The 57671-nt window shown below is 36.6% G+C and carries 50 protein-coding genes, 1 other RNA gene and 1 other annotated feature; of the genes, 8 read left to right on the top strand and 43 right to left on the bottom strand.

Translation table 11 applies throughout. The features are described from left to right. Positions 1 to 115: 115 nt before the first annotated feature. The 3 genes from aroE to J2Z23_RS08760 all read right to left on the bottom strand — a co-directional run bounded on the left by aroE (position 116) and on the right by J2Z23_RS08760 (position 2808). The gene (gene aroE / locus J2Z23_RS08750; protein ID WP_338018418.1) at positions 116 to 952 is read right to left on the bottom strand and encodes a shikimate dehydrogenase; all 837 of its coding nucleotides are present in this window, start codon (positions 950 to 952) and stop codon (positions 116 to 118) included. A gap of 228 nt (positions 953 to 1180) precedes the next feature. Beyond that, entirely contained in the window at positions 1181 to 2290 is a 1110-nt protein-coding gene (gene yqeH, locus J2Z23_RS08755; protein ID WP_057982990.1) for a ribosome biogenesis GTPase YqeH, read from the bottom strand. After that, positions 2287 to 2808, bottom strand: coding sequence for a YqeG family HAD IIIA-type phosphatase (locus J2Z23_RS08760; RefSeq protein ID WP_057982987.1), 522 nt, complete (start codon positions 2806 to 2808; stop codon positions 2287 to 2289). Before J2Z23_RS08760 ends, yqeH begins: the two co-directional genes overlap by 4 nt. Before the next feature lie 322 nt (positions 2809 to 3130). Between J2Z23_RS08760 and sda the strand changes: the two genes are divergently transcribed. Continuing rightward, entirely contained in the window at positions 3131 to 3277 is a 147-nt protein-coding gene (sda, locus tag J2Z23_RS08765) for a sporulation histidine kinase inhibitor Sda (protein WP_057982985.1), read from the top strand. 37 nt (positions 3278 to 3314) lie between these two features. On the opposite strand, the gene J2Z23_RS08770 is transcribed toward sda, so the two are convergent. Beyond that, positions 3315 to 4103 carry a phosphatidylserine decarboxylase gene (locus tag J2Z23_RS08770; RefSeq protein WP_209973694.1) on the bottom strand — a complete coding sequence of 263 codons (789 nt, stop codon included), beginning with the start codon at positions 4101 to 4103 and terminating at the stop codon, positions 3315 to 3317. Positions 4104 to 4194: 91 nt separating this feature from the next. On the opposite strand from J2Z23_RS08770, the gene pssA reads away from it, so the two are divergent. Continuing rightward, positions 4195 to 4731 (top strand): CDP-diacylglycerol--serine O-phosphatidyltransferase, encoded by a 537-nt coding sequence (gene pssA, locus J2Z23_RS08775; RefSeq protein ID WP_057982982.1) that lies wholly within the window; start codon positions 4195 to 4197, stop codon positions 4729 to 4731. Positions 4732 to 5251: 520 nt separating this feature from the next. Here pssA and J2Z23_RS08780 read toward each other — a convergent pair. Continuing rightward, complete coding sequence (locus tag J2Z23_RS08780; protein WP_209973695.1) at positions 5252 to 7045, bottom strand: M3 family oligoendopeptidase; 1794 nt, start codon at positions 7043 to 7045, stop codon at positions 5252 to 5254. A 321-nt stretch (positions 7046 to 7366) separates the two neighbouring features. Between J2Z23_RS08780 and sigK the strand changes: the two genes are divergently transcribed. After that, positions 7367 to 8110 (top strand): RNA polymerase sporulation sigma factor SigK, encoded by a 744-nt coding sequence (gene sigK / locus J2Z23_RS08785; protein ID WP_174517067.1) that lies wholly within the window; start codon positions 7367 to 7369, stop codon positions 8108 to 8110. A gap of 73 nt (positions 8111 to 8183) precedes the next feature. On the opposite strand, the gene mtnN is transcribed toward sigK, so the two are convergent. The 19 genes from mtnN to J2Z23_RS08880 form a co-directional block, all read right to left on the bottom strand. Continuing rightward, positions 8184 to 8879 carry a 5'-methylthioadenosine/S-adenosylhomocysteine nucleosidase gene (gene mtnN / locus J2Z23_RS08790; protein ID WP_057982975.1) on the bottom strand — a complete coding sequence of 232 codons (696 nt, stop codon included), beginning with the start codon at positions 8877 to 8879 and terminating at the stop codon, positions 8184 to 8186. Between the two features lie 29 nt (positions 8880 to 8908). Then, positions 8909 to 9532 carry a YrrS family protein gene (locus J2Z23_RS08795; RefSeq protein WP_057982973.1) on the bottom strand — a complete coding sequence of 208 codons (624 nt, stop codon included), beginning with the start codon at positions 9530 to 9532 and terminating at the stop codon, positions 8909 to 8911. An 81-nt stretch (positions 9533 to 9613) separates the two neighbouring features. Continuing rightward, a complete protein-coding gene (locus tag J2Z23_RS08800; RefSeq protein ID WP_064467724.1) occupies positions 9614 to 11341 on the bottom strand; it encodes a peptidoglycan D,D-transpeptidase FtsI family protein in 1728 nt (575 codons plus the stop codon). Positions 11342 to 11756: 415 nt separating this feature from the next. Next, on the bottom strand, positions 11757 to 12233 hold the full coding sequence (greA, locus tag J2Z23_RS08805; protein ID WP_057982968.1) for a transcription elongation factor GreA: 477 nt from the start codon (positions 12231 to 12233) through the stop codon (positions 11757 to 11759). A 189-nt stretch (positions 12234 to 12422) separates the two neighbouring features. Further along, on the bottom strand, positions 12423 to 13064 hold the full coding sequence (locus J2Z23_RS08810) for an O-methyltransferase (protein ID WP_064467725.1): 642 nt from the start codon (positions 13062 to 13064) through the stop codon (positions 12423 to 12425). Then, positions 13061 to 14230 (bottom strand): endolytic transglycosylase MltG, encoded by a 1170-nt coding sequence (mltG, locus tag J2Z23_RS08815; protein ID WP_318249318.1) that lies wholly within the window; start codon positions 14228 to 14230, stop codon positions 13061 to 13063. The genes J2Z23_RS08810 and mltG overlap by 4 nt, the downstream gene beginning before the upstream one ends. A gap of 318 nt (positions 14231 to 14548) precedes the next feature. Next, on the bottom strand, positions 14549 to 14830 hold the full coding sequence (locus tag J2Z23_RS08820; protein ID WP_057989136.1) for a DUF1292 domain-containing protein: 282 nt from the start codon (positions 14828 to 14830) through the stop codon (positions 14549 to 14551). Between the two features lie 9 nt (positions 14831 to 14839). Beyond that, entirely contained in the window at positions 14840 to 15259 is a 420-nt protein-coding gene (gene ruvX, locus J2Z23_RS08825) for a Holliday junction resolvase RuvX (protein WP_057989138.1), read from the bottom strand. Between the two features lie 3 nt (positions 15260 to 15262). Continuing rightward, complete coding sequence (locus J2Z23_RS08830) at positions 15263 to 15529, bottom strand: IreB family regulatory phosphoprotein (protein WP_057989141.1); 267 nt, start codon at positions 15527 to 15529, stop codon at positions 15263 to 15265. 211 nt (positions 15530 to 15740) lie between these two features. Continuing rightward, positions 15741 to 18365: an alanine--tRNA ligase gene (gene alaS, locus J2Z23_RS08835; RefSeq protein ID WP_064467726.1), complete on the bottom strand. Its 2625-nt coding sequence runs from the start codon at positions 18363 to 18365 to the stop codon at positions 15741 to 15743. Between the two features lie 558 nt (positions 18366 to 18923). Beyond that, on the bottom strand, positions 18924 to 19994 hold the full coding sequence (locus J2Z23_RS08840) for an AI-2E family transporter (protein WP_057989147.1): 1071 nt from the start codon (positions 19992 to 19994) through the stop codon (positions 18924 to 18926). A gap of 240 nt (positions 19995 to 20234) precedes the next feature. Beyond that, positions 20235 to 20423, bottom strand: coding sequence for a hypothetical protein (locus J2Z23_RS08845; protein WP_057989149.1), 189 nt, complete (start codon positions 20421 to 20423; stop codon positions 20235 to 20237). Then, entirely contained in the window at positions 20395 to 20910 is a 516-nt protein-coding gene (locus tag J2Z23_RS08850) for a PRC-barrel domain-containing protein (protein WP_057989151.1), read from the bottom strand. The genes J2Z23_RS08845 and J2Z23_RS08850 overlap by 29 nt, the downstream gene beginning before the upstream one ends. Positions 20911 to 20935: 25 nt before the next feature. Continuing rightward, positions 20936 to 23341, bottom strand: coding sequence for an SF1B family DNA helicase RecD2 (recD2, locus tag J2Z23_RS08855; protein ID WP_057989153.1), 2406 nt, complete (start codon positions 23339 to 23341; stop codon positions 20936 to 20938). Positions 23342 to 23360: 19 nt separating this feature from the next. After that, positions 23361 to 24029, bottom strand: a complete 669-nt coding sequence (locus tag J2Z23_RS08860) for a tetratricopeptide repeat protein (protein WP_057989155.1) — start codon at positions 24027 to 24029, stop codon at positions 23361 to 23363. Positions 24030 to 24180: 151 nt separating this feature from the next. Continuing rightward, positions 24181 to 25296 (bottom strand): tRNA 2-thiouridine(34) synthase MnmA, encoded by a 1116-nt coding sequence (gene mnmA, locus J2Z23_RS08865; protein WP_057989157.1) that lies wholly within the window; start codon positions 25294 to 25296, stop codon positions 24181 to 24183. Positions 25297 to 25310: 14 nt separating this feature from the next. Further along, positions 25311 to 26450 carry a cysteine desulfurase family protein gene (locus J2Z23_RS08870; protein WP_064467727.1) on the bottom strand — a complete coding sequence of 380 codons (1140 nt, stop codon included), beginning with the start codon at positions 26448 to 26450 and terminating at the stop codon, positions 25311 to 25313. Positions 26451 to 26565: 115 nt separating this feature from the next. Beyond that, a complete protein-coding gene (gene cymR, locus J2Z23_RS08875) occupies positions 26566 to 26985 on the bottom strand; it encodes a cysteine metabolism transcriptional regulator CymR (RefSeq protein WP_057989161.1) in 420 nt (139 codons plus the stop codon). After that, positions 26982 to 27641, bottom strand: coding sequence for a YczE/YyaS/YitT family protein (locus J2Z23_RS08880; protein WP_057989163.1), 660 nt, complete (start codon positions 27639 to 27641; stop codon positions 26982 to 26984). The genes cymR and J2Z23_RS08880 overlap by 4 nt, the downstream gene beginning before the upstream one ends. Positions 27642 to 28127: 486 nt before the next feature. On the opposite strand from J2Z23_RS08880, the gene J2Z23_RS08885 reads away from it, so the two are divergent. Beyond that, the gene (locus J2Z23_RS08885; RefSeq protein ID WP_209973697.1) at positions 28128 to 29396 is read left to right on the top strand and encodes a replication-associated recombination protein A; all 1269 of its coding nucleotides are present in this window, start codon (positions 28128 to 28130) and stop codon (positions 29394 to 29396) included. A 60-nt stretch (positions 29397 to 29456) separates the two neighbouring features. On the opposite strand, the gene J2Z23_RS08890 is transcribed toward J2Z23_RS08885, so the two are convergent. The 4 genes from J2Z23_RS08890 to J2Z23_RS08905 form a co-directional block, all read right to left on the bottom strand. Further along, positions 29457 to 31652, bottom strand: a complete 2196-nt coding sequence (locus J2Z23_RS08890; RefSeq protein ID WP_209973698.1) for an AraC family transcriptional regulator — start codon at positions 31650 to 31652, stop codon at positions 29457 to 29459. A 182-nt stretch (positions 31653 to 31834) separates the two neighbouring features. Continuing rightward, a complete protein-coding gene (locus J2Z23_RS08895) occupies positions 31835 to 33334 on the bottom strand; it encodes an extracellular solute-binding protein (protein ID WP_064467729.1) in 1500 nt (499 codons plus the stop codon). Between the two features lie 50 nt (positions 33335 to 33384). Next, the gene (locus J2Z23_RS08900; RefSeq protein ID WP_057986808.1) at positions 33385 to 34242 is read right to left on the bottom strand and encodes a carbohydrate ABC transporter permease; all 858 of its coding nucleotides are present in this window, start codon (positions 34240 to 34242) and stop codon (positions 33385 to 33387) included. A gap of 25 nt (positions 34243 to 34267) precedes the next feature. Continuing rightward, on the bottom strand, positions 34268 to 35233 hold the full coding sequence (locus tag J2Z23_RS08905; RefSeq protein WP_057986810.1) for an ABC transporter permease: 966 nt from the start codon (positions 35231 to 35233) through the stop codon (positions 34268 to 34270). 529 nt (positions 35234 to 35762) lie between these two features. Between J2Z23_RS08905 and J2Z23_RS08910 the strand changes: the two genes are divergently transcribed. Then, entirely contained in the window at positions 35763 to 36044 is a 282-nt protein-coding gene (locus J2Z23_RS08910; RefSeq protein WP_082881221.1) for a transposase, read from the top strand. Positions 36045 to 36464: 420 nt separating this feature from the next. On the opposite strand, the gene J2Z23_RS08915 is transcribed toward J2Z23_RS08910, so the two are convergent. The 5 genes from J2Z23_RS08915 to J2Z23_RS08935 form a co-directional block, all read right to left on the bottom strand. Next, complete coding sequence (locus tag J2Z23_RS08915) at positions 36465 to 37232, bottom strand: tRNA threonylcarbamoyladenosine dehydratase (protein WP_057986812.1); 768 nt, start codon at positions 37230 to 37232, stop codon at positions 36465 to 36467. Positions 37233 to 37411: 179 nt separating this feature from the next. Next, a non-coding RNA gene (ssrS, locus tag J2Z23_RS08920) (6S RNA) lies at positions 37412 to 37601 on the bottom strand. A 72-nt stretch (positions 37602 to 37673) separates the two neighbouring features. Next, positions 37674 to 39446 (bottom strand): aspartate--tRNA ligase, encoded by a 1773-nt coding sequence (gene aspS, locus J2Z23_RS08925; RefSeq protein ID WP_209973700.1) that lies wholly within the window; start codon positions 39444 to 39446, stop codon positions 37674 to 37676. Positions 39447 to 39465: 19 nt separating this feature from the next. Then, positions 39466 to 40728 carry a histidine--tRNA ligase gene (hisS, locus tag J2Z23_RS08930; RefSeq protein ID WP_057986815.1) on the bottom strand — a complete coding sequence of 421 codons (1263 nt, stop codon included), beginning with the start codon at positions 40726 to 40728 and terminating at the stop codon, positions 39466 to 39468. A gap of 275 nt (positions 40729 to 41003) precedes the next feature. Next, positions 41004 to 41235, bottom strand: a binding site (T-box leader). A gap of 63 nt (positions 41236 to 41298) precedes the next feature. After that, on the bottom strand, positions 41299 to 41475 hold the full coding sequence (locus J2Z23_RS08935) for a hypothetical protein (protein WP_165589633.1): 177 nt from the start codon (positions 41473 to 41475) through the stop codon (positions 41299 to 41301). A 169-nt stretch (positions 41476 to 41644) separates the two neighbouring features. On the opposite strand from J2Z23_RS08935, the gene J2Z23_RS08940 reads away from it, so the two are divergent. Then, positions 41645 to 42901, top strand: a complete 1257-nt coding sequence (locus tag J2Z23_RS08940) for an N-acetylmuramoyl-L-alanine amidase family protein (RefSeq protein ID WP_057986817.1) — start codon at positions 41645 to 41647, stop codon at positions 42899 to 42901. 129 nt (positions 42902 to 43030) lie between these two features. Here J2Z23_RS08940 and dtd read toward each other — a convergent pair whose 3' ends face one another. The 7 genes from dtd to J2Z23_RS08975 form a co-directional block, all read right to left on the bottom strand. Next, on the bottom strand, positions 43031 to 43468 hold the full coding sequence (gene dtd, locus J2Z23_RS08945) for a D-aminoacyl-tRNA deacylase (RefSeq protein WP_057986819.1): 438 nt from the start codon (positions 43466 to 43468) through the stop codon (positions 43031 to 43033). A 262-nt stretch (positions 43469 to 43730) separates the two neighbouring features. After that, on the bottom strand, positions 43731 to 45920 hold the full coding sequence (locus J2Z23_RS08950; RefSeq protein ID WP_057986820.1) for a RelA/SpoT family protein: 2190 nt from the start codon (positions 45918 to 45920) through the stop codon (positions 43731 to 43733). 331 nt (positions 45921 to 46251) lie between these two features. Then, positions 46252 to 46764 carry an adenine phosphoribosyltransferase gene (locus J2Z23_RS08955; RefSeq protein ID WP_057986822.1) on the bottom strand — a complete coding sequence of 171 codons (513 nt, stop codon included), beginning with the start codon at positions 46762 to 46764 and terminating at the stop codon, positions 46252 to 46254. Next, positions 46755 to 49115, bottom strand: coding sequence for a single-stranded-DNA-specific exonuclease RecJ (gene recJ / locus J2Z23_RS08960; protein ID WP_057986825.1), 2361 nt, complete (start codon positions 49113 to 49115; stop codon positions 46755 to 46757). Before recJ ends, J2Z23_RS08955 begins: the two co-directional genes overlap by 10 nt. A gap of 5 nt (positions 49116 to 49120) precedes the next feature. Continuing rightward, entirely contained in the window at positions 49121 to 50044 is a 924-nt protein-coding gene (locus J2Z23_RS08965; protein WP_057986827.1) for a cation diffusion facilitator family transporter, read from the bottom strand. A gap of 215 nt (positions 50045 to 50259) precedes the next feature. Continuing rightward, positions 50260 to 52524 carry a protein translocase subunit SecDF gene (gene secDF, locus J2Z23_RS08970; RefSeq protein WP_057986829.1) on the bottom strand — a complete coding sequence of 755 codons (2265 nt, stop codon included), beginning with the start codon at positions 52522 to 52524 and terminating at the stop codon, positions 50260 to 50262. Positions 52525 to 52656: 132 nt separating this feature from the next. Continuing rightward, positions 52657 to 53022 (bottom strand): post-transcriptional regulator, encoded by a 366-nt coding sequence (locus tag J2Z23_RS08975; protein ID WP_238456079.1) that lies wholly within the window; start codon positions 53020 to 53022, stop codon positions 52657 to 52659. 70 nt (positions 53023 to 53092) lie between these two features. On the opposite strand from J2Z23_RS08975, the gene spoVB reads away from it, so the two are divergent. Next, positions 53093 to 54640 carry a stage V sporulation protein B gene (gene spoVB / locus J2Z23_RS08980; RefSeq protein WP_209973702.1) on the top strand — a complete coding sequence of 516 codons (1548 nt, stop codon included), beginning with the start codon at positions 53093 to 53095 and terminating at the stop codon, positions 54638 to 54640. Between the two features lie 108 nt (positions 54641 to 54748). On the opposite strand, the gene J2Z23_RS08985 is transcribed toward spoVB, so the two are convergent. After that, positions 54749 to 55402 (bottom strand): DUF421 domain-containing protein, encoded by a 654-nt coding sequence (locus J2Z23_RS08985; protein WP_064467732.1) that lies wholly within the window; start codon positions 55400 to 55402, stop codon positions 54749 to 54751. Between the two features lie 217 nt (positions 55403 to 55619). On the opposite strand from J2Z23_RS08985, the gene J2Z23_RS08990 reads away from it, so the two are divergent. Further along, positions 55620 to 56012: a TIGR04086 family membrane protein gene (locus J2Z23_RS08990; protein WP_064467733.1), complete on the top strand. Its 393-nt coding sequence runs from the start codon at positions 55620 to 55622 to the stop codon at positions 56010 to 56012. A gap of 44 nt (positions 56013 to 56056) precedes the next feature. On the opposite strand, the gene yajC is transcribed toward J2Z23_RS08990, so the two are convergent. Continuing rightward, positions 56057 to 56335: a preprotein translocase subunit YajC gene (gene yajC / locus J2Z23_RS08995; RefSeq protein WP_057986835.1), complete on the bottom strand. Its 279-nt coding sequence runs from the start codon at positions 56333 to 56335 to the stop codon at positions 56057 to 56059. Between the two features lie 33 nt (positions 56336 to 56368). Beyond that, positions 56369 to 57508 carry a tRNA guanosine(34) transglycosylase Tgt gene (tgt, locus tag J2Z23_RS09000; protein WP_057986837.1) on the bottom strand — a complete coding sequence of 380 codons (1140 nt, stop codon included), beginning with the start codon at positions 57506 to 57508 and terminating at the stop codon, positions 56369 to 56371. Positions 57509 to 57671 lie beyond the last annotated feature (163 nt).

Below are 57671 nucleotides of genomic sequence, written 5' to 3' on the forward strand. Positions count from 1 at the left end.
ATTCATTTTGAGTCCTCCTTGGGTATCAATTAAGGGTCCTTTTTGCTGATCAGCTTTGGACACCTCGTATCATACCAAGGGGGCTCTTTTTTGTTCAACCCTCAAATTTCTTTAATTACAGGAATGCTCCTAATTGTTTCATTACGATTTCGGTCATTCTTTTTGTATTTGGCATTTCCCCTGTCCATTTCTCAAAGGCTAAGGCACCTTGATAGACGAACATCCCTAATCCATTTTGTATTTGGGCTCCTTGTTCTTTTGCTTGCTTTAAAAAAGCAGTTTGAAATGGATTGTATATTATATCAGATACAAAAGCTTGTTGGTTTAATCGGCTCAATGATAAAGGAGATTGATCGACATTTGGATACATTCCTATAGAAGTAGTTTGAATCACTAGAGTATACCCATTTAATTTATCTTCGGCTGCTGCAAAAGATAAGGCGGAAGAGTAGCCTTTATATGGACAACTTTCGATAAGGTTCAGCGCTCGTTCAACTGTACGATTACAAATATCGATATGCTTAATCCCTTTCGATAATAACGTATAAAAAATCGCCTTTGCCGCTCCTCCTGCTCCTATAATTAATACTCGTTCATCTCCTAATTCCTCTTTCCATTCCGCTTGTAAAGCTCTCATAAATCCTTCTCCGTCTGTATTAAAACCGACCCATTGATCGTTTTCCCTTACCACTGTATTAATTGCACCAATAGCTTGAGCTAATGGGTCAATTCGATCTAAAAAAGGAATGATCGCAGTTTTATGCGGAATAGTAATATTAAAGCCTTCTACCCCGATTGCTTTCATGCCTTTAATAGCTACCTCCAGGTTTGCTGCTTTAATATGAAATGGGTGGTAGTAAGCTTCCATCCCTAATTCTTTAAATTCTCGATTATGCATCACAGGAGATAGAGAATGTGCGATAGGGTCCCCAATCACCCCATATAGTTTCACCGTTAACATTCCCCCTTTTTTCTCTTTATTCGTTCGTGTTCAAAAAGGACTCGGCAGCTAAAAGCATTACCGTCAATCGCTACCGTCCGACACTAGTGAAACGTCGAAAATTCGTGGCAGGCTTGCACAAGATGTGCTAACTTCTACGTTGCCTACGGGATGTGTCGGACCTACTCGAAGACCCTTTAGCTAGCAGGTCATTTTTACCGTACTTTTTGAACAGCTCTATTAAATGAGTGATTTTCGCAATAATACACTGACGCCTTTCGGTACATAAGCTGCAACCTTTGCGCCGGCTTCTGGTACAGTTACCCAGCCCAACCCTGAAAAAACAATATCTGTTTTCCCCTCACGAATGGTAAAATCATGACGAACCAGCTTCGGAAACGTCTCAAGCTCATTTTTTCGTGGTGGTTGGAGCAAATCTCCAACATGATTCTTATATAAATCATCAGCTTTTTCTAATTTTGTGCGATGAATGTCTAGCTCGTTACCTATATAACAGACAAGAGAGCGACGTCCACCTTTTTCATAATCTAGCCTAGCTAATCCACCAAAAAATAAAGTTTGTTGTTCATTTAATTGAAATACTCTTGATTTTATTTCTTTCTTCGGTGTGATAATCTTCAAATCTTTTGCTCCTACATAATGAGCAATTTGGTGATGGTTAATAATTCCTGGTGTGTCAATTAATGATTGTCCATCATTTAAAGGAATCTTTATCATATCTAAGGTTGTTCCTGGGAAATGAGATGTTGTAATAAGATTCTCTATTTCTGCCGACTCATGCAAAATTCGATTAATTAATGTTGATTTACCAACATTTGTACAACCGACAACATAAACATCTTTACCATTTCGATAATAATCGATTTTTTCAAGTACTTCCTGAATCTGAAAACCTTTTTGCGCACTTGTTAAGAGAACATCAACAGGTCTTAGTCCTAACTGTTTTGCTTCACTCTTCATCCACTGAATCACTTTATTGGCTTTTACTGATTTGGGAAGCAAATCTGCTTTATTACCAATAAGTAAAATCGGATTTTTCCCCACAAAGCGATGGAGTCCCGGAAGCCAACTGCCATTAAAATCAAAAATATCAACAATTTTAACAATCAGACTATCTGTCTTACCCAATTGATTTAAGATATTCAGAAAGTCTTGATCAGTAAGTGATACATCTTGGACTTCATTATAATGTCTTAAACGAAAACATCTTTGGCAAACTATTTCCTCTTTTTCTAAAGACGAGCTAGGGGCATAACCGACTCCTTGCGGATCTTCCGTCTGAATCGTAGCGCCACACCCATAACAAATATATTCTTCGGTATTACTCAATTTGATTCCTCCCAATCAATCAAGCCTTTTCGCTTGAAACTAGCCATTATCTTTCGTTCGATTTTACGATTAAATTGAGTAAAAAATCCATCTGAACTAGCAACTGGAACTACTAAAATCGTGTGTAAACCTAAGCGATTCCCGCCCAAAATATCTGTTAATAATTGATCACCAATAATGACAGTTTCTTCCTTTTTTAAATTCATTGTTAGTAATGCTTTTTTAAAAGCTGAGCTAAGTGGCTTTCTCGCCTTTGAAATAAAAGGTATTTCAAGTGGATCAGAAAAAACTCTTACTCTTTCTTCATTATTGTTTGACACGATTGTAATTTTAATCTGATGTTGCTTCATTTCATTTAACCACTCAATTAATTTTGGTGTTGCGTTTGGTCGATCCCATTCAACTAATGTATTATCTAGGTCTGTAATAATACCCTTGACCCCTTTTTCTTTTAAAACGTGTGGCGAAATATGATAAATACTTTTGACATATTCCCCAGGCAGGAATTTTTTTAGCAATGATTTGCACCTCTATTAAAAATATATGTACATGTATCTTACCTAATTTTTGACAAAATCGCATCTTTTTTGTTAATACCAAATACTTTTCGACATTTTCTAACAATAGTTCAATTGTGGATAACTTTATTCACTATATTAAAGTTTATATATCAAGTCTTACCGAATTTATCCATAAGTTGCCCACAAGTTATCCACTTATACCTGTGGATAAAGGAACACTTGTTCCAAATATTTAATTTTGTTAAAGTAAATATAACGTTAGACAAGCTATTAATGGATAAAACTTTTTCAACTTAAAAATTGCTGGAGGTGAAAGCTGATGAATAAGCTATCAGACGAACTATTGATTGAATCTTATTATAAAGCTAAAGAACTCAAATTGAGTTACGACTTTATTCAGCTAATTGAAATGGAGCTCCACCGGCGATCACTAGAAAAACACACGCAAAAAATAACTTTAAACTAATGCAATGAAATTCAACTGATTTCCGCAAAGCGTCCAGTTATGGTCGCTTTGTTTTTATTTTTCCAATTGGCTCTCCATACTTCACAGGGGTCGGCAAAGCTTGCAACTTTGGTTCAAAAGCCGCTTGCGGAAACAACATTATCACCGTTGATCCAAAAGAAAAATAAGCCACTTCCTCGCCTTTTTTCCAAGTGTCATTTTGGTTGATCACTTGCACTGAATTGATCATCATTGCTCCCACTTTAACCATCGCTAAACGCATCTTCTCATGTTGTAATATCGTTATAATCCGATAATTGGTCGCTAATGTCGCTTTTCCATATTTCAAACCCAATGCATTAACCGGAAAAGATCGATTACCAAGACTGTATTGATTAATTTTCTTCCCCGCCAAAGGAGAATGTATTCGATGATAATGTGATGGACTTAAATATATTATCATATAAATTCCTTCTACAAATTCCTTTGCTTGCTCCTTACCACCGAGCATCTCTGCAATCGAATATTTTTTTCCTTTTACCATAATATCTTGGCTTAGGTCAACTTTTCCGATATCCTCAATCACACCATCCACTGGACTGATGACCGTATCATATTGATTATCTATTGGGCGTATACCAGCCTTCAATCTCCTCGTGAAAAAGGTATGCAAATTTGGATAAGAGTTCCATGAACCATCCATTTCATTCTGATTGATTCGGAAAACTTTTGCATATGGCTTAATAAATGGTTGACTTAAGCTTGATCGAGCAAATCGCGAAACAATACTTGAAAAAACAGGACCATTTGTCGCTCTAATCAAAGCTCGGTATAGTATCTCTTTCAAAATTTATTCCCCCGGCAAAAAATTTTGTTAACATTTTTATTGGAAAGTTTTATAATTATAAAGAAGACCGTATTTTAAAGGAGGTGCTGTAATGCTAACCAATGTAATGGATATGACAATTCGTTTATTAAAAGCCAATGCTGCAAATTTTTTAACTCTCATCAATTTAGGTTTAGGCGGATTTGCCATTATAGCCTGTATTAACGGTCAACTTCATTTAAGTTTACTCTTTATATTCATTGCCGCCCTTGCTGATCGATTTGATGGGATGACTGCACGAAAGTTTCATATTGAATCTGAACTAGGGAAACAACTTGACTCAATGAGTGATATTATTTCTTTTGGAGTCGCTCCTGCTTTGTTATTATATCAGGGAATTCTTCATATGTTTGGTTTTCCAGGAATATTTTTTACTATTTTCTATATCGCTTGCGGGGCTTTTAGACTTGCACGATTTAATATCACTGACAATAATGGTTATTTTACGGGACTCCCCATCACAGCCGCTGGATGTTTGCTTACATTAAGTTATCTTACTATTCCTTACCTACCATCACACTCTTTTATTCTGATAAGTTTTCTTTTATCCGTCATGATGATTAGTACCTTTACAATGAAAAAAGTTTAATAAAAGCCGGTTCATCTCGAAAGAGTTGACCGGCTTTTTCACTATACCTAATTAAATATGAAGATAGCTCAAGAAACTCATTGACTATATTCTGATTCACCTAGGTGGTATTGATGAGGCTCGGATGACCGTCCATCGGTATTGCGAAGTATAGATGTGCTAGTGCAAGCGGAAGACAGAACAGCGTTGCCTTGGCATGCCGTGAGGATGCGCCATGGACCGATGTTCCGTCAAATAGCCCTGAATCAACGAAGGGAAAGTCAGTCTTATATGATTCAACCGCCTTACGCATTTCTTGCCTGCCACAGTGCCAGTGCCTAGCGACTAGCAAATTTAAGGAAGCCAGGCTCATTCTTCGCTGTGTTTCCTTTCTTTCAGGCCAACAGGATGTTGGTCTAAATGGCGTTGCGACGGACAGGATATACTAGTGCAGACGAAACGACGGGAGGTCGCGGTTTGAGTCTGCGCACATCTTTAGCCGTTTATCCTCCGACAAATTCCTACATCGCTGAACAGCCGCTTACGCTTTTCTTGTCATTTGCATAAATTCCTGGACATCTTGGATGCAAAGTCGGATACCTTGTTCCCAAAAATCCTTTTTAGTTAAGTCCACATTAAGGTGTTTTTGAGCAAGTTCTTCTACTGTCATGGAACCAGTATCCTGTAAAAGTGCGATGTATTTCTTTTCATAGTTTTTTCCTTCTTTTAATGCTTTAGCGTAAATTCCCAATGAAAATAAATAACCAAAAGTATAAGGGAAATTATAAAATGGGACATCTGTTATAAAGAAATGTAATTTGGAGCCCCAAAATAGAGGATGATATTCTTTTAAAGCATCCCCATAAGCCTCTTTTTGTGCTTCTGTCATCAATTCGTCTAATCGTTTTTTACTAACAATTCCATTTTTTCGTTCCTCGTAGAAGCGAGTTTCAAATAAAAAACGAGCGTGAATATTCATTAAAAGGGCAACAGAGCGTTGGATCTTATCTTCCAAAAGAGCAAGTTTTTCATCTTCATTTTGAGCCTCTCTTACTGCAGCGTCCGCTACGATCATCTCTGCAAATGTCGAAGCTGTTTCTGCCACATTCATTGCATAATCACGATTGGCGGGATTCATTTCTTCTAGAACATAGGAATGAAACGCATGGCCTAGTTCATGAGCAAGGGTTGATACATTTCCGGGGGTTCCAGAATAGGTCATAAAAATTCTCGATTGCTTACTACTTGGGAATGATGTACAGAAGCCCCCTGGGCGTTTGCCTGGCCGATCTTCTGCTTCAATCCATCGTTCCTCGAAAGCCGTTTCTGTAAACCTTGGCAATTCATGTCCAAATTCACTAAAATGCTTTAAAATAAAATCTGCCCCTTCTTGGTAGCTATACGTTTTATTAGCTGTTCCAATCGGTGCATCTAAATCCTGCCAACTCAGCTGTTCAACACCAAGCAGCTCTGCCTTACGGTAAAGAAAGTCTACAAATGGTTGTTTATAGGCAGATATCGCCTCCCACATCACATTTAAAGTTTTCTCACTCATACGATTATATGTTAAAGCTTCCTTCAGAAAATCATCCCATTGTCTTTGGTTATAAACAGAAAGTCGAAAACCAGCAAGATGATTTAACGTATCTGCTAAAAGATCTGATTCTTGTTCCCATGCATTTTCCCATGCAGTAAAGATTTGTTGTCGCACCTGTGGATCAGAGGACGAAAATTTATTAGCCGCTTGTCCAACAGATAGTTCTGTTTTTACTCCATTTTCCTCAAAGGGAATCTTTATTTTACCAACAATCGTGTCATACATTTCTCCCCACCCATGGTAGCCATCTACACTTAGTGCGTGAATAAGAGCTTCCTGTTCTTTTGGTAATTTTTCAGAAGCTTGTTTTCTTTTCTCGTTCAGTACAAATTTAATTTCTTGAAAAGCTGGTTGCTTAAATAAACTTAGCCAAGTTTTTTCATCAATTGCAGAGATTTTTTCATCAAAAAGTGTATGTATTGACTCTAAATTAGCTTGTAATGTTGTCACAAACCCACGCAATTCATTAGCTTTTGAATCATTTGAATTTTGCGCCTGCAAACAACTTACAAATGCTCCCGCCTGTCCCATATTATCGTGGATTTTCTGTATTTTTTCTAACAATCCTAGTAGTGAGGTATCATTTTCATTTGTAGGAACCTCCCAATTCTTAACATCTTCTTCAAATTGAGATAATTGCTTTCTTAAGCTTTGTAAATGTTTTGCAAACTGTGGAGACTCACTTCCCCCTGAGAAAAAAACATCTAAATCCCACGTCTCTTCATAATTAGTTCTCAATAATACTCCTCCTATTTACCTTGACTTCCATCTTATTATAAAAGACTTATCCTATTTTTCATAATTTTAGAGATTATTAAGTGAGTGTTTAAAAAGAGGTTGAAAAGGAACGCATCGGCAAAAAAACCTGATGTCCTGCCTGTAACACCACCACTTGTAATCCTGTACATCGAAAATTCGAGGCGCAAAAAGCAAGCCAACAAAGAAATTTGCAATTTCATATTTTCACCGAACTTTTTGACCATCCTTTTAAGTTTTTGTGCGAGACAAGCAAAACTATTCAAGTGATCTCATATACATGGAATATAGGCAAAAGCGGAGATGGAGGTGAAGGATTTGTCTGGATTACTTACAGCGATTGGCTATTTATTCAAAGAGCTCATGTTCCTTGTTTCATATGTTAAAAATAACGCCTTTCCACAACCTTTGTCCCCTGAAAAAGAAAAACTTTACTTAGAACAAATGGCTGAAGGAGATGAAACGGCGCGTAATCTTTTAATCGAACATAATTTACGACTTGTTGCTCATATCGTGAAAAAGTTCGAAAATACGGGTGAAGATGCGGAGGATTTAATTTCTATCGGAACGATTGGATTAATTAAAGCCATCGAAAGTTACTCCTTTGGCAAAGGAACTAAGTTAGCTACTTATGCTGCCAGATGTATAGAAAATGAAATTCTGATGCACTTAAGGGCATTAAAAAAGACAAAAAAAGATGTCTCACTTCACGATCCAATTGGTCATGATAAGGAAGGTAATGAAATATCGTTAATTGATGTTTTGAAATCAGAGCTGGAGGATGTCTTTGACACGATTCAATTAAATATGGAATTAGAAAGAGTAAAAGAATATATTGATGTTTTAGATGAGAGGGAAAAACAAGTAATTGTCGGTCGATTTGGTTTGAACTTAAAAAAAGAACGAACTCAAAGAGAAATTGCAAAAGAGTTAGGTATATCGAGAAGTTATGTGTCACGTATCGAAAAACGAGCACTGATGAAAATGTTCCACGAATTTTACAGAGCTGAAAGGGAAAAACTTAAAAAGACACAAGACGATGATTAAGGAATCAATCAATAATTAGATCCTTTCCATAACAATGAGGGCAATCAAAGCGATTGCCCTCGTTTAAAGGTTTTTAGGAAATACTTTTGATCATTTCGACCACAAGCTTGGCCGAATGAATTGCCGCCGTTTCAAGGAATTGATCAAATGAAATATTTGAATCTTTCCCAGCAATATCAGATAAAGATCTGATGACAACAAATGGTACACCAAATTGCCATGCTACTTGTGCGATGGCGGCCCCTTCCATTTCTACGGCATAAAGATCATGAAATTGTCCACGAACGAATTCTACTCGATCAGGATCATTCATAAATGAATCTCCAGTCGCAATAAGCCCTTTTGCTGTCTGAATGCCCTCAAGTTTCTCCGCTGCTGTTACAGCCTTCTCTACGAGTAAAGGATCTGCCTTAAAAGCCGGTGGCATCTGTGGAACTTGACCATATTCATATCCAAAAATAGTTGCATCAACATCATGATGGCGAACCTCGGTCGAGATAACTAAATCTCCGACATTCAAGTCTGGATGATAACCACCAGCTGAACCTGTATTTATGACAATATCAGGATTATATCGCTCTAATAAAATTGAGGTTGACATCGCAGCATTCACTTTACCAATACCTGATTTTAATAAAATCACTTGCTTGTCTTCAATTTGACCAACTGTAAACTCACAATTAGCAATAATTTCCGCTTTTACATTGACCATTTGTTTTCTTAATATAGATACTTCTTCTTCCATTGCCCCGATGATTGAAATGATCATCTTTTATCCAACCCCATTCCTACACTTTCTTATTCTTGACCTTTATCATTTTCGATCAATTTCTTCACTTCTGTTGGTTTCCAACCCTCGCCGTCAACCCACTCGAGATAAACTCTATAAGCTTCATTAGGCTTACTTGATTCAGATACTGTCATGATTGCTTGACTGTCTGGGTTAGCCCCACCTTTAGTCCACCAATTCGTCATATTTTCTGGAGAAATACCAATGGCATAAGCAGCAGCCTTTTCTTTCTCATTCCAATCAATTGATCCCATCTGATAAGAGGATTGATGACCAGTTTGCTCTGTGCCCACCGGCTCCCACGCAGGGTCAATGATCACTTTTTCAACATTTTGTTCATCGCTTTCCTTTTCTACTACTTCCTGCTCATCTGACTCCTCATCTGTTTCTTCCTTTTCGTCTGTTGTATCTTGCTTATCACTAGATTGTTGTTTTTCAGCAGTTTGGGCTTCCGTTTTAGCGGCTTCTTTCATTTCTTTCTCCGTCTTACTGTCAGTTAGGAATATACTTCCACCGACTATAAGAATAAGTATGAGCACGATCGCAATCAATGTATTTAAGATAATATTTGTCTTTCTTCGCTTTGCACGCTGCTCGTAACGTGAATTGATACGGTCAAATTTATCTGGCATATAATCCACTCCATTTCCATTGTCTTTATCATATCACGGACGGGAAAAAACGTGAATTAAATTTATCTTTATATAATCATTCTATTGTTCCTCTTCATGGACCATTTCAACTAAATCAGCAAAAAGATTCGTAACAGACCCATCATCCTCTTTTACACCTAAATTAACTGTTACAAGCGAATATTTAGGGCTTTCAAACGGGAAATAACCAGCAAACCATTTATTATATAATTGCTGTCCTTCAGATTCTATGCCAGTTTGTGCTGTTCCGCTTTTCCCCGCTACCTCATAAGGGAGAGTTTGAAAATAAGCGCCAGTTCCCTCTGGGTCTGTTACAACCCTTCTTAGTAATTGTTGCATTTTTTGTGCAGCGGCAGTTGAGATCGATTGTTTCCGCTTATCTTGCTCTGGGAATTCAAACATTGTACTACCATCAGCATATTGAATCTCTGTTGCGACTCTAATCGCTTTTCCTTGTCCGCCCCTGGCTATGGTCGCCAACATATTTGCTACTCCAAGCGGTGAGACACGAACTTCATGCTGCCCAATCCCAGTTTGCGAAATAAAATTATGGTCAACTTGATTATCTTCCTGCAAAAATATCCTACCAGTTGAGGCATTAAATTGCTTGAAGTCTTGAAGATAAAAAACATCTCCTTCCCAACTTTGTGATCCTATTAGACCCAATTTCTCAGCATAGTTTTGTAATAAGTGGGGATCTTTATCTTGGATTTTATTAGCAAGTTCGGCAAAAGTACGGTTGCAACTGCGTGCAAAACTATCTTCTAAATTTAACTCACCTAATGAGCGAGACGCAATATTTCCTCTAATATCTAAATCACAATTAAAATGATCTGAATTACTAATCAACCTTTCTTCAATTGCTGCTGTAGCAACAACTGTTTTAAATACGGACCCAGGAATATGAGCTTCAAACATTTGGTTTATCGCCCCTTTATCATCAAAAGGCCTTTGACCATTTAAAGCAGGGCGAGAGGCATTCGCAATAATTGCTCCTAACTCTATATCTAATAAAATTGCGCCACCATTTTCAACTTGATGTTCTTCTAATATTGCTTCCATTTTTTCTTGTAATGTTCGATTAATTGTCGTTTTTACATTGAGAGGATAATAAGGGTTATTCTCACCTGTATATTTTACATCAACTCCAAACAATGGATTCCCAATCGCGTCTACGTGAAAAATTAATTTAGTTGGTGTATCAGGCAATAAAAACTCATCAAACTGCGCTTGTAGCCCAGTAATACCTATTTTTAAATCACTCATATTTTTATCCGGATATCTATCTTTGAGTTCTCCATTATTTTCACCAATAACGCCAATTATTTGAGCTGCTGGCAAAGAATCTGGGATCCATGTGCGTTTCAAGGGAATAACACCAGGAATGTTTAATTCATTAATTTTGTTTGCTTGTAATTCAGTTAATTCTCCATAAATAAAAGGAGATTTAGCTTCTGTTATTTTTGCTGTTAGTTGATATGGTGAAACTTGAAGAATTTCAGCTACCCCTTTTTCGTCCCATTCGATCCCTTTTAAAAAAGGAAATAAAACAAGTACCATTTCTTCGCGATGTGAAAGTGGTTTACCTTTTGAATCTAAAAATAGACCTCGACCATCATCAATTAATACCTGCTGTGTTCTTTGCTTAACACTTTCCTCATAGAGATTAACTTCGTGCTTAGAAAAATGTTCCGTTTGAAACAATTGGATTTGCATTAATCTTCCTAATAATAGACCTAATCCTAATAAAATACTTATTGATAAAAAAACAACACGCTTCTTACTCATACAACCACCTCAAAAACAGTGTTGCCTTTTTTACAATTTATCAACCTACTGATAGAAATTAGGCTAAAATTGAAAATTTTTGCCATAAAGCTTTTGTGGGCTTCTAAAACAAGTTAAATTTAAATATTCAGTTTGTGTGAGTAGAAGCCGTTTTTAAATAATCAGGTTAAATAAAAAGAAACACAGGTTAATTTCGGCCTGTGCTTCTTTGTGAATCATAGTGTCATTATAAATAAATTCCAACCAATGGGTAATCGTCTGTTCTCGTCTCAACGGATTACAAACTTTCGGTACCTACTCTCCTTTGGAGCAGTGTAGCAGGTACGAGACTCACTGGAAACAACCTAGCTCTATTTGCCCTTCTAACCATACACTTGTAAATATTCAGCGATACAATAGGCGCTTGGCTTTTGTTCTATTTAATAGAGATAAGTCTTACTTTCATTTCCCCACCAGGAGTTTGAACATTAACTTCTTCTTCTACCTTATGGCCTAATAAACTTTTAGCAATTGGAGAATCATTTGATATTTTTCCTTCAAATGGATCTGCTTCTGCACTTCCAACAATTGTATAAGTTTCTTCATCACCATCAGGAAGTTCAATGAATGTAACTGTTTTCCCTAATGTAACAGTATCCGAATTTAGCTCATCATCTTCGATAATTTTTGCATTACGGATCATATTTTCTAGAGTTGTGATACGGCCCTCAACAAAAGCTTGTTCTTCTTTTGCAGAATCATATTCAGAGTTCTCCGATAGATCCCCAAAACTCCGGGCAATTTTAATTCGTTCCACAACTTCTTTTCGTTTAACCGTTTTTAATTCTTCCAGTTCTTGTTCAAGTTTTTCTTTACCTGCTTCTGTCATTGGGTAAACCTTTTCGACAGCCATTCCCTTCACTCCTTATCTGTTTAAAGCCTCTAGACATTAATTTTTGCATGTATACATGATAACGCGCCTATTTAGAGGCGCGCTTCTCTTCATGTGAGTACATATATAGTATCTATGTTATATTATTACAAAAATGACTTTTGTTCAAGATAGGCTTATCTTTACACAAATACAAATGATTATCAATATTTATATTTTCCGACTCACCGCCAAGCCATCTCCAACTGGAAAGACGACTGTATCATATTGCTTTTGGCTTATAAGCCATTGATTAAAATTTGCCAGCTTTTCTGCTATTTTAGCCAATCTTTTATTTTCCCCAGCAGTAGGGTCAGCTACTAACCCTCTGAATAAAACATTATCTACGTAAATACAACCAGAGGCTGCTAGCAAACCACTATACATTTCAAAGAACTTTTTATATTGTCCCTTTGCCGCATCAATAAAAATGGCATCAAATGGGGCGAATTTGCTAACATCTTCAAAGACTTCTAAGGCATTCCCATGTATGATGGTAATTCTCTCATCGCTACCAGCTCGTTGGATATACTGCTGGGCTTTCTTCACCTTTGATTCATCAATTTCTATTGTTACAATCTCGCTGTTCGGTACAGCAGCTGCCATTCGAAGAGCAGAATAACCAATAGCTGTTCCTATTTCCAAAATACGTTTTGGTTTTTGAATCTTCATCATCTGTAACATCACTTGTATGCCAGTTGCTTCCATAATGGGAACATGTTCCTCTTTTGCATATTGTTCCATCTCATAAAAAATATTGGGACGATCGCCAATAAGAGACTGGAGATAGTGTTTTACCGATTCATCTATCACTCCGAAGCTTCCTTCCTTTTATCTGTAATATGTTTTTTCTTTAAAGCATTATGCTCCTCTAATGTTTTTGCAAAATACACATCCCCTGTCCCATATTCCGCTAAAAAGTAGAGATAATCCGTATCGGCAGGGTTCAATACAGCTTCTATAGACTCCTTGCCAGCATTTGCAATTGGTCCAGGTGTTAATCCCTTATGAATATACGTATTGTACGGTGATTCAACTTTTAGATCTTCATACATTGTCCTTACTTGGTGTTCCCCTAAGGCATATGCTATTGTTGGATCTGTTTGTAGGGGCATATCTTCGTCTATTCGATTAAAAAAGACACTAGAGATCTTTTGGCGATCTGCCTTGGCTGTAGCCTCTTTCTCAATTAAAGAAGCCATTGTTAATAATTCATGAACACTCATTTTTTTCTCAGTAAGTGCTCCATCATAGGAAGCTAATACGATTTGCGTTTGTTTGATCATTGGATCGATAATAGCTTCTAGTGATGGTTTTTCCTCATAAAAAGAATAAGTTGCTGGATAAAGATAGCCTTCAAATGGATGCTTAATATGAGCAGCTTTCATATCGTCTGTAATAATTTCCGGATATTTATTCGCAAATTCATCCACTGTTTTCGGATCATCTAATTTCTCCATAATTTCTTTCGCAGAGTAATCCGTTTGTTTAGCTATTAAATCCGCAATTTGCTCTAGTTGATATCCTTCAGGCACGGTGATCTTAAATACTTCTTTATTAACTAATTTTCCTGACTGAAGAGCATTCGTTATTTCAGCCAATGTCATGGAAGGTGAAAATTTATAATTGCCCGCTTGGAATCCGGATATGTTATTAAATTTTACATAGTATTTAAAAATTGTTCCATTTTTAATAATTTTCTTATCTTCCAATAATTTTCCAATCGAGGTAGTTGAGGAACCAATAGGGACTTCAATTTCTTTTTGCTTTTGATTTTCTGGGTCAAGTGGTTTTAATGCGGAATCAATATACAGATATCCCCCTAAAACCATTCCCCCAACAACCAATACAAGAACCAGTGTGATAATGGCTACAATTTTCCTAATGATTCTCGCCTCATTTCCTCTCTCTATTAAATTGTTTTTAATCATCGTTTTTTTCGTTAATTTATTGTTTTTCTCGCGACTTTTGTCCGCCACGCACAATCCCCCTTATGAAGCAGAAAAGCTACTCTATCTTTTTCTCGTCCATTATACTACAAAAAATGTCTAAATTACTCGTAAAATAAAATATAGCGTAAAAAAGAGGAGTATCTAGAGATTTTTTAATAAACGAATTCCTTCAAAGGGATGGTTATCATACGTCATTCTATATAGCGTGAAACCTCCACTTATGTATAGATAGCATAGAATATTAATTTACACTCTCTTGCAAAATTAAATAAATTAAAGAGATGGGCCTAGTCCTTTAATAAGAGCTAGGCCCATCTCTATCAATATTCGTAAATCGGGGTCCTTCTATTCCTCTTCCTCAAGAAATGTATTTAACATTTCTTCAATCATATCCCATTCTGCGTCTGTTTCAATGGGTTCAAGATTTCCGCCATCTGTGTCATCATTTTGATTATAAGCAGATGCATGAATCTCAATATCTTCATTTTCATCCTCGTCAGCCCCTGCGGGGAAGTAGAGGACATAAGATTTATTAAATTCCTCTGAGTCAAAGGTAAATAAAATCTCATGTAACTGCTCATTTCCATCTTCATCTACAACTGTAATAAACTTTTCACCGTTTTCCATATTTTCACCTCATAATTGTTGGCTATCTAAATAACCTTGTAGTATCATACTCGCAGCCATTTTGTCGATAACCTTTTTTCTTTTCTTTCGACTTACATCTGCTTCAAGTAATACGCGCTCCGCCGCCATAGTGCTTAAACGCTCATCCCATAATAAAACTGGTAACTGGAAATTATTTTCTAATTTTTCCGCATAGGATTTTGAAGCTTGTCCTCTTGGACCAACTGTGTTGTTCATATTTTTCGGGAAACCAACAACGATTTTTTCCACATTGTATTCCTTAATGATTTGTTCGACTCGATCAAAACCAAAATTGTTTTTCTCCTCATCAATTGGGATGGTCTCTATCCCCTGAGCAGTCCATCCCATTTCATCACTAATCGCAACTCCTACTGTCTTGGATCCCACGTCTAAACCCATGATTCGCATATATTATTCCTCTCGATGTTGCTTTAAATACGATTTAACTAACTCTTCAATAATTTCGTCTCTTTCTAGCTTACGCATCATATTCCGTGCATCCTGATGGCGTGGAATATAGGCTGGATCCCCAGAAAGTAAGTAACCAACAATTTGATTAATTGGATGATACCCTTTTTCTTGAAGAGCTCTATATACATGTAATAAGACCTCTTTCACTTCCTGCTCCATTGGATCCTCATGAAAATCAAAGCGCATCGTTTTATCAAAAGAGCTCAATATATAACACCTCTCTTAAGCCATACCATTAGAGTGTGTTCAAAAATAAAGATTAGGACTAAGTTGTTCGCGACAGCAACGGACTCCCTGTTCAATCGACATAGAACGAGTCGATACTTAGCCAAAAATTCCACCATATTTTTGCACACTCTCTTATAGATAGGCCCAATTGTTAAAGATTACCTTTATTGTACATGATTTCGACTTGGAATCAAACGGATTTAACCCAATCTTTGACATAGTGTAACGCTTCTTCCAATTTTTCGGGTTTTTTCCCACCAGCTTGAGCCATGTCTGGACGGCCTCCACCGCCACCACCACAAATCGCTGCTACTTCTTTAACTAATTTACCGGCATGGTATTTTTCAGTTAAATCTTTTGTGACGGCCGCAATAATATTAACCTTTCCATTTTGGCTAGAAGCTAGCACAATAATCCCTGATGATATTTTTTGTTTTAGATCATCTACAGTGGTTCTTAAAGTATTCATATCTGTTGATTGAACTTGGTTGACTAAGACATTTATCCCTTTAATTGTTTCAACTTGATCAAGCATTTTACCTGCTTCTTGATTCGCCATTTTAGCTGCCAAAGATTCATTTTCTCGATGAACATCTTTTAATTCACTTAGCAAGGACTCTACTCTATGAATAAGATTAACAGGTTTAGTTTTCAAGAGCTCTGCAATTGTATTGAGCTTTTTTAATTCGGCATTAACCATTTCATAGGCAGCCTTGCCTGTTACAGCTTCTATTCTTCGCGTTCCAGCTCCAATTCCACTCTCAGACAGAATTTTGAAGAAGCCGATGGAAGCACTATTTCTAACATGACATCCACCACATAATTCAAGACTATAATCACTGATTGAAACAACCCGAACTACTTTACCATATTTTTCTCCAAATAGAGCCATTGCCCCTTTTTCTTTCGCTTTTTCAATCGGCATTATTTCAGTTGTTACTGGTATTGATTCCCAGATCTTCTCATTCACAATATGTTCAATTTCTTCCAATTCATTTGGTTTTACTTGACCAAAATGTGAGAAATCAAAACGAAGGCGATCAGGACCAACATAAGATCCAGCCTGATTAACATGCTGACCAAGAACATCTTTTAGAGCTTGATGTAACAAATGGGTAACAGTATGATTTTTTTCAGTTTGTCGACGCATTACTTCATCCACTTGAGCATGCACAGTCATCCCTTCGCTTAGGACTCCTATTTCTACTTTTGCTTTATGAAGATTTTGTCCGTTTGGCGCTTTTTGAACTTCTGTAACTTGAACAAGAAGACCTTCAGCAATTAACTGGCCATGATCCGCAACTTGACCACCGCTTTCCGCATAAAAAGGTGTCTTTTCAAGGATAAATTCCACTTCATCCCCAGCTTCAGCAGATTCTACTAACTCACCATTTTTGACAATTGCTTTAACAATTGTTTCCACTTCTAACTTTCCATAGCCAATAAATTCGCTTGCTACATTCAAATCACTTAATATACCACCTTGAACATGCATTGATGCAGTATCTTCACGAGCAGATCGGGCCCTTTCTCTCTGCTGCTCCATCGCCTTCTCAAAGCCAGTATGGTCAATTCCCATCTGTTCCTCCTCGGCGTACTCTTCAGTTAATTCAACCGGGAAACCATAAGTATCATAAAGTTTGAAAACATCTGAACCATCGATTACCGTTTTGCCTTGTTCTTTTGCCTTACGGATCATAGTCGATAAAATCTCTAACCCATCATGCAATGTCTCGTGAAAACGATCTTCTTCATTTTTAATTACTTTTTGGATAAAGTCTGTTTTCTCTATTACATTCGGATAGTAATCCTTCATAATCCCGGCTACAGTTGGAACTAACTTATACATAAATGGCTTTTCAATTTGGATTTGTTTCGCATATCGTACCGCTCTTCTCAACAAGCGACGTAATACATAACCCCTACCTTCGTTAGAAGGTAATGCTCCATCTGCAATCGCAAAACTGACGGTACGAATATGATCCGCAATGACTTTAAAAGCTGTTCCTGTAGATGTATCATAAGTTTGCCCAGAAATCTTCTCTGTTTCATGAATAATAGGTAAAAATAAATCTGTATCAAAATTTGTTGGAGCATTTTGGATAACAGAAGCCATTCTTTCCAAGCCCATTCCAGTATCAATATTTTTCTTTGGTAGAGGAGTATATGTCCCGTCAGGGTTATGATTAAATTGTGAAAAGACTAAATTCCAAATTTCTAAATAACGTTCATTTTCTCCCCCTGGATAAAGTTCAGGATCATTTGGATCATCCCCATATTCAGGGCCGCGATCATAGAATATTTCTGTATTGGGGCCACTTGGACCTTCCCCGATATCCCAAAAGTTTTCCTCAAGGCGAATAATTCGTTCTTCTGGCAAACCAACTTTATCGTGCCAAAGAGCAAACGCCTCATCATCCTCAGGATGAATCGTTACTGATAACTTTTCTTTCTCAAAACCAATCCATTTCGGATCTGTAAGAAATTCCCAAGCCCATTCGATTGCTTCTTCTTTAAAATAATCACCAATAGAGAAATTCCCTAGCATTTCAAAAAAAGTATGGTGTCTTGCTGTTTTCCCTACATTCTCAATATCGTTTGTGCGAATTGACTTTTGCGCATTTACAATACGGGGATTATCAGGTTTTACCCGACCATCAAAATATTTTTTTAATGTCGCTACCCCACTATTAATCCATAATAATGTTGGATCATCATGAGGTATTAACGATGCACTCGGTTCAACTTTATGACCTTTTTCTTGAAAAAAATCCAAATACATCTGCCTAATTTCTGCACCAGTTAATTGTTTCATTTTTTTTCACTCCTTAAAAAATTGGTCTAGCTCGGATAGTAAGGTTGAAAGAAACAGGAGTTGAGAACCTAGACGGCGAACCATACAAAATGACTTTAGCCGTTCTTCCTTTTCCAGCCATCCGCTACTTTTCAAATAAAAAAAGCCCCGCCCCTATACAGGGGCGAAGCTATATTCACGGTACCACCCTGATGAGTCAAGAAAAGTGCAGGCGCCTTGGTCTAACAGCTAAAAGTACGTCATCGTGGCGCAACGTCGATGAACTCACATCCAGTGAGCTTCTCGGGGCTAGGCCCTTGAGCTAAATTCAAACAATACCCCACCTTCTATCTTCCTACCTTTTCCAGTAACTCTCTCAGTGCTTTAACGCAGCAAACGGCAGTGATTAGCTGCTCTCAGGATTGGCGTGCTGTTAACGATATGGATGGAATTTCTTTCAGCCTTGGAAATTCCTCTCTTTTATCCGACCTTTACTTTAACAACTAGATCCTTCATCAAGTTCCATTTATTAACTTAATCTATATTCGCATTATAGAAAGAGAGTGATGATTTGTCAATCTATGACTGCCTAGTTTTTATCAAATAATCCCTGGAATGAATGACCGCAATTTTTATAACAGCTAAAATAGGGACAGATAAAATCATGCCCACCACTCCAAATACCTCTCCTCCGACAACCAACGCTGCCATTATAAATAGAGGATGCATATGCAAGGATTTTCCGACAATAAATGGGGATAAAACATTCCCTTCTAAAAATTGAATAATAAGCATCACAATTGTTGTAATAATTGCTAACTTAGGAGACGACAACAAAGCGATTGCAATTGTCGGAATTAAGCCAATGATTGAACCAAAATAGGGAATAATATTCGTCACACCAATAAATAGTCCGAGCATTATCGGGTATTTCACCCCTAAAATAACTAAGGCGACAGTAGACAAAACTGCAACTAGAACACAAACTAGTATTTGGCCACGAATATAACCACCCAATGATTCATTCACTGCTTCAAGAAACTTTTGGCCATTTCCACGCCATTTTTTGGGCGCTATGTACCATGTGGCCCTTTTTAATAAAGAAAAATCCTTTAACATATAAAAAGAAATAAACGGAATAACTGCAATGATCACAAGATGGTCGATTAATTTAACAAGGGAATTAATACTTTTTTCAATCCATCGATTGAACCAACTTTCTAAGTCATCAATCTTTTCATCTATTTGATCTTGAATTCCGTCTGGGAAATGAGATGTTGATACTTCTAGATGGTGAATCCAATCACGGTATTGACCGATAAAGATTGGAAGCTGATCCGAGAAATCCCTCAGCTGACGAATGAATAAGGGAATTCCAACATATAGCCCATAACCTATTCCTGCAAAAAAGACGAAATAAATTATAGTAATAGCAAAAGTTCTATTCATTCCAAACTTCTCGAGACGAATAATAAGGGGATGCAAAAGATAAGCGATAAAACCACTTAATAAAAAAGGCATCACTCCAATTATTATCGCTCTTAAAATGGGGATCCAAACAGGTTTGATCAGTAAGAAGCAATAAAGAGTTAAAAAAATGAGTAAGACAACACTTAACTTTAATATCAATTGGAGATGACGCTCTTTCAAGGTTTTCCCTCCTCGCGCTTAGTTTTTCTTGCGAACGGGAAATTTATGTAATGATCATTAAAAAAGTACAAGCCCCTTGTTTAGCAGTGTACTAATTTAAGCCTTTTAGTGAGAAGAAGGACGAATCGATATATCTTTACGATAGGAAGCTGTGCTATATAAGATTTACACTAAAGTCTAAAATAAGCCCAAGGAAAACTTTCTTTAAAAAAAGAAGCCTCCACTGGAGACTTCTTCATATTAACTAAGCTTGCGGAGTTGCTCATCAAACAAATCATCCAATGAACTTAAACTTCCATCCTCTTCTACTTGATGAGTGTGGATAGTTTCTTTTCCAATGGATAATTCAATAAAGCAATTCCAACAATAATATTGATTGACGCCGATCTTACCGAGATCCTTACTTTGGCAATTCGGACATTTCATCATCATGACCACCTCGTAACTTATTAACTGACATTACGAGTGTCTCTTCTCTAATCTGGGGGGGAAGTGGAGTCCGAATTATTCGTTTTCCTTTTGTGATATCAGAAAAGAAACCATCTGTCAGCTCATACCCTACGATGGTGCCCATTTCCTCTAGAAAATATACATCATCTAATAAACCTAATGTTTCTCCTTCTGGAGAAATGGTTTTGATTTTTGCTAGAGGCTGATCATGAGTCATAGTATAGGTCCGTTCATCTTTACAATATGGAATGAGCTTCTCACCGGCACGAAGAGTAATCCCGTTTTCCTCCCAAGATGTTACTTCTTCCATTGGCAAAATAAACTTCTTTCCCATTAATCCTTTTTTCTGTAATAATAAATGGGTAACACGTCCATTTGATTCAATACAAATATCACAAACAGAGCCGAACAACTCTCCTTGCTCGTTGTATATAGGTGTGTCTTTCAAGAGAGAAAAGGTCCGCAAAGAATCTACTCCTTTCCGAACATCTTTAGTTTCTCTCCGGCTCCATAAAATCATAAGGCGTAACATTTTCCATTCCAATCATTGGATCAATTATCATCCACGTCTCTTCAGATAATTCTTCGACATGGCTAGAGTCCTTTTCATCTTGAGGAAGGAGTGTGGTTAGCTTTTCATAGAGAGAAGTTTTTCTTTGTTGATCATCTTCCCTTTGCACCCCAATTTGGAAAGCTTGTTCTTCGCCACATAGAACTAAAGACTTTTTACTTCTGGTGAGTCCCGTGTATAATAAATTCCTTCTTAACATGCGATAATAACTACGCACAACAGGCATAATGACGATGGGAAATTCACTACCTTGGGATTTATGGATAGAACAACAATAAGCAAGAGTAATTTGGTTTAAATCTGATCTTGTATACGTAACTTCTGTGCCTTCAAAAGAAGCAATGATCATATCTTGTTTTTCAGTATTTTCTTTTGCAGTTAGAATAGAGATTATTTCGCCAATATCGCCATTAAAGACATTTTTTTCAGGCTGATTTACAAGCTGTAAAATCTTATCCCCGATTCGATACTTCGTATCCCCAAATGTCAGTTCTTTTCTTTTTTGATCATCATTGGGGTTAAATATTTCTTGTAAGATTTGATTCATCGCATCAATTCCAGCTGGTCCACGATACATAGGTGCTAAAACCTGTACATCCATTGCTGTATATCCCTTTTTCTTCGCACTTAAGACAATTCGTTTAATCACATCTCCCATTTGGTTTGTATGACACTTAATAAACGAACGATCTTTTTGTGGCTGTAATAGATCTGTCGGGATTTCACCATTTTTCACCTGATGCGCAAGTTCAATGATGGATGATCCTTCCTTTTGCCGATAAATATCCGTTAATTGCACGACTGGAACAGCATGAGATTGTAGTAAATCCTTTAATACTTGCCCTGGTCCCACCGAGGGTAATTGATCTTCGTCCCCAACTAATATTACCTGAATTTGCGAGGGAAGAGCTTTAAATAATTGATGGGCTAGCCATGTATCAACCATTGACATTTCATCCACAATAATTAGCTTTCCTTCTAGTTCTCGCTCGCCATCTGAATCCAAATTTTCCTGTGCTGTCATTCCGAGAAGCCGATGAATGGTCATAGCAGGTAATTCTGTTGATTCTGACATTCTTTTAGCAGCACGACCAGTTGGAGCCGTTAGTAAAATAGGAAAAGGCTCATCTTGTTTGTATGCTTTAGGATCAAGCGAACAACCATGTAATTCAGCATAAAGTTCTACAATTCCTTTAATAACTGTTGTTTTTCCCGTTCCCGGTCCACCTGTTAAAATCATCATTGGGCTAGTTAGAGCCGTTTGGATTGCTTCTTTCTGTGATGGTGCATACTGAACATTTAGCCGCTCCTCCAATTTACCTAACGCTAATAGAAATTCTGATTCTGGAAATTGATCGGCATATTCTGTCTGTTCCATCACCCTTTGAAGATTCGTCACAATCCCTTTTTCGGCAAAATAAAGAGAAGGTAAATAGATTCTCTTCTTTTCCCCAATAATTTTCCCTTCTTCTTCAAGGCTGATAATCGCTTGCGCAATATTATCATAAGGAATTTCTATATTTTGGCTATCTTCCAATAGCTCTTTTACATTTTCCAATAATTCTTCAGCATCAAGATAAACATGCCCATTTTTTAAACAATCCTGCTCAAGCAAATAAAGGCAACCCGCCTTAATCCGATCAGGATGGTTTCCCGTAATCCCCAGTTGTGAGCCTAATTCATCTGCACGCCCGAAACCAATCCCTTCAACATCTTCAATTAATTGATAAGGATTTCTTTCCAAAATAGTTAACGTTTCTTCCTTATAGACTTGATAAATCTTCATTGAGATTTGTGGTCCAAAACCGTATTGATTTAAACTTACCATGATTCTCTCGAGTCCCTGGTGTTCCAATAAAGTTTCATACAAATCCTTTGCCGTCTCTGGTCCCAATTTCGGAATAGAGTCAAGTAACGATGGTTGTTCGAGAATTCGACTAATCGCATTGTCTCCCAGCACATCAACAATTCTTTCAGCGGTCTTTTTTCCAACCCCTTTAAATAGTTCACTGGATAAGTAAGCAACAACTCCCTGCTTTGTTTGTGGCATTACTTTTTTAAAATGAGTAGCACTAAATTGAAGACCAAATTTAGGATGGTCCTTCATTTCCCCATAGAAAACATATGATTCCTCATCCTGTAATTTTGGAAAATGACCAACGATCACGGCTTCTCTATCTTTTATTTCCAAATTGGTCTTCTCAATCCTTATTCTGACCACAGAATAGAAATTTTGCTCATTATAAAAAATAGTCACAAGGTGTCGCCCTTGTATAAATTTTTCCTGCTCAGAAAAAAGGTCAAGGGAATCCTGCCGTACATCCATATTTCTCTCTCCTTACAGCCTATTTCTTGCTTTCCTTTAATTCCACAACAGCTTTCCTTGCATTTAAAGCTAATAAATGATCTGGTTGAATGGCGATAGCTTTATCTAATAAAGAAAGAATATATTCCGGCTCAGCTCCTGTAACCGCATGAGCTATTGCCAAGTTATAATAACCATCCGTGTGTTTCGGATCTTTTTCTATAACGAATTGTAATTGTTGAATCGCTTCCTGATATGATTCAGATTGCGCTAGTGCTAGTCCATATTGAAATCTTGCTTCTACATCTTCTTCATCTAACTCGATACTTCTTTGTAAATAAGGTAGTGAGAGAGAAAATTTCCCCATCGAAATAAAACACATACCAAGCATGTAATACAAATCATTGGTATCTAACCCATTTGCAAGTGCCTTTTCAAACATACCTACAGCTAGGTCATATCTTTCTTGATTAAAATAAAAATTTCCATAGCTATAAAAAGTAGCAGCAGCTTGGTCATCAAGTTCAATCGCCTTTTTTAAAAATGATTCAGCCCGCGCCGTTTCTCCAATGGAGATTAAGACATTAGCAAAATTCACATAGCCTACGGGATCTTTTGGATTCTCTTCAATCACTTCAGTAAACAATTGTACAGCTTTTTCAATATTTCCGTCCTGTAATAAATCAATAGCTTGTTTATTTTTATCCATACTTCACACTCCGAACAATTTTCTATTGAAATTATAGCATAAAATCTATCAGCGATGCTTTTCTATCCAGCTTGTTAACAAGTTGTAATAGTTGATTTTCACGTCAAAAATGCCAGTCTTAATCGACTGACATTTTTAATGGAACGTATATCTAGCCTACATATAATAGTTGAGTGTCCTCTTTGTAAATTCGATCAATTGTTCCGCCGCCTAGACATTCTTCTTCCTGATAGAAAACTACTGCTTGTCCTGGCGTAACAGCTCTTACAGGTTCTTTAAAAACTACTTTTGCTTCCTGTCCAGGTAAAAAATGCACCTCAACCTTTACATCGGGTTGACGGTAACGAAACTTAGCTGTACATTCGAAGACAGCTGGTTTTGGTGTAGTGGATATCCAATTAATATTTGTTGCGATTATAGAGTCTGAGTAAAGCGTCGGATGATGAAACCCTTGCTCAACAAACAGAATATTTCGTTTTAAGTCCTTCCCGACAACAAACCATGGTTCTCCTTCACCACCGATTCCTAGACCATGACGTTGACCGATCGTATAATACATTAGTCCATCATGAGTTCCCATCTTTTGTCCATCTAATGTTTCCATATTGCCTTTTTGTGCAGGTAAATAACCTTGTAGAAATTCCTTGAAATTCCTTTCACCGATAAAGCAAATACCTGTACTGTCTTTTTTCGAAGCCGTAGCAAGACCCGCTTTTTCGGCAATTTCACGTACTTCCTTTTTACGTAATGACCCTAAAGGAAACATAACTTTTTCTAATTGTTCTGCACTCAACTGGTTTAAAAAATAAGTTTGGTCTTTACTTTCATCCAAGCCTCTTAACATTTTAACTTCTTTTCCATCATGGACTACTTGTGCATAATGTCCTGTAGCAAGATAATCTGCCCCAAGATTCATCGCATGATCTAAGAAAGCTTTAAATTTAATTTCTTTATTACACATTACATCTGGATTAGGTGTTCTCCCAGCTTTATATTCATCAAGGAAATAAGTAAATACTTTATCCCAATATTCCTTTTCAAAATTTACGGCATAATAAGGAATGCCAATTTGATTACATACTTTTATGACATCATTATAATCCTCGGTTGCTGTACAGACTCCATTTTCATCGGTATCATCCCAATTCTTCATGAAAATACCGATGACTTCATAGCCTTGCTCTTTTAATAAAAGAGCAGCAACAGAGGAATCAACGCCACCAGACATACCGACAACCACTCGGGTATCTTTTGGTGCTTTCTTCATTTTTAATCTTCCTTTCAATTTTGAAACCTACGAACAATTTTGGCGATTTCTTTTCCCGCCTTAACTATTTGTTCTTCCGTATTATCGATACCAAAACTAAAGCGAATCGAATTTCGAATTCGATCAGAATTTGAGCCAAACATAGCAACTAATACATGAGAAGGTTCTACAGAGCCTGCCGTACAGGCTGATCCACTGGATGCCGCAATGCCAACTAAATCAAGATTAACAAGTAGGGATTCAACATCCGTTTTTGGAAAACTGATATTCAGAATATGTGGTAAACTGTTCTCAGCACCGTTTATGCTCCAATCAATTTGTTCTGATTCTAGTGCTTTGATTAATGTATCTTTTAAGTGACGGAAAAACTCTACTTTCTTTTCTAAGCCTTCCATTGCTAGTAAAACCGCCTCGGAAAAACCAACAATAGCCGGTAAATTTTCCGTACCCGCTCTTCGTTTTCTTTCCTGCTCTCCACCATACGTAAGAGAGGTAATCCCTGTATCAGTTTTTATATAGAGGAAGCCAATACCTTTCGGACCACTGACCTTATGAGCCGTAACAGAGAGCAAGTCAACGCCTAATTCCGTAACATCAATAGATTTTACTCCATAAGCCTGAACGGCATCTGTATGAAAAATCGCTTGATGAGCCTCTAATAAGGAAGCTATCTCCTTTATAGGTTGTAATGAGCCTACCTCATTATTCCCATACATAATTGTGACCAAGATTGTATCAGGTCGTAGTGCAGCTTTTACTGAATCCAAAGAAATTTCACCTTTATCATCAGGACTTAAATAGGTTACTTCAAACCCTTCTTTTTCTAAATACTGGCATGTATGCAGAACAGCATGATGTTCGATTTTTGTTGTAATAATATGTTTTCCAAGAGATTTCTTTGCTTGGGCTGTTCCTAAAATTGCTAAGTTATCTGCCTCTGTGCCTCCACTTGTAAACACTATTTCATCCGGATTAGCCCCAATACTTTTAGCCAAAATTGAGCGAGCATCGTCCAATTGTTTCCGCGATTCTCTGCCAAAGGAATGAATACTAGAAGGATTTCCAAATGTAGTTTTTTGAACCTCTGTCATTTTATTTAGTACGAGTGGATGCAATGGTGTTGTTGCGGCATGATCTAAATAAATTCTTTCCACTTTTTTCACCTATTCCATTTCAGGTATCTTTTTTAGTACATGAGAATCAATATCTCAATTAATAGCTCTTATTCCACTGAAAGTTCAAACTTTCACCACTGTTTTTTCAATAATCTTAAATATAAAACATATAAGGTGTTTCAGTTCCATCTTCTTCATAATTAGCCAAGTCCTCAATCGTTGTGTTATCTAACACATCTTTCACTGCATCTCGGACTTTCATCCATAAATTCCGTTTGGCTGGTTCTTCTTCTTCGATACCTTCAACAGGACTAATCGGTCCTTCTAAAACTCGAATGATATCTCCCGCTGTAATCTTTGCCGGTTCATTCGCTAAGACATAACCACCATAGGCGCCACGGACACTTTTCACTAAGCCCGCATTTCTTAATGGACCTGCAAGTTGCTCTAAATAATGTTCAGATAGATTATGTGTTTTCGCAATGGACTTTAGCGAAATTGGACCCTCTCCATATTTTTTTCCTAATTCAATCATAATAGTTAATCCATATCTTCCTTTAGTTGATATTTTCATAACTCAGCACTCCGTTCTACTTTTTGATTTAATTTATCATTTATCTTTAAAAATTTACTTGCTAGCAACTGGCATTGAGGTAAAGCAAAACCAATAAACGTTCCGACAGTTAAACTAAAGATAATCGTTCCATAAAAAACAGGCCCTCCTAAAATCCAGCCAAAAGCAAGAACAATTACTTCCATGAGGCGCCTTACTGTCGCAATTTTCCAGCCGGTTTTTTCTTGTAATGCTAGCATAAAACTATCCCGAGGCCCAGCACCCATTTCAGCCGATAAATATATTCCCATTCCATATGCATTAATCATCATCCCTATAAAAAACATAATGAATTTTTCAGTCATATGACTTGGTTCGATCAGAAAAGGAATTTGCATATACATATCAATAAATAATCCGACAAGTATCATATTCAAATAGGCTCCATATTTGGGCCATCTTTTCATTAATAAGGACGAGCTTCCTAACACAATAAATCCAATAAGAATAGACCATGTACCAATTGATAAACCAAATTGATAATATAGCCCTACATGTAAAACATCCCATGGAGACACTCCAAAATTGGATACAATCATGAGGACAATCCCAAAAGACATAATAAGAAGTCCGATCACAAATAGGAGGAATCGTTTATAAAGCAACACATTTTTCATCTCATCAGACTCCTTCGCATTTCACTATTATAGCATATCCATCATATTGAATGCATATATCTGACCATTTTGATATGATAATAAGTAAAGCGCTAGCGCTCGTGGAGCGATATACGAACTTGGATCAGTAGGGAGAGCGCCTAAGAACAGGCCTTCTTGTAACACCGATCGACTCGCTCCTATGAATCTCTTGTCGATAGCTTCTGAAATTGGACAACAAAGCTGCCTATTAGAGTTTATCCTTGGAATGGGATTTATTAGTTTCCTAGGTAAGAATAGAAGCAACTGTGTCGTTCAGTAACGTGCAACTTTAAAAAGTAGATGAGGGGGAACGGCTTAACCTACGACCTCTTGTCAGTAGACTAAAACAACACTACCTTCTTTCCCCTTATGTGTTGCAATATCTTGCCAATGGCAACTAAAACTAGAGTCAATCATTGGAAAAATTATATTTTATCTAAAGAAAGAAGAGTTGGAGAGATATTTGTGAAGAAACAACCTTTGGCATTTAGAATGCGCCCGAAAACCATTGATGAGGTAATGGGACAACAGCATTTAGTAGGAGAAAACAAAATTATAGCAAGAATGGTCAAGGCAAAGCAACTATCATCCATGATTTTATACGGCCCACCTGGGATTGGAAAAACATCAATTGCAAGTGCCATTGCTGGCAGTACGCAATACGCATTTCGTACTTTAAATGCCGTGACAAATAATAAAAAAGATATGGAAGTTGTTGCCGCTGAAGGGAAAATGAGTGGAAAAGTCATCCTTTTACTTGATGAGGTCCATCGATTAGACAAAGGAAAACAAGATTTCTTACTTCCATATTTAGAAAATGGGACGATTATTTTAATCGGTGCTACAACAAGTAATCCTTACCATGCAATTAATCCCGCTATTAGAAGCCGCTGTCAAATTTTCGAGTTATTTCCATTGAATGAAGAGGAAATTAAACAGACTTTAGAGCGAGCATTAAATGATGCAGAAAGAGGGCTTGGTAAGTATTCTATTTCCATCGAGGAACAAGCTTTAGATCATTTTGTCGCAGCTAGTAATGGAGACGCTAGAAGTGCATTAAATGCTTTGGAACTGGCCGTTTTATCAACAGACCCTGACAAAGATGGACAGATCCATATTACCATGACCGTAGCAGAAGAATGTTTACAGAAGAAAAGCCTTGCCCATGACAAAGATGGAGATGCCCATTATGATGTTTTAAGTGGTTTTCAAAAATCGATTAGGGGCAGTGATGTAAATGCGGCTCTTCATTATTTAGGTCGACTGATTGAAGCTGGAGACTTACCAAGTATTGTAAGAAGGCTTTTAGTCATTGCTTATGAAGACATTGGTCTTGCTAATCCACAAGCAGGCTCTCGAACTCTTGTCGCTATCCAAACAGCTGAAAAAATCGGCTTCCCTGAAGCGCGGATTCCGTTAGCCAATGCTGTGATTGAATTATGTCTATCGCCAAAATCCAATTCAGCTATAACAGCTATTGATAAGGCACTCAGTGATATCAGAGCAGGACAAAGCGGAGAAGTACCACTTCATTTAAAAGACGCTCACTATAAGGGAGCAAAAGAACTTGGGAGAGGAATAGATTATAAATATCCCCATGACTATGAAATCGGTTGGGTGAAACAACAATATCTTCCTGACAAACTAAAAAATAAACAATATTATGTACCGAAAAAAACTGGGAAATTCGAGCAAGCATTAGCAACGGTTTATGAGAATTTAAGGAAAAAGTAATCGTAAATTGAATATGGCACAAACCAAACTGGTTTGTGCCATATTTTTGATATGTGTGGATTATAAATGATATTTTTTTCGATATTGTCCAGGCGTTATCCCTTCCACTTTCCGAAATGAACGGATAAAAGCTGCAGAACTATTAAAATGGAAAATCTCTGCAATTTCAGCGATCTTCAAATTTGTTTCTCTTAACATTTTTTTCATCTTTTTTATTCTATAGTCCAGCAGGTATTCACTAAAGCTATAACCCGTTTCCTTTTTAAACACCCTACTAATATAACTGGGATGAAAATTTATTTTTGAGGCGATAATATCGAGAGTTAAATCACTGTAAAATTCTTTTTCTATGATTGATATTACGCTTTCTGTAATATTACTTTGTGTGTCCTTTTGTTTGTCCGCATACTTTTCAATAATTGGTGGTAGTACAGTCTTAGTTATCCAACATTCTATTTCGTCTATGTCCTTAAACTTTAATATTTCTTCAAATAATACTTTTTCACCAAAAAGTTTTTCAGAAGATATTCCTAGTTCTTGAACAAGTTCCAAAAGTTTAGATAGTAATTGCATCAAGATATTTTGATATTGAAGAAATGAGCGGCAATTTTTTCTAATCTCCGTCATAAGCTTGCTTATCGACTCCTCGATATCATCTGGTTGCACTTCCTTAATCGACTGGATTAACTCCTGATAAATCTGTTTAGGAAAAATATTTTTTACAGAATCATCTAACACAATATCGTCAATACTGACAATCATTCCAGACTCTAATCTTTGATGATATTTGAGTGCTTTTGTTGCTTCATTATAAGCAAGTTCTGTGTTTGCCAACCTTGTAAAAGGACGACTAATGCCAATACTAATACTTAAATTAAGATCCTGCAAAACCAAACGCTTTAATTCTTCCGCCAAACCATATAAATATTCTCTATCGTTATCTCTATTTTTGTCATACATTTGTATGATTGTCACTTGATATTCATCTAAAATAATTGGGGGATAACGCAATTCTTCGGAGAGCGATTCACTTACCAAGGTATTAATGGAATGTAAAAACAACTCACATTCTCCATTTTTCGTACTCAGGCTACCTAAAACATTAGGTTGTATAACTAAAACCGACAATGCCTCCCAATCCGTATCCAAATTTAAATTTTGCACCATTTCATTAATTTTTTCAATTTTTATTTGTCCCATACATAAACCTATTATGAAAAATTCCCTTAGATGTTTCGTTTGGTTATCTATTTGATATTGAAATTGATCAATTTTACTCTGAATACTTTTAAACTCGTCTTTTGAATTTAAAGCTTTTTTACCCTCAACTGAAGTTGCAACAGATTGATAAATAAGACGAATAGGATGATAAAAATATTTTGAAAACAGGGAGGCTACGATGATTAAAATAATTATCATAACTATACAAACAAATGCCGTATACCAACCGATATCTCTTGAATCTTTAGTGATGGTCCCAATTGGTACAATTGATAAATAAGTCCATTCATTATAAGACGATTTGCTATAGTTAACCCCAATATTCTCTTCATCCATTTTTATCATAAAGTAACCATTATCACTTTTCTTACTATTCAATTCCTGAATAAACTTTTCAGATGTAAGAAATTGATTTCTATGCGTAGGTTCAGAGATTAGCTGATCATTTCCATCCATTATGAAGAAATTTTCTATATCATTATCTCCATTTATCAATTTATTAATTTCTCTTTTTGAGATTGAGATTCGTATTAGCCCTTCAGGTTTATTTGCTAACAATGGAAGTTTTTTTACTAAATTAACTGACTCAATATTCTGATCAGAAATGGTCATCCATACTGATGCCTTGGGAATTTTCTTGACACTAGAATATTTATTAAAAATTCTTACTTCATTAGGATATTCCAATCCACGTTTGCTAATTGCCCAATTTTCTTTGAAATTAATTAATTCAACCTCATCATTCCAAATTTTATCTGTTTGAAACCTTTTCATTGCAGCTGATAAATCTCGGTATGTAATAAAATCTTTCGGAGTTAACTTACGTTCATAGCTTGAAGTGAAAAATGGGGACAGAATAAATTGTGTTACATTGTTATCTAAAGTTTCGAGATGATATTCTAAACTTATCTTTGTCTGCTGTAATACTTGCATATTTTCTTTTGCTACCTTTTCTTCTATTTCCCTTGTTGCCTTCGTATAAGATAGGGCACCTAATATAATCACAGGGAAAGTCGATAATACTACACTAAACATAAATAGTTTTTTATAATATGGCGATTTTTTGATATTAATAAGGATCCCCTCCCTTATCTCACAATTATATTCATGCTTAGATAATATAAGAATCTTATTTCAATCTTAATATTACAAGTGTCTTCTTGGGGATTCCATTGTAATAAGACAGGCATCAGCTGATACCTGTCTTTTATAAATTATTATTTATCTAATTTAGCATATTCTTGGGCATATTCTTCAGCCATTTTGTCTCCACCACTAGTTCTCCATCTATCTATCTCTTTTTTCCAACCTTTTTCATCTAGTTGCCCCATAATATACTTTATATTTGCATCTGAAATAATTGTATTTAATTGTGGCCCCTTCTCTGCCTGTGTGTCTGAAATTAATTTAGTTGTTGGGTTATGAATAGCAAATTCCTCGTTTTCCACAGGGAGTTCCCTTTCTAACTGTTCTAGCTGTGATATATCTCCAACCAAAGCATTTTCTTCAGCAGGAACAATGCCTAGCGGTAATGTATAAGGAAGTATAACTTCGTTATGAAGATCTGCACTTTCGTTTAGGATCGGCTTTCCATCGACTAGGTCATAATGTTTTCCTTCGACTCCCCATTTAAATAATGTATGCATCGGTTCTTCTTGTAGCTTCTCAAAAAAACTTAAAACTTGAATTAATTCCTCTTCTGTTTTAATAGATGATTTTGGGAAAACAAATATCCCATTATGCCCCCCTCCTGCAGCTACCCTTTTTCCATGTGGACCTTCAAGTAAACTAAATGCTCCCAATTCAACATTTGGTTCATGTTCTCTAATTCTATTATACATTCGGACAATTGCATTACTCGTATCAGGCCAAACCCCTGCTTTTCCTAATGCAAATGCTTCTTCCCATTGAGATCGCTCAATAACAGCAAAGTCTTTTGTAATCAAGCCATTATCATATAACTTTTTAAAGAAATTTAAGCCATCTAAATACTCTTGGGTAGAAGTCGTATGAGTAAACTGACCATCTTTCTCTTCCCAACCATTCGGTGCCCCAAACAATGGTGCAAAGCGATTAATCAATCCTTCCTTTTCGACAGTCATTCCGTACGTATCATCTTTTCCATTCTGATCTGGATCATTATAGCTGAAGGCGTATAGCATTTCATAAAATTCTTCAACAGTTTTCGGTTCTTCCATCCCTAAATTGTCTAACCAATCTTTTCGATAAATGTAAATATCACGGGCTAAAGGTCTTACTCGAGGCAACCCATATGTTTTACCATCAAGGGAAATATTATCATATATGACAGAATTAATACTTGATAAATTAGGAAATTGATCTAAAAAAAGGCCAATTTCCCAAAACAAATCTCCTCTAAGCGCATTGATCATATATGGTTCTCTAAACTGATTCATACCAATTACCATGGGCATATCGCCAGATGCCACGACTGCTGGAAGCTTCTCGGAAAAAGTGGCACCTGGTGCAGCTTGAATATCCAATTTTGACTTTGTATATTCCTCTATCTCCTTTTCTACATCATTACCTTTTTGTGGAAACTCGATGCCATCAAAATGCATCATAATACTAATTTCCAACTTATCATCCGAGTTAGTATTCGTTTTCTCACTATCTACTTCTTTTTTCCCGCTACAACTTACTAACAAAGCTAGAAGTAATAATGTTCCAATAATAAGGACAAATAGTTTATTCATAGTTTTTCTCCCCCTTTTTAAATGTTTTTCATGAAAACCAATTAGATTTTTCAACCTTTTACTGATCCAAGTAGTACTCCTTTAGCAAAGTGTTTTTGTAAAAATGGATATACTAATAAGATTGGAACGGTAGAAATTACAATTACCGCCATTTTTATCCCTTCCGAAAACACGACCGCATCCTCGGCAATTTCAGAAGAATCTCCAATTGAACCTTGGGCTAAAATAACGACTTGCCGGAGTAATACTTGTACAGGCCACTTGGATGGATCATTTATATACAAAACGGCATTAAAATATTGATTCCATAATCCGACTGAGTAAAAAAGACCAAAGGCAGCCATCGCTGGTAATGATAACGGGATCACTATTCTAAATAAGATTCCTACTTCATGACATCCATCCATTCTTGCTGATTCCTTTAATTCTTCTGGTATTCCTTGAAAAAAGTTTTTCATGATAATAAGATAGAATGCACTTATTGCATTGGGAATCATCAATGCCCAAAATGAGTCAATTAACCCCGTGCCTTTGACGATAAAATATGTTGGTATCATTCCCCCATTGAACAACATCGTAAAAATCACCATTAGCAAAATAATCCGCCGGCCTGCAATATGAGTATGCGCTAATGCATATGCCATTAAAGAAGTAAGAAATAGATTGATAAATGTTCCTAAAATAGTAATATAAACTGAAACTCCCATACTTCTGGCAAATGTTTCAGTAGAAAAAATATAACGATACGCATCTAAGGAAAAGCCTGTTGGAATAATGGAAGTTGAATTAGAAAAAGATGTTATAACAACATATAGAAACGGAAGAACAGTCGCTATTGCGATCATAGATAAAATCAGATAATTGATCACATCAAAGATTCTACTTCCAATTGTTTTATCGTGAATCAAGAATTATTCCCCCTTCCTAACTTTCTTAATAGATCCCCTCTTCACCAAATTTCTTTGCTAATGAATTGGCCCCTATAACCAAAATAAATCCTACAATTGATTTGAATAAACCAACTGCCGCACTATAGCTGAATTGGCCTTGTCTTATACCTACTTGGTACACATAGGTATCGAAGACCTCACCAACCTCTCGATTCATTGCATTTAACATAAGGAATATCTGTTCAAACCCTAAATCCAAGAAATTTCCAAGGCGGAGAATAAGTAAGATCACTATTACACTACGGATGGAGGGTAAGGTAATATGCCATAATAAACGCCATCTATTAGCACCATCAATTCGAGCAGCCTCATATAATTGGGAATCGACACCGGCTAAAGCAGCAAGAAATATAATTGTCCCCCATCCAGCATCCTTCCAAATCATTTGAATAATGATTAATGGGCGGAACCAATCTTCACTCATCAAAAAGGGTATTTTATCCCCTCCCAACCAAGAAATAAATTCATTTATAATTCCACTTTCTGTAGTCAATAAAATATAACTAATTCCTACAACAACAACCCAAGATAGAAAATGCGGGACATAAACCATAGTTTGCACAAAACGTTTGAACATCTCTTTTCTTAATTCATTTAATAACAGGGCAATAATAATGGTGATGGGGAAGAAAATGATTAAATCCAAAAAGGCAATATATAAGGTATTTCTAAACAACATCCAAAACTCAGGCTCACTAAAAAAACGTTCAAAGTGTTTGAACCCAACCCACCGACTGTTCCATATACCTAAGTGTGGCTGATAGTTCTGAAAGGACATTAAAACTCCCCACATCGGCAAATACTTATAAACAGCAAAATAAACTATACCTGGTAATAAAAATATATAAAGCCAACGATCTTTCCATAGACGTTTTGTAAGCGGTTTCCCTTTTGGAGATAAAAATTGCTGTTGTGTAGTATTATTTATTTCTGTTACTTTAGAACTCATTCATAACCCCCCTTTTCTTCATCAGTTTTGAATTTATTGATAATAGCCACCTCTTTAGGATAGCTTATGTATAAACTAACAAAGCCCCTAATTACAGTCTATATCCATTTTATAACCATATTTAATTAACCACATATATCCAAGCATTCTTTTATTGATTGAGTGGTAAGTATACATCTCAAAACCTTGGATATCCATTTCATGTTGTGTATAGTCACGACCGTTTATTGGTATTTTATCCTGAAATTTCTTAAGATAGGAGAAAAAAGCGGTTCTATAATAAATAACGTTGGCGAAAGAAAATCACCTTTTCGGAAATTCTGGGAAGGTGATGGAAATTCACTAACGTTATTTTTCTTTTGAATAGAGAACAAGTGAGTTTCCCTGTAGAATATAAGTCGTCCAAAACCATACCCAGGAGGGAACTCACTTGTCACTTACTAATGACATTAGAAATTTAATTGATATTCAAGATTCAAATATTACTTTCGAAGATAACTTCTTCCAAAAGAGAAAATAATGTAAATATATTCACGGTAAATTAAGCTATACGCCAACACATTGTAAACATTGTGGATTTAAAAATATAAATTATATAATCGATAAAAATGGAACGCAAACATCCAGAATCACATTGCCTTTTATCAAGCACAGCTTGCGCTATTCCTACAATAATGGGCGGATAGAGGGAATCAATAATAAAATTAAGGTATTAAATCGAGTGGCTTACGGATATAGGAATTTCTTACATTTCAAACGCAGAATATTCATCCATTTTACGTTTCAAGACATCCAATCGAATGTTGCATAATTCATAGATATACAACCGTTCGTAAATGTGTTCGTATTTACCAACCGCAGAAATTCACGAAGACACCTGTAGGAAGTAGAGTGAAGGTGAAAACCCGCAGTGGCGTAGTCAAAAGATGAGGATCAAAGGCTAAAGAAGAGCTCGCCGTCCTGGCGAAACGCCTTTGTGACTCACATCCTGTGAGCCTCACCGGACTCCCCACGGTAAGCGAAATGAATTTCTGTAGCGATATATAGGAATGGACCTTCCATTAAAAAGAAAAAAAGACTGTTTAGAGAGAATGATGTTCTTCTCTAAACAGTCAGATAGCTTTATTCAAATTCGGCTAAAATTCTTCACCAACGTTATTTGACAAAGAGCCAAAAAAGCCATAAATCGAGTTGATTGATGGCTTTTAACCTTACTTCAATATTTTATGAGCTATTTACGGTCCTTTACCCGTTCAATCTTAATATCTTGTAAAATTTGCCTTACGACATAACTAGCCATAATCAAACCTGCTGTGGAAGGTACAAAAGCGTTAGAAGAAGGGGGCATTTGTGCCTTGCGAATTTCCGACTCATCATTTCCAACTGTTTTTCGAACATCTTCTTTTATCACAATTGGGCTCTCATCAGAGAAGACAACTGGAATTCCCTTTTTAATTCCTTCCTTTTTCAACCTTGTACGGATTACTTTTGCAATTGGATCTGTATAGGTCTTCGAAATGTCGGCGATCCTCAATCTTGTAGGATCCATCTTATTTGCTGCTCCCATAGCGGAAATAATCGGAACATTTCTTTTTAAACATTCTTTCATTAACAATATTTTATAACTAATTGTATCAGATGCATCAACAACATAGTCAGGTTGATTTTCAAAAAAGAGATCTGAGGTTTCATCTGTATAAAACATTTTCAATGAAATTACTTCGCATTCAGGATTAATATCCTCAATTCTCTCCTTCATTAAGTCAACTTTAGGTTGACCTACAGTTGATAATAACGCAATCAATTGCCGATTGACATTTGTAATATCTACATCATCTTTGTCAACTAGGATCAATTTTCCTACCCCAGATCTTGCTAATGCTTCTGCTGCAAAAGTCCCTACTCCACCAACACCTAGGACAGCCACAGTACTATTCTTTAATCGTTCAAGGCCTTGCTTTCCAATCGCTAATTCATTGCGCGAAAATTGGTGTAACATCTCGTTCAACTCCGTAAATATAAGTTTTCCCTACACAAAATCGTATTTTTCGTTTAGTGAATCACATAACTAAATAATCAATCAATTCTGTAAAACAAAGCCAAAAAGCTCAATTTATACAGTAAAAAAACAACCAACAATTACGCGAGCTGGTTGTACCTTTTAAAAAAACAAAATGGATAAGTCCCGATTGTGCCGTCTTTTCAAGCCTTTGTTTTGAACCCGCTCTTGGCAGGTGGGTGTCCTGCTACAAACCTTATATGTCCACTCAACCGGAGGCTTATACTTGGAATGTAGACAAACAGACTCCCGTAATTATAACTTGTCGGTCAAAACGATAAGGTATTAGAACGAACACACCAGGACCTATCCTGTTAATAAAATATTATCATAGGTAACTCATTTTTACAAATGGTTAGAAATGGGGATTTCGCCCTGTTTTTAATCTTTCTTTTGCACCAAATCCAAATGCAATTCCTGCAGTTGCTGTTCACTCACCACGTCAGGAGCCTTCATTAAAAGATCACTAGCACTAGCAGTTTTCGGGAAAGCAATTGTATCACGTAAACTACTACTACCGGAAAGAAGCATGACCATGCGATCTAAGCCAAGTGCAATTCCACCATGTGGTGGTGTACCATATTCAAAAGCTTCGAGAAGAAAGCCAAATTTTTCCTTCGTTTCATCTTCTGAAAAGCCGAGCGCTTTAAACATTTTTTCTTGGATATCTTTTTCAAAAATTCTCAAGGAGCCTCCACCAAGCTCAAATCCATTTAAAACAAGGTCATATGCTTGGGCTTTTACTTCTGCCGGATTTGTTTCTAACTTATCAATATCCTCGCGTACAGGCATAGTAAAAGGATGATGAGCAGCAGAATAGCGGCCTGCTTCTTCGTCGTATTCTAATAATGGCCAATCAACCACCCAAAGGAATTGATAAATAGATTCATCAATCAATTGCAAGTCCTTTCCTAACTTTAAGCGTAGTGCCCCTAAGGCGTTAGCTACGACAGAACTCTTATCTGCCACAAATAAGATTAAATCTCCAGGTTGAGCAGAAAGCTCCTCACATAAATCGGCTTGTTCCGCTTCTGAAAAGAATTTTGCAATCGGGCCCTTCATAGCGGCTTCCTCTACTTTCATCCAAGCAAGTCCTTTTGCACCATATCTTGCTGCAAATTCGCCTAAAGCGTCAATATCTTTTCTAGAATACTGGTCTGCCACTTCTTTTACTACAATTGCCTTCACTTGTCCCCCTGAGGAAACTGCTCCAGAAAATACTTTAAAACCACTGTCTTTAACAAGATGTGAAACATCATTTAATTCCATTCCAAAACGTGTATCTGGCTTATCAGAACCAAATCTTGCCATTGCATCATCATATTTCAAAATAGGGAATGGTGTCTCAATCTCAATATTCTTTGTCACAAACATAATTTTTTTCATCATTTTTTCCATCATTGCCCGGATATCTTCTTGGCTCATAAAGCTAGCTTCAATATCGACTTGCGTGAATTCTGGCTGTCTATCTGCTCTTAAATCTTCATCTCTGAAACAACGAGCAATCTGATAATATTTATCAAATCCACTTACCATTAATAATTGTTTAAACAATTGTGGAGACTGGGGTAGAGCAAAAAATTCACCAGCATGTACCCTACTAGGGACTAAATAATCTCTAGCACCCTCAGGTGTACTTTTCGTTAAGATCGGAGTCTCCATATCTAAGAAACCTTCGTCATCAAGAAAATTGCGAATCGTTTTTGTTATATCAGAACGCAATTTAAATACAGAGTACATATCTGGTCTACGCAAATCTAGATAACGATATTTCAAACGTATCTCTTCAGCTGCATCTGTGCGTTCTTCGATCATGAATGGTGGTGTTTTAGCTTCATTCAGCACGGTTATATCGGATACTAAGACTTCAATCTTTCCAGTAGCAATATTAGGATTGACTGTGCTATCATCTCTTTTCACTACCTGTCCTCGTACATCCAATACATATTCATTTCTTACCTTTTCGGCTACTTCCAAAGCTTCTTTCGAAATATCTGGGTTAAAAACAATTTGCACAACTCCAGAACGGTCACGTAAATCGATAAAGATTAATCCTCCTAAATCTCTTCGTCTTTGGACCCATCCTTTCAAAACAACGGACTCACCTACGGCAGATTCTGCCACTTCTCCACAATAATAGGATCTTCCAAACATCTCTTTTCCCCCCATTGACTTAGTCTGACAATTCCTCTTTAAGATTTTCCAAAGCAATTTCTTTTTGTTCTCCAGTATCAAGTTTTTTTACTGTTGCTACACCAGAAGATAATTCATCATCTCCAATGATGACAGCATATTTTGCACCAAGACGTTCAGCTGCTTTAAATTGCGCTTTTAATTTTCGATTCATATAATCGCGTTCCACGGAGAAACCATTACGACGCAAATTTTCTAGCAAGACAACTGAATAATCTTTTGCTTTTTCACCAAGAGCAATAATATACGCATTTATCTGCTTGTTTTTTTCCATTGGAACAGCTTCTGCCTCTAATGCTTGAATTAATCGCTCTATACTTAAAGCAAAACCGATCCCAGGAGTATCGGGTCCCCCCATTTCTTTCACAAGGCCATTATATCTTCCACCACCACAAAGAGTTGTAATCGCTCCAAAGCCTTCCGCTTCACTCATAATTTCAAATGCGGTGTGGTTATAATAATCTAACCCTCTTACGAGTGTAGGGTCCACAACAAATTCAATGTCCATCGCATTTAAATATTGTTGAACTTGTTTGAAATAAGTTGATGATTCATCATTAAGAAAATCGAGAATTGATGGAGCCGACTTCATCAATTCATGTTCCCGGTCTTTCTTACAGTCTAAAATGCGCAGTGGATTTTTATCTAGGCGTTCTTGGCAGTCTGAACAAAACTCATTTATGCGCGGTTGGAAATGCTGAATTAAAGCATTTCGATGAGCAGTTCTACTTTCACGATCACCGAGACTATTTATAACAAGCTTTAATCGCTTAAGTCCCAAACTTCGATAAAATTCCATAGCTAGAGCGATCACTTCAGCATCGATTGCTGGATCCATACTACCTAATGCTTCAACGCCAAACTGAACAAATTGTCGGTATCTACCTGACTGTGGCCTTTCATATCGAAACATCGGTCCAAGATAATAAAGCTTAACAGGTTGATTCGGTAAACCAAACATTTTATTTTCTGTAAAGGAACGCACAATCGCTGCTGTTCCCTCTGGACGTAATGTCAAATCTCTACCACCACGATCTTGAAAGGAGTACATTTCCTTTTGAACAATGTCAGTCGTATCTCCTACACCACGTTGGAATAATTCAGTTTGTTCAAAAATAGGCGTTCTAATTTCTTGATATTGATATAATTGACATATTTTTTTTGCTGTTTCTTCAATCCATTGCCACTTCTCTACTTCTCCAGGCAAAATATCCTGTGTACCCCTTGGTATTTGAATCGTCAATGTGATATCCCCCTTGCATTCGTTTATTTTTCTTATGAAGAAAATTATAAAATTTCGAATTGGATACTTCCAACTCTAATTAGTTTCCAGCTCCAGCGCCTAGTTAATTTACGTCTTTTCATAACCAGCTTCGCCGTGTTGTCCAACTTATCGGAAGGAGCTTGAGACTCTCTAGTCACAGTCTGAACGGTCCCACAATAGGACAGTAACGATTTAGTCTTTCCAACCCTAGATTTTATTTCTACAAAAAAAACTCCCATCCCTTGTTCCGAAAAACAAGGGACGAGAGTTTTTCCCGCGGTGCCACCCTTTTTAAAGCTATATATTCACAGCTTTCACTTTAACCGTTATCGCCTGCGTACGTCCAGCTCCTACTACTTTCATGGGTTCGGAGCGGAAGCCTACGGAATGTGCTTCATTAAGAAGTATATCAGAGAAATGCTTTCAACCAAGGCATTTCCTCTCTTTCTGACCTTTCTTAATTACTTTTTCCCTCATCAGCTTAATATAGTAATTTGATTATTATATCATACGAATTTCATGCTTCTTTGTCAATAGCTGCCAATTACTTTAAGAGCGATGAAAGCTTTTCTTCCATGCCTTAATTTCTGATAAAGCTAGACCAGATTCATGAATGGATTCATTTAATAAATCCGTATTATTTTTTTCACAGTCATTTTGCAAGTTCATTTGCACGAGCTGTGAAGGACTATATATTAAAGTTTGATTTTTCTCATTGGCTCTCATTTATTTTTCCTCTCTTTCAAGTGATAATAGTAGTATGTCCTTAAGAAAAAATCTTATAAAAAAAAGGATTTTGTACAAATATCACGAATACTTAGATTGATAATGATCTATGAAAGCTGATACAATAAAACTTCACAGATTTAAGTTTAGAAAGGCGGTTTCATTTTCGGTGAAAAAAAAGGCTATCGTTCTAACGATCACAGTATTATTTATAGCCATTATTATGTATTTTTCCCCCATTAGCTCGGCAAATTCCGAAAAAATCATGATTACGGGGGATCTCGTCAATGTTCGTGAACAGCCTGGTACAGCTTATTCTATTGTTACCCAAATCCATAAGGGAGAAACCTATTCCCTATTAGATAGTAAAGGTGACTGGTATAAAATTAAATTAAGTTCCAATCAAACTGGTTGGATTGCAAGCTGGCTAGCGGAAAAACAGAGTAAATCAAAAACAACAACGGGAACTGTGAATACAGCCACTTTAAATGTTAGAGCTGAACCTGATTCAGCAAGTACAAAAATTGGCGTTCTTCATGAAGGGGATCAAGTTAAGAAAATTGGAGAACAAAATGATTGGAGTCAAATTGAATACGAATCCGAAACAGCTTGGGTGAATAGTGCCTATATTAATACACAGGATAGCAATCCAGCAGACAGTGTTTCAGTTTCCAATGCAGCTCAAGGAAATCCGATTAATATTTTGTATGACCATACGAATATACGTAAAAAGCCAGCATTAAAATCAAAAATAGTAGCACAAGTTTCAGCAGGAGAAACTTTTTACCCCTTAGAAAAAAAAGGAGACTGGTATAAAATTGAATATTCTTCTGGGGAAACAGGATATGTGGCAAGTTGGATTGTTAGCTCTCAAGGGGGCAATAAGAAGCCAGGAGCTAAAACGATTGTCATTGACCCCGGTCATGGTGGAAGGGATCAGGGGGCCACTGGTGCCAGAGGGACACTCGAAAAAACTCTGACATTAGAGGTAGGGAATCTGCTTGCTCGCAAATTAGATAGTGCAGGCTTTAATGTTGTTTTAACTCGATCTTCAGATGAGTATATCAGTTTAGAATCAAGAACAGAACAAGCACGCCAGGAACAAGCAGACGCCTTTATAAGTTTACATTTTGACAGTATAGATGAAAAACAAGTAGTGGGGCATACATCTTATTACTATAATGAACAAGATAGGGCTTTAGCTCAAGCAATTCATAATGAAATTACAAATACAATCAAGTTACAGGATCGAGAAGCTCGTTTTGGAAATTATTATGTTTTAAGAGAGAATTCGCAACCATCTGTCTTGCTTGAATTAGGTTATCTTAGCAATCCTCAGGAAGAAAATATTATTCAATCTTCGTCTTATCAAGAGCAAGTAACAAAGGCAATTGTTAAGGGATTAAATAATTATTTTAGCGAATAGACTGAGAGCTTCCGAGCTACTAGTTAAGTCCACTAAAGTTTGATAATAGAGATGAAGAATGTGAATGGAACGCTAATTTCCAAGTCTAAAAAAACTGGTGAGATTCAACTCACCAGTTTTTTTATTTAATTATTTCTCCAAAATCAATGTGACAGGCCCCTCATTAACAAGAGATACATCCATCATTTCTCCAAAAATCCCTGTTGCGATTGGCACCCCTTTATCACGCAATGCTTTGTTGAAATACTCATACAATGCTTCCGCCTCTTCAGGCTTGGCCGCTTTCATGAAATTGGGACGCCTTCCTTTCGTACAGTCTCCATAAAGCGTAAATTGAGAGACAGATAATATAGATCCTTCCTCATCGAGTAAGGAGCGATTCATTTTCTCGTTCTCATCTTCAAAGACACGTAAATGAATGATCTTTTCAGCCATCCAATCACAAGTTTGCTCGGTATCACCTTCTTGAAATCCGACTAAGAGCATAAAGCCACGCCCAATCTCTCCAACTACTTCTTCATTCACAGTAACATTTGCCTTTTTACATCTTTGTAAAACTACCTTCATTTCCTATATAACTCCTTCAAAAAATGTTCACAAAATCTAGTGTCCATAAAGCTTCGCCTGTTCCATCACAATTTAGCCAAAGCTCCGAGTGGGTTCCTCTATGTCATAATGCCTTAAAACCAATCCCATATTAACTTCCGGCTTATTAGTCGCCTACTAAAAAGGAACATATTCGATTGGACACATTCTACACTTTTTTTCAACTTCCTAAACTTTCAACTACATAATGAATGGGGTATTATCTCTATCTAAATATTCCCTTTTAATTCATAATTCTACGTACAGAATATATATCCGGTATTTGCTTAATTTTATCGACAACCTTATGCAAATGTCCTATATTTTGGATTGAAATTGTCATTAGAATGGTTGCCATTTTATTCCGATCAGCTCGTCCAGTGACAGCTACAATATTCGTCTTAGTTCCACTGACTGTTTGTAAAACCTCATTTAACAAGCCACTGCGGTCAAAGCCAGTAATTTCAATATCAACTTTATACTCTTTATGATTATGAGTTGCTGTTTCCCATTCTACCTCAATTAGGCGATTGCTCATTTCCTCAGGATCAATATTTGGGCAATCTGCCCGATGAACAGAAACACCTCTACCTTTTGTAATAAAACCTATAATCTCATCCCCAGGTACAGGGTTACAACAACGAGAAAGACGAATCAAAAGATTGTCCGTTCCTTTCACTCTTACACCAGCGTCATGACGTCTAGAATGTGATTCTTTCTTCGTTTCAGCTATAATTTCTTCAATCTTTTCTTCTTGATCCCGTTGCTTTCTTAACTTCTCAGTTAAACGATTTGCAACTTGAAGAGCAGAGATGCCATTATAGCCAACACTTGCGAACATATCATCTTCATTTGAAAAGTTAAATTTATCAGCTACTTTTTGAAGATTTTCAGAGGTCATAACCTTCTTCACTTCAAATTCTAACTCTTTTATTTCCTTTTCAATTAGTTCGCGACCTTTTTCAATATTTTCTTCTTTACGTTGTCGCTTGAAAAATTGTCTAATTTTATTCTTAGCTTGAGAGGTTTGCGCAAGCTTTAACCAATCTTGACTAGGACCATATGAATGTTTAGATGTTAATATTTCAATAATATCTCCAGTCTTCAACTTATAATCCAAGGTTACAATCTTCCCATTTACCTTAGCCCCGATGGTTTTATTCCCAATCTCGGAATGAATGCGATAAGCAAAATCAATTGGGACAGAACCAGCTGGAAGCTCAATGACATCTCCCTTTGGAGTAAAGACAAAAACCATATCCGAAAATAAATCTATTTTCAAAGATTCCATAAATTCTTCTGCATCATCGGTTTCATTTTGAAACTCAAGTATTTCACGGAACCAACTCAATTTCTTATCAAGCGTATCCTTCGAATCATTAGCTTTTCCTTCCTTATAAGCCCAATGAGCTGCAACCCCATATTCAGAAATTCGATGCATTTCCTTTGTGCGAATTTGCACTTCCAAAGGCTCTCCCCTTGGTCCTATCACCGTTGTATGTAGGGATTGATACATATTTGGCTTAGGCATTGCAATATAGTCCTTAAAACGACCAGGCATCGGTTTCCAACATGTATGAATGATTCCTAAAGCGGCATAACAATCTTTAATACTACTGACAATAATTCGCACAGCTAATAAATCATAAATTTCATTGAATTGCTTATGTTGGACAACCATTTTGCGGTAAATGGAGTAAATATGTTTAGGTCTCCCATAAACATCTGATTTTATTTCCATCTCGTTTAATTTTTCTTTCACTCCAGCCATTACATCTTCTAAATACTGTTCCCGTTCTTCTCTTTTTCTCTTCATTAAGTTGACTATCCGATAATATTGTTGCGGATTCAAATAGCGTAATGCCGTATCTTCTAATTCCCATTTGACTTTTGAAATACCGAGGCGATGTGCTAGAGGAGCAAATATCTCTAGTGTTTCGTTGGCTATCCTTCTTTGCTTATGAGGTGGTAAATGCTTTAACGTTCGCATATTATGAAGTCTATCAGCTAACTTAATCAAGATAACTCTAATATCTTGGGCCATAGCTACAAACATTTTCCGGTGGTTTTCCGCCTGTTGTTCCTCATGTGATTTATACTTAATTTTCCCTAATTTCGTGACACCATCTACGAGCATGGCAACTTCACTGGAAAAATTACTGGAGATATCAGCTAACGTTACATCCGTATCCTCTACCACATCATGAAGAAAACCCGCTGCAATTGTTGCTGGATCCATCTCTAAGTCAGCTAGAATTCCGGCGACTTGAATTGGATGAATAATGTATGGCTCACCTGATTTACGAAACTGATCTTTATGAGCATTCTCAGCAAATTTATAGGCACTTCTAACAAACGCAACGTTTTCCTCATTTAAATATTCACTTGTCTTATTTATTACATCTTCTGCCGATATATTTTGGTCTTTTGCCATGAGGATCACCTTTTATTCAAATAATAATTATAATGTCATTTTAATATCTATATTATCGAATATTAAGACATTCTGAAATAAAATGATACAATTTTTTTCAAAAGAATTTGATTACAGACATTTTCACATAAAATAAGTTGCATTTCCATATTTTAAAATAAAAAAGCGCAAAATGGCAGATTCAAATGATGACATTCTGTCTCTACATCTGTACTTATTCAACCTTATACTTCACATCTTTATTTTTCCTAAAAGCCTAATAATTAAGGCTGTCACAATGTTACACTGGAATTTAGAGTGTTGACATTGGACAGCCCTGACTATATACAACTTAGAACGTCATTAATGAAAGTATATCATATCCATCAAGCTTTTCTCTTCCGTTTAAATAGGAAAGCTCAATTAAGAAAGCGATACCAACCACAACCCCGCCTAATTTTTCTACAAGTTCTATCGTTGCTAGAATGGTTCCGCCTGTAGCCAATAAATCATCCGTAATTAATACACGTTGACCTGGCTTAATAGCATCTTTATGAATAGTTAATTTATCTTTACCATATTCCTTCCCATAATCAGCCTTAATCGTTTCACGTGGAAGCTTTCCTTCTTTTCTAACAGGTGCAAATCCTAAACTTAAAGCATAGGACACAGGACAACCGATAATAAAGCCACGTGCCTCTGGGCCGACAATTATGTCGACTTCTTTTTCCTTTGCATATTGGACAATTTGATCTGTTGCATAATGATATGCTTCTCCGTTGTCCATTAATGTAGTAATATCTTTAAAAACTACCCCTTCTTGAGGCCAATCAGGTACTATAGTGATGAATTGCTTTAAATCCATGTGTTTATTTCCTCCTCCGCCAGCACCTTTTGTGCAAGCCTTTCATCAAACCATTTTTTCAGGTCATTATATGTGGAATAAGTAAATTCTTTTTCCATTTTTATTTGTTCTTGTTTCATTTTGTATGTAGGTGAATCTTCCAAATCCCTTTTCCCTTTTTGGGGATTTATTTTAATTGACCCATCCTTTATTGTAACAAAATCTAGTTCAAAAAACACTTTTGACATAAACGAAATTGTTTCTTTTGACCATCCTTTGTGAACGGCTAGATCTTCCCCATATCTTTTTAAATCAAAAATTCCTCTTTTTAACAGAAATGCGTAATACCATTTAAAATGGTTTCTTGTCGGCACGGTTGCAAAAAAGTGATCTTCCTTTTGGTGAAAATATGCATAGATGGCTGCCGGTATTTTATCTTTTACAACTGCCTCTAACCATTCAATATGTATAGGTAAGTCAAATAGGATAATATTTCTTTCATTAATATCTAAATGTTCGGCTACTTTCTTGTCCGTTATACATATACTATCTAGGTTTGAGCTATATTTCTCAAAGTTCTTTTCAGAGAAAAAGATAAACAGCCCTTTTTTTTCTTTTAAATAAGTAATCCACTCTTCAAATTGGCGATTTCCTCGCAAATCAAAGAGCTGCCATTCCTTAATCGCAACATCCTTCAAAAAAATCTGTGGCTTCTGCTGATTATTCCATTCATTTATAGAAAGTTCCCCGATTACTGATGCTCTTGCTCCAAGTGAAAGTTCTGGCTCTAGATGTCCTAGCTGGAATCCGACTCCATCAAGGACATCATCTTTTTGGCCAAGCGTTAATCTTAAATGGTTTTTATTTGCGCCAATTTTTTTTCTAGATGTAATCATTGCATTTTCTATAAGGATTTGTGGTTTGGGATTCCCCATTCCATACGGAGCCAATTGACCGAGCTGGGAAATAGTACTGATATTAATTTCTTTAAGTGAAATAGTAGCTTCTACTTCGGTCACAGGCATAAAATCTTCGGGCTTCAACTGCTGATTTGCCAATTCATTTAATCTTTGACGCAATGTTTCAATATTTTCAACCGCTAAAGACATACCAGCGGCCATGGAGTGACCACCAAAATGCGGCAAGATATCTGAACAAGCGGATAAGTTTTCAAAAAGATTAAAGCCCTTTATACTTCTAGCCGATCCTTTGGCCATGCCAGTTTCTTCATCAATACTTAGAATGATTGTTGGTCGGTAAAATTTTTCTACTAATCTGGAGGCGACAATTCCGATAACACCCGAATTCCAACCAGACTTTCCAACTACGATAACTTTATTTTCTGTGAGATCAAAATGATCTTTAACTATTTGGATTGCTTCATCTGCGATTGTTGAGACAATCTGTTTTCGGTCATTATTCATCTGATCAATTTCTTCTGCTAGCATTTTTGCTTCAGTAGAATTATTAGTTTTTAACAATTGAACCGCAGGGCCTGCATGCTCTAATCGACCAGGAGCATTCAAACGCGGACCAATCGTAAACCCTACTGTTTCTTCATCTATCTCTGAAATGGTGTGTCCCGCTAATTCACATAATTCTTGCAAACCAAGCCGTGTTGTCCTTGCCAATATATTTAAGCCTCTTTTGACAAGCGTACGGTTTTCACCGTTCAGAGGCACCAAATCCGCAATCGTTCCAATTGCAACTAAATCAAGTAATTCTTCAGGGAGTTCCCCTTTTAAAGCATGTGCTAATTTAAAAGCCACACCCACACCGGCTAGATGTTTGTAGGGATATGTAGAACCGGGAGTATTCGGATGAATAATGGAAAAGGCTTCTGGAAGCTCTTTTCCAGCCTCGTGATGATCTGTAATAATTAAGTCCATTCCTAATTCTTTTGCCTGTGTAGCTTCTTCTAGAGCGGCAATTCCAGTGTCTACTGTGATAATTAATTGGATACCTTCTTCATATGCCTTCTGGAAAGCTTGCCGATTCGGACCATATCCTTCTGAAAATCGATTTGGAATGTAATATGTCACATTTGCTCCCATTTCCGACAAAGTCTCTAAAAGTACCGTTGTGCTAGTGACACCATCTGCGTCATAATCGCCAAATATCAAAATTGGCTGTTGTTCGTGTATCGCTAGATTAATTCGTTCAACTGTTTTTTCCATATCTTGAAAAAGAAACGGATCATATACTTTTTCTTTCTCTGCATACAAAAAGGAATTTGCTTCTTCAACTGTTGATATTCCACGATTCACTAACAAAGTAGCTACAAGAGGAGCAATATTTAGCTTTTGTGATAATTCATTGGTTAGCTGCTGATTCGTATCATGAACGTTCCAGCGACTATTTGGATGTAACAATCTATTCACTCCTTTTGAGGATTGATGCAATCTTCACTTGTAGGGTTGTACGGATTAATATGAACGAATACATTGTGTACATTAGGATTATCCATTAATTTCCGCTTTACATTTTTGCCAATTTCATGGCCTGCTTCTACAGTGATATAAGGGTCCACAGAGATTTTCAAATCAATAATAACATAGTAACCGTGCTCTCTTGCTAATAACTCTCCAATTTCCTTTACTCCAGGGACAGAGTTTACAACCTCTATGAAATCTACGATATCTTCTTCATGCATTACATGATCTAAAGTCGTATGAATTGCATTAGCACCTAATTTCCAGGCCATTCTCAACACTAGAATCGATACTACAATTCCTGCAATTGCGTCTCCGTAAATAAGCCATGAAACGTGAAACTTCCCGCCAAGAATTGAGGCACCAATCCCTACTAGCGCTGCTAGAGATGAATAAACATCAGAACGGTGCTCATAAGCATTCACTATAAGAGCGGTACTATTTAATTTTTTCCCTAAACGATATTTATAGCGAAAAAGTGCCTCTTTAAGCACAATGGAGATTAACACAGCATAAATAGCTAAGCCTTTAGGGACCTCTACCTCAACAAAAAAGCTTTCGATAGAAGATCTTCCAATTTGGAGCCCAGCTAAAAATAAAATAACGGCAACGATGATAGCTGCAATCGACTCAGCCTTACCATGTCCATATGGATGATCTTTATCAGGTGGTTGCTTAGCTGCTCTTAATCCAATATACACAGCAAGAGAACCTGCTATATCTGAAGCAGAGTGAACCGCATCGGCAATAAGAGCCTTACTATGGCTCATTATGCCTGCAATACCTTTAATTATTGTTAAAAAAATATTTACTGCAATCCCAAGCCAAGTTGCAAATGTGGCCTGTTTGAAACGCTCATTTTGGTTCATAACTAGTCTCCTTTTCTCCCTCATGGATAGGAAATAAGAGCCCCTATGATTGAAACTACACTTTAAATATTTTACCACATCTAAAATACGAGTAGCCTTGGAAATCCACCCCATATAAGTGTTTTGCTATTCTAACATGATAAAACCGCAGAACTCTGCGGTTTTATCATTTCTATAAGTAATGATCCATAGCTATATGCTTTATTATATAGATCCTATACTTGTGGTTCATCTGTCCATTTCTTTTTCTCTTTGACAGTATCAATAGGTCCATTCTTTCTTAACTCTCTTACTTTCATATCATACCATAATTGAGCTGAAATAAAGATAGACGAATAAGTACCTGCCAATAGTCCCACTAATAAAGCAAAGGAAAAGTTCCCGATCGACTCACTACCCAAAACTAATAAGGCGACAACTGTAACAATAACTGTTAAGACTGTATTAATGGAGCGTGTTAAAGTTTGACGTAATCCTTGATTGACGACCATCGCAATATCTTCTTCTGTTTTTAATCGGCGTTTCGCTGTCATGTTCTCCCTTATTCGGTCAAAGGTAACAATCGTATCATTGATTGAGTAACCAACAATCGTTAATACGGCAGCAATGAAGGTTAAGTCAACTTCCAATCGCGTCAAACTAAATATCGCCACAATAAAGAAGGCATCATGAAGTAAACCTAATATAGATGTGAAGCCCATTGCGAATTCAAAACGGAAAGACACATAAATAATGATGCCAATCGCAGCAATGAGGAGAGCAAAGAAAGCATTTTTAATTAGCTCTTTCCCAACCGTTGGTGAAACGGTACTTACATTTGGTTCATTTCCAAATTTTTCATTAAAATGCGCTTTTAACTGGGCAATTTCTTCCTGATTTAATACATCTTTAAAACGTGCCACACCCATTTCGTTATTATTTCCTGCTAATACAATATCTTGGGTGTCTATCCCAAGCTCACTCAATTCAGAGCCTACTTCCTCAGCTGTAATCGGTTTGCCCGCATCAATTTCAACTCTTGTTCCACTAGAAAAATCTATTCCTAGATTTAAGCGGAAAATCGATAAAACAATGATCCCGGCAACAATTAATATGGATGAAAACAAATAGAATTTCTTTCGATGTTTAACAAAATCAAAGCGATCAAACGGTGTCGCTAAATCATGTGTCGTTTTATTCTCGGATAGTTTGAAGATAGATTTGCGTTTCACACCAAACCAGCCTGGCTTGTCTTTAAAGAATTGACTGTCAATTAAAAGCCCAAGCAACCATCTTGATCCAAAAACAGCTGTGAAAAAGCTCATTAAAATACTAACAATTAGCATGGTTGCAAAACCTTTTACAGAGCTTTCTCCAAAATAGAATAAAACACCAGCAGCCAGCAATGTTGTAATATTGGCATCTAAAATAGCTGTAAAGGATGATTTACTACCTGCTTTAAAAGCAGATGAGAGGGTTCTTCCTACTTTTATTTCTTCCTTAATCCGTTCATATGTAAGAATATTAGCATCTACAGCCATTCCTACTCCTAGTATCAACGCCGCGATACCTGGCAGGGTTAAGACAGCATTCATTAAGTTAAACACAAGTAGAATTAAATAAATATATACAGAAAGTGTCACCGTCGCCACGATACCTGGTAGGCGATAATAAACAATCATAAAAATAAAAATTAGTAAAACACCTAAAATACCAGCATTTACAGTTTTACTCAATGCTTGCTCACCAAAAGATGCACCTACTGAAGTAGAATAAACCTCTTTTAATTTAACAGGTAGTGCTCCAGCATTTAAAAGGTTGGCTAAATCTTTCGCCTCTTGTGTTGTAAAATTTCCTTCAATTGATACGCTTGTATCATTGAAAACTTGTCGAACATACGGATCTGATAGTAATTTAGGATTCCCATTTTTCGAATCTTTGTAAGAGTCTACTCCTTCTTCAAAATCAAGCCAAATGGCAAGGATATTATCTGGTGCCATATCGACAATCTCTTGCGTAACATCACGAAACTTTTTCCGATCTTTCATTTCAACTAGAACAATCGGTTCATTCGTATTCGCCTTAAATGACTGCTTTGCTGCTCCTTCAACAAGGTCCGTTCCATCAAGCATCACCTTGTCATTTACATCTCTAAATGTTAATACAGCTTGAGTGCCAATTGTTTCTCTTGCTTGTTCTTGATCTTCCACTCCAGGTAATTGTACACGAATTCTGTCGGTACCTTCTATTTGGATATTTGGTTCACTTACACCCAAAACATTAATTCGCTTATTTAATGCTTCTGTTGTATGTACAAGTGTTTCCTTATCTATTTTTTGATTAGCATCGACAGGTTCTACTTCATATAAAACTTCAAATCCGCCTTGCAAATCAAGTCCTAATTTTATATTTTTTAAAATCTCATTCGTTGTCGTACCGCCTAAGCCTGCTAATAACAAGACTATAAGAAAGAAGGCGACAATTCTACCTCTTTTTACCATTATCGATAAATCCCCCTCACCATAATGACACAAACCCCTATATTTCAACTCAACACAAGAAAGTCAATATGATTATTATGAAGCAGTCAAAAAAAGCTGTCAATCATTTCTATGTTTACATAATTACTTTTTCTAATTGCTATCTTCTGTATTATGAAGTAAATCTTCGAGCTCTTTTGAATCTATTTCTGAGAACAGGTCTGGAGCTTTATAAGCCTCAACGGTCGCAAAATTCATATAATCTCCAATCTTTACCGAAAGAATATCTGAGACTAGTTCATAGATTCTGATGCCTTCTTTATATGTTTTCCATTTTTTCTGTGTAAGAAACGCCCATAAATCTACTTTTTCGATTGTTCCATAACCTAAGACGGTAAATTCCTCAATTTTACTTTGTAATGTGGGATCAAGTATATGGAAGTATGAATCATAAGGATGTTCCCTTTTAGCGTTCATCGTATTCGCCCCTTTTAAAGAAGTTCTCAGATAACTTGTCATGCTTTGTCCACCTACTAGCATATACTTCATTGTAATCGAATGGAACAGTTTTGAGAAGGCAGGGAAGAAAATGAATAAATTTTTAAAGGGTACAATAATTTTAATGGCGGCAGGGCTAATTACAAAATTGCTTGGTTTTATTAATAGAATCGTTATTGCTCGCATGATTGGAGCTGAAGGCGTAGGATTATTTATGATGTCTTATCCTACCCTAATTCTTGTTATAACCATTACCCAAATGGGTTTACCTGTTGCAATTTCAAAAGCTGTTGCCGAAGCTGAAGCAAAAGGGGATCGGAAAAAAACTAAAAAAGTATTAGCCGTATCATTAACAGTAACAGGAACATTATCACTCATTTTCACGCCTACTTTAATGTTGATCTCACCGTTTTTATCTGAAACATTATTTACAGACCCGAGAACGTTTTATCCATTACTAGCCATAACTCCAATCATCCCAATTGTCGCCGTTTCATCGGTTATCCGCGGCTATTTTCAAGGAAAACAGAATATGAAGCCTTCAGCGGTCGCCCAAGTCTTAGAACAAGTAGTAAGAATATCTTTAATTGCCTTTTTAGCAAAAAAGTTTCTTCCTATGGGGATAGAGTATGCTGCCGCCGCTGCAATGGCCGCATCTGTAATTGGTGAGCTAGCTTCGTTTCTATACTTATTCACTATGTTTAAAGCAAAGAAAAAGTTCAGAGTTCGCAAAAAATTCTTCCAATCCGTAACTGAGGGGAAAAAAACATTAGGAGAGTTAATGAATGTTGCTTTACCAACAACCGGCGGAAGATTAATTGGATCGGTTACTTGGTTTTTGGAGCCAATTGTTGTCTCACATAGTCTTCTCTTGGCTGGAATTGCGGCTGGGGTAGCCACAAAACAATATGGACTTTTAACTGGATATGCTTTACCGTTATTGACACTACCTTCTTTTTTTACACATTCTTTGTCCACCTCTCTAGTCCCAGCAATTAGTGAAGCAAATGCGAATCGGAACCAATTAATGGTGGAACATCGCTTTCAACAAGCCCTCCGTTTCGTGTTGATGGCTGGCTGTTTATCAACGGTTATTTTATACGTATTTGCTGAGCCATTAATGGAATGGTTTTATGGGACTTCAGATGGCTATGAATTCATTCAGTTTCTTGCACCATTCTTTTTATTTACTTATTTTCAAGGACCGTTTGGAGCCATTTTACAAGCGTTAAATTTAGCTAGCGCTGCAATGATTAATAGTCTTATCGGATCTGTTCTTAAGATACTAGTTATCTTTGTATTTGCTTCACAACCGGCTTTTGGAATAAACGGAGTTGCACTTGGCATGGCAGCCGGAACAGTCCTTGTAACACTTTTACATTTTGCAACCGTGCTTAAGAAAATACAATTTACTGTCTACTTAGGCATGTACACTAAATTTATTCTCGCAACCTTATTATCGGGAATTTCAGGTTTTCTTTACCATCGCTATGTACTTGAACATCATCCTACTTTACTTTTTCTAGCCATTGGGGTTTTGCTAATCTCCTGTATCTACCTTATTTTTATTACTGGATTTAAATTATTAACGAAAAGCGATTTAATTCGCTTGCCATTGTTTAATCGGATTCTTAGATAAGAACGAAAAAGTGAGCTCCCGTTATGTAGATGAAAGGCTAAGTGCATCTTAACAGACGCTACGCCTTTCTTAATAACTCGTACACCCCTTTTCCTTTTATCAAAAATTTCATGATTTTAAATCATCATAGTCAATAAAAAATTTCCCATCTTGATAACTACAAAAGGAAATTTGCGCAATATCTTGATGGCCACGTTGTTCTAGCTCTTTTTTTATCCAAGATTCATTCTTCCCTATTTCTTCCAAGTGCTCTTCTTGGATTTCTCCATTAAGAATAAGTGGAAGAGTATAAGATCCAGTCTTGCTCTTTTTATCTTTTTTAATGACAGAAATGTTACCCGAAGTTTCTAGAATGGCAAATTCGACATCTGCAATATTAGATATATCCTTTTGCCGTAACTGCATAAGCAAGTCATCAAAATTATAGCGAAGCTTTTTCATTTCTTTCTCATCAATTTTTCCATTTTTGATAATTAATGATGGCTTTCCATCCATCAGCCTTCTAAATTTCCGGCTTTTCAAAGAGATAACAGCTAATGCTAACTGAATCAACATAAGTGTAATCATTGGAATAATAGTGTGTGCTAAAGGATCCTCATGTTGTTCAATTGCAATAACGGCCATCTCCCCCATCATAATAAATACGACAAGATCTAAAACACTTAGCTCACCGATTTCCCGTTTTCCCATCAATCTGAAAATGACAAGTAAAAGAGTATATAAAATAACTACCCGTGCAATGATCACAAAAAAGTTTTCCATATCTCATAATCCTCCTAAATTACAAACCATTTTTAGTATGTCCTAGATAGCCAATAATAAAAATAATTATTATAAAGTTGGATGCAGCTCACTACTTAACATTAGGACTATGAATGGTTACTTCACTTATAAAAAGAAAAGACAAGGCTTCTAAAATTCTTTTCCGTGAATAAGCTTGTACAGAGGGATATATGTTGATGTATATCGAAGGGAGAGATTGGTAATCGAAATTAAAAACTTTGCAGTTTCCGTTGTTTATGGATTAATGACGATCCTGCTATTTGCTGCATTGTCAAGTCTAATTTTTTCACTCATTTTACATTTCAGCGATACACAGGAAAAGTCTATTAGCCTTTTAATTACAATCCTTTCTTTTTTTGCTGTTTTTTTCGGCGGTTTTATTAGTGGAGGGAAACGAAAACAAAAAGGATGGTTAATTGGAGGGGCAACAGGGGTGCTTTACTCGCTCATTCTACTGTCTTACCAATTTTTAGGTCATAGCTCACTATTTTCCTTAGAACAATTGGTATATCATATTTGTTACATTTTAACAGCCACAATGGGAGGCGTTCTTGGCGTAAATGTTTTATCTAATTCAGATTATAAATAAAACAAAAAGAAGCTGTCATTTTAAGCAGCTTCTTTTTAAAGGATTTAAGATTGTACATTATTATTAGATTCCAATACTTCACGAACCGCATTACGATCGTATGTAAGTTTACTGCCATCACCGCATTTAATCACAATGGTTCCTTCATCTAATGCTTCAATTCGACCATGTAAACCACCAATTGTTACAATTTTATCTCCCTTTTGTAGATTGCTTTGCATCTGATTTACAGCCTTCTGACGCTTTTGGTTTGGCCGGATCAATAAAAAGTAAAACAAGACAATCATAATGATAAAAGGTGATAAACCGATTAATTGTTCCATATAATAAGCACTCCTTTCTTTATATAATATTTATTAGAAATTTTTCGCGTCTGGAGAGTTAAACCCATATCGCTCAAAAAATTCTTTTTTGAAGTCACCTAGACGATCTTCTCTAATCGCTTGTCGGACTTGCTCCATCAATTTTAACAGAAAATGCAAGTTATGGTAAGTCGTAAGTCTTATTCCGAACGTTTCGTCACATTTAATTAAATGACGAATATAGGCCCTACTATAATTTCTACATGTGTAGCAATCACAGTTTTCATCAATTGGATTAAAATCACGGGCATAGGCAGCGTTTTTAACCACTAATCTCCCGTTCGAAGTCATCAACGTTCCATTTCTAGCTATCCTTGTTGGTAATACACAATCAAACATATCAATACCGCGAATACTTCCGTCGATTAATGAATCTGGAGAGCCTACGCCCATAAGATAACGCGGTTTATTATTAGGTAATAATGGTGTTGTGAATTCTAACATCCGATTCATAACATCTTTTGGCTCACCGACCGATAATCCGCCAACAGCATATCCGGGAAAATCGAGGGAAACAAGATCATTGGCACTCTGTTTTCGGAGGTCTTCAAATTCTCCTCCCTGAATAATACCGAAAAGTCCTTGATCTTCCGTTCGGTTATGTGCTTCTAAGCATCTCTCTGCCCAGCGGGAAGTTCGTTCAACCGATTTTTTCATATAATCATGGGAGGCTGGATATGGTGGACATTCGTCAAATGCCATCATGATATCAGAGCCAAGGGCATTTTGAATTTCCATTGATTTTTCGGGAGATAGAAACAGCTTGTCTCCATTTAAATGATTCCGGAAGTGGACGCCCTCTTCCTCAATTCTTCTAAATTCACTTAAAGAGAAAACCTGAAAGCCTCCTGAATCTGTTAAAATCGCTTGGTCCCAATTCATAAAAGAATGTAGGCCCCCCGCTTCCTTAATAATATCATGACCAGGCCTTAGCCAAAGGTGATAAGTATTACTTAATATCACCCCAGCTCCCATTGCTTTCAGGTCTTCCGGCGACATGGTTTTAACTGTCGCAAGAGTCCCCACAGGCATAAACATCGGTGTCTCATAAGATCCGTGAGGAGTATGGAGAATCCCGAGTCTTGCCCCTGTTTGTTTACAGGTTTTAATTAATTCGTATGTGATAGCGCTCAATCTTTCCAATTCCTTTCTAAAAGAGGATGTTCAAAAAGTAGAGTCAAAAAGTTAGATCCGCGGCATCAATCACAACGCTAGCGTTCTGCTAACCACTGGAAAAAGAAACTGTAGGATGAAGATCTTCGACTAAATGCCAACACTTTCTGTGTCGAACAACGAA

This window comes from Lederbergia galactosidilytica (assembly GCF_017873565.1).
In the GTDB taxonomy this organism is placed as follows: Bacteria; Bacillota; Bacilli; order Bacillales; family Bacillaceae_C; genus Lederbergia; species Lederbergia galactosidilytica.

Excerpts from the sequence above, each read along its gene's own strand:
- sda (WP_057982985.1), top strand. The coding sequence starts at position 3,131 with ATGAATAAGCTATCAGACGAACTATTGATTGAATCTTATTATAAAGCT.
- pssA (WP_057982982.1), top strand. The coding sequence starts at position 4,195 with ATGCTAACCAATGTAATGGATATGACAATTCGTTTATTAAAAGCCAAT.
- sigK (WP_174517067.1), top strand. The coding sequence starts at position 7,367 with ATGGAGGTGAAGGATTTGTCTGGATTACTTACAGCGATTGGCTATTTA.
- mtnN (WP_057982975.1), bottom strand. The coding sequence starts at position 8,879 with ATGATCATTTCAATCATCGGGGCAATGGAAGAAGAAGTATCTATATTA.
- J2Z23_RS08795 (WP_057982973.1), bottom strand. The coding sequence starts at position 9,532 with ATGCCAGATAAATTTGACCGTATCAATTCACGTTACGAGCAGCGTGCA.
- J2Z23_RS08800 (WP_064467724.1), bottom strand. The coding sequence starts at position 11,341 with ATGAGTAAGAAGCGTGTTGTTTTTTTATCAATAAGTATTTTATTAGGA.
- greA (WP_057982968.1), bottom strand. The coding sequence starts at position 12,233 with ATGGCTGTCGAAAAGGTTTACCCAATGACAGAAGCAGGTAAAGAAAAA.
- J2Z23_RS08820 (WP_057989136.1), bottom strand. The coding sequence starts at position 14,830 with ATGGAAAACGGTGAAAAGTTTATTACAGTTGTAGATGAAGATGGAAAT.
- ruvX (WP_057989138.1), bottom strand. The coding sequence starts at position 15,259 with ATGCGAATCATGGGTTTAGACGTGGGATCCAAGACAGTAGGAGTTGCG.
- alaS (WP_064467726.1), bottom strand. The coding sequence starts at position 18,365 with ATGAAACAATTAACTGGTGCAGAAATTAGGCAGATGTATTTGGATTTT.
- J2Z23_RS08845 (WP_057989149.1), bottom strand. The coding sequence starts at position 20,423 with ATGATGAAATGTCCGAATTGCCAAAGTAAGGATCTCGGTAAGATCGGC.
- recD2 (WP_057989153.1), bottom strand. The coding sequence starts at position 23,341 with ATGGATGTACGGCAGGATTCCCTTGACCTTTTTTCTGAGCAGGAAAAA.
- J2Z23_RS08860 (WP_057989155.1), bottom strand. The coding sequence starts at position 24,029 with ATGGATAAAAATAAACAAGCTATTGATTTATTACAGGACGGAAATATT.
- mnmA (WP_057989157.1), bottom strand. The coding sequence starts at position 25,296 with ATGAAGAAAGCACCAAAAGATACCCGAGTGGTTGTCGGTATGTCTGGT.
- cymR (WP_057989161.1), bottom strand. The coding sequence starts at position 26,985 with ATGAAAATATCAACTAAAGGAAGATATGGATTAACTATTATGATTGAA.
- J2Z23_RS08880 (WP_057989163.1), bottom strand. The coding sequence starts at position 27,641 with ATGAAAAATGTGTTGCTTTATAAACGATTCCTCCTATTTGTGATCGGA.
- J2Z23_RS08890 (WP_209973698.1), bottom strand. The coding sequence starts at position 31,652 with ATGTTTAGTGTAGTATTATCGACTTTCCCTGTGATTATATTAGGTGCC.
- J2Z23_RS08895 (WP_064467729.1), bottom strand. The coding sequence starts at position 33,334 with ATGAATAAACTATTTGTCCTTATTATTGGAACATTATTACTTCTAGCT.
- J2Z23_RS08905 (WP_057986810.1), bottom strand. The coding sequence starts at position 35,233 with ATGAGTTCTAAAGTAACAGAAATAAATAATACTACACAACAGCAATTT.
- J2Z23_RS08915 (WP_057986812.1), bottom strand. The coding sequence starts at position 37,232 with ATGTTACACCAATTTTCGCGCAATGAATTAGCGATTGGAAAGCAAGGC.
- aspS (WP_209973700.1), bottom strand. The coding sequence starts at position 39,446 with ATGTTTGGAAGATCCTATTATTGTGGAGAAGTGGCAGAATCTGCCGTA.
- J2Z23_RS08935 (WP_165589633.1), bottom strand. The coding sequence starts at position 41,475 with ATGAGAGCCAATGAGAAAAATCAAACTTTAATATATAGTCCTTCACAG.
- dtd (WP_057986819.1), bottom strand. The coding sequence starts at position 43,468 with ATGAAGGTAGTTTTACAAAGATGTAAAAAGGCAAATGTTACTGTGAAT.
- J2Z23_RS08950 (WP_057986820.1), bottom strand. The coding sequence starts at position 45,920 with ATGGCAAAAGACCAAAATATATCGGCAGAAGATGTAATAAATAAGACA.
- J2Z23_RS08955 (WP_057986822.1), bottom strand. The coding sequence starts at position 46,764 with ATGGATTTAAAGCAATTCATCACTATAGTACCTGATTGGCCTCAAGAA.
- J2Z23_RS08965 (WP_057986827.1), bottom strand. The coding sequence starts at position 50,044 with ATGAACCAAAATGAGCGTTTCAAACAGGCCACATTTGCAACTTGGCTT.
- secDF (WP_057986829.1), bottom strand. The coding sequence starts at position 52,524 with ATGGTAAAAAGAGGTAGAATTGTCGCCTTCTTTCTTATAGTCTTGTTA.
- J2Z23_RS08975 (WP_238456079.1), bottom strand. The coding sequence starts at position 53,022 with ATGACAAGTTATCTGAGAACTTCTTTAAAAGGGGCGAATACGATGAAC.
- spoVB (WP_209973702.1), top strand. The coding sequence starts at position 53,093 with ATGAATAAATTTTTAAAGGGTACAATAATTTTAATGGCGGCAGGGCTA.
- J2Z23_RS08985 (WP_064467732.1), bottom strand. The coding sequence starts at position 55,402 with ATGGAAAACTTTTTTGTGATCATTGCACGGGTAGTTATTTTATATACT.
- yajC (WP_057986835.1), bottom strand. The coding sequence starts at position 56,335 with ATGGAACAATTAATCGGTTTATCACCTTTTATCATTATGATTGTCTTG.